Origin of the sequence: Streptomyces sp. NPDC088400, assembly GCF_044753355.1 — a bacterium.
In the GTDB taxonomy this organism is placed as follows: Bacteria; Actinomycetota; Actinomycetes; order Streptomycetales; family Streptomycetaceae; genus Streptomyces.
Window position 1 is genome coordinate 256,111 of record NZ_JBIVMZ010000010.1, and the last position, 57,214, is coordinate 313,324.

Annotated in this window: 49 protein-coding genes and 1 pseudogene (2 of these 50 running past the window's edge); 30 read left to right on the forward strand and 20 right to left on the reverse strand. The window is 69.3% G+C overall.

Annotated elements, in window-relative coordinates; genetic code table 11:
• From ACIQD6_RS25260 to amaP, 5 genes are all read left to right on the forward strand, one after another.
• Nucleotides 1-482, forward strand: partial view of an Asp23/Gls24 family envelope stress response protein gene (locus tag ACIQD6_RS25260; RefSeq protein WP_401886042.1) — the 3' portion only. 10 nt of this gene lie to the left of the window's left edge; 482 of the gene's 492 nt are visible here — the last part of the coding sequence; its start codon lies off the left edge, out of view; it ends in the stop codon at nucleotides 480-482.
• 39 nt (nucleotides 483-521) lie between these two features.
• A complete protein-coding gene (locus tag ACIQD6_RS25265; RefSeq protein WP_401886045.1) occupies nucleotides 522-713 on the forward strand; it encodes a hypothetical protein in 192 nt (63 codons plus the stop codon).
• Between the two features lie 111 nt (nucleotides 714-824).
• Complete coding sequence (locus ACIQD6_RS25270) at nucleotides 825-1,175, forward strand: hypothetical protein (RefSeq protein ID WP_401886048.1); 351 nt, start codon at nucleotides 825-827, stop codon at nucleotides 1,173-1,175.
• A gap of 110 nt (nucleotides 1,176-1,285) precedes the next feature.
• Nucleotides 1,286-1,891: a DUF6286 domain-containing protein gene (locus tag ACIQD6_RS25275; RefSeq protein ID WP_401886183.1), complete on the forward strand. Its 606-nt coding sequence runs from the start codon at nucleotides 1,286-1,288 to the stop codon at nucleotides 1,889-1,891.
• Between the two features lie 4 nt (nucleotides 1,892-1,895).
• Nucleotides 1,896-2,474, forward strand: coding sequence for an alkaline shock response membrane anchor protein AmaP (gene amaP / locus ACIQD6_RS25280; protein WP_401886049.1), 579 nt, complete (start codon nucleotides 1,896-1,898; stop codon nucleotides 2,472-2,474).
• A 90-nt stretch (nucleotides 2,475-2,564) separates the two neighbouring features.
• On the opposite strand, the gene ACIQD6_RS25285 is transcribed toward amaP, so the two are convergent.
• The 4 genes from ACIQD6_RS25285 to ACIQD6_RS25300 form a co-directional block, all read right to left on the reverse strand.
• Nucleotides 2,565-3,320 carry an SDR family oxidoreductase gene (locus ACIQD6_RS25285; protein WP_401886052.1) on the reverse strand — a complete coding sequence of 252 codons (756 nt, stop codon included), beginning with the start codon at nucleotides 3,318-3,320 and terminating at the stop codon, nucleotides 2,565-2,567.
• A 4-nt stretch (nucleotides 3,321-3,324) separates the two neighbouring features.
• A complete protein-coding gene (locus tag ACIQD6_RS25290) occupies nucleotides 3,325-5,109 on the reverse strand; it encodes a glycoside hydrolase family 15 protein (RefSeq protein ID WP_401886054.1) in 1,785 nt (594 codons plus the stop codon).
• A gap of 39 nt (nucleotides 5,110-5,148) precedes the next feature.
• Nucleotides 5,149-5,973, reverse strand: a complete 825-nt coding sequence (locus tag ACIQD6_RS25295; RefSeq protein WP_401886057.1) for an SURF1 family protein — start codon at nucleotides 5,971-5,973, stop codon at nucleotides 5,149-5,151.
• 103 nt (nucleotides 5,974-6,076) lie between these two features.
• Nucleotides 6,077-9,700, reverse strand: coding sequence for a DNRLRE domain-containing protein (locus ACIQD6_RS25300; protein ID WP_401886060.1), 3,624 nt, complete (start codon nucleotides 9,698-9,700; stop codon nucleotides 6,077-6,079).
• Between the two features lie 621 nt (nucleotides 9,701-10,321).
• Here ACIQD6_RS25300 and ACIQD6_RS25305 point away from each other — a divergent pair.
• Nucleotides 10,322-17,695 carry a polymorphic toxin-type HINT domain-containing protein gene (locus tag ACIQD6_RS25305; protein ID WP_401886062.1) on the forward strand — a complete coding sequence of 2,458 codons (7,374 nt, stop codon included), beginning with the start codon at nucleotides 10,322-10,324 and terminating at the stop codon, nucleotides 17,693-17,695.
• A gap of 2 nt (nucleotides 17,696-17,697) precedes the next feature.
• Nucleotides 17,698-17,997, forward strand: coding sequence for a hypothetical protein (locus ACIQD6_RS25310; RefSeq protein WP_401886064.1), 300 nt, complete (start codon nucleotides 17,698-17,700; stop codon nucleotides 17,995-17,997).
• 532 nt (nucleotides 17,998-18,529) lie between these two features.
• On the opposite strand, the gene ACIQD6_RS25315 is transcribed toward ACIQD6_RS25310, so the two are convergent.
• Entirely contained in the window at nucleotides 18,530-18,862 is a 333-nt protein-coding gene (locus ACIQD6_RS25315) for a hypothetical protein (protein WP_401886067.1), read from the reverse strand.
• Between the two features lie 805 nt (nucleotides 18,863-19,667).
• A pseudogene (locus ACIQD6_RS25320) lies at nucleotides 19,668-19,917 on the reverse strand (tyrosine-type recombinase/integrase); the annotation flags it as partial.
• A 233-nt stretch (nucleotides 19,918-20,150) separates the two neighbouring features.
• Between ACIQD6_RS25320 and ACIQD6_RS25325 the strand changes: the two are divergent.
• From ACIQD6_RS25325 to ACIQD6_RS25335, 3 genes are all read left to right on the forward strand, one after another.
• Entirely contained in the window at nucleotides 20,151-21,020 is an 870-nt protein-coding gene (locus ACIQD6_RS25325; protein ID WP_401886070.1) for a helix-turn-helix domain-containing protein, read from the forward strand.
• On the forward strand, nucleotides 21,017-21,229 hold the full coding sequence (locus ACIQD6_RS25330; protein WP_401886072.1) for a DUF397 domain-containing protein: 213 nt from the start codon (nucleotides 21,017-21,019) through the stop codon (nucleotides 21,227-21,229). The genes ACIQD6_RS25325 and ACIQD6_RS25330 overlap by 4 nt, the downstream gene beginning before the upstream one ends.
• A gap of 270 nt (nucleotides 21,230-21,499) precedes the next feature.
• Nucleotides 21,500-21,919 (forward strand): hypothetical protein, encoded by a 420-nt coding sequence (locus ACIQD6_RS25335; RefSeq protein WP_401886075.1) that lies wholly within the window; start codon nucleotides 21,500-21,502, stop codon nucleotides 21,917-21,919.
• A 226-nt stretch (nucleotides 21,920-22,145) separates the two neighbouring features.
• On the opposite strand, the gene ACIQD6_RS25340 is transcribed toward ACIQD6_RS25335, so the two are convergent.
• Both ACIQD6_RS25340 and ACIQD6_RS25345 read right to left on the reverse strand, forming a co-directional pair.
• Nucleotides 22,146-22,379, reverse strand: a complete 234-nt coding sequence (locus ACIQD6_RS25340) for a hypothetical protein (RefSeq protein ID WP_401886076.1) — start codon at nucleotides 22,377-22,379, stop codon at nucleotides 22,146-22,148.
• 115 nt (nucleotides 22,380-22,494) lie between these two features.
• Nucleotides 22,495-23,502, reverse strand: a complete 1,008-nt coding sequence (locus ACIQD6_RS25345) for a DEDDh family exonuclease (RefSeq protein ID WP_401886078.1) — start codon at nucleotides 23,500-23,502, stop codon at nucleotides 22,495-22,497.
• 217 nt (nucleotides 23,503-23,719) lie between these two features.
• On the opposite strand from ACIQD6_RS25345, the gene ACIQD6_RS25350 reads away from it, so the two are divergent.
• Complete coding sequence (locus tag ACIQD6_RS25350) at nucleotides 23,720-24,430, forward strand: VIT family protein (protein ID WP_401886081.1); 711 nt, start codon at nucleotides 23,720-23,722, stop codon at nucleotides 24,428-24,430.
• Here the strand turns inward: ACIQD6_RS25350 and ACIQD6_RS25355 are convergent, their stop codons facing one another.
• The gene (locus ACIQD6_RS25355) at nucleotides 24,431-27,526 is read right to left on the reverse strand and encodes an NACHT domain-containing protein (RefSeq protein WP_401886083.1); all 3,096 of its coding nucleotides are present in this window, start codon (nucleotides 27,524-27,526) and stop codon (nucleotides 24,431-24,433) included.
• Between the two features lie 237 nt (nucleotides 27,527-27,763).
• On the opposite strand from ACIQD6_RS25355, the gene ACIQD6_RS25360 reads away from it, so the two are divergent.
• Nucleotides 27,764-28,807 (forward strand): zinc-dependent alcohol dehydrogenase family protein, encoded by a 1,044-nt coding sequence (locus ACIQD6_RS25360; RefSeq protein ID WP_401886085.1) that lies wholly within the window; start codon nucleotides 27,764-27,766, stop codon nucleotides 28,805-28,807.
• A gap of 75 nt (nucleotides 28,808-28,882) precedes the next feature.
• Here ACIQD6_RS25360 and ACIQD6_RS25365 read toward each other — a convergent pair whose 3' ends face one another.
• On the reverse strand, nucleotides 28,883-30,433 hold the full coding sequence (locus ACIQD6_RS25365; protein WP_401886087.1) for a S8 family peptidase: 1,551 nt from the start codon (nucleotides 30,431-30,433) through the stop codon (nucleotides 28,883-28,885).
• 251 nt (nucleotides 30,434-30,684) lie between these two features.
• Here ACIQD6_RS25365 and ACIQD6_RS25370 point away from each other — a divergent pair, with 251 nt between their 5' ends.
• The 3 genes from ACIQD6_RS25370 to moaA all read left to right on the forward strand — a co-directional run bounded on the left by ACIQD6_RS25370 (nucleotide 30,685) and on the right by moaA (nucleotide 34,094).
• Entirely contained in the window at nucleotides 30,685-31,110 is a 426-nt protein-coding gene (locus ACIQD6_RS25370; RefSeq protein ID WP_401886089.1) for a DUF485 domain-containing protein, read from the forward strand.
• Nucleotides 31,111-31,148: 38 nt separating this feature from the next.
• Nucleotides 31,149-32,801 (forward strand): cation acetate symporter, encoded by a 1,653-nt coding sequence (locus tag ACIQD6_RS25375; RefSeq protein ID WP_401886186.1) that lies wholly within the window; start codon nucleotides 31,149-31,151, stop codon nucleotides 32,799-32,801.
• Between the two features lie 303 nt (nucleotides 32,802-33,104).
• A complete protein-coding gene (gene moaA / locus ACIQD6_RS25380; protein ID WP_401886091.1) occupies nucleotides 33,105-34,094 on the forward strand; it encodes a GTP 3',8-cyclase MoaA in 990 nt (329 codons plus the stop codon).
• Here the strand turns inward: moaA and ACIQD6_RS25385 are convergent.
• Both ACIQD6_RS25385 and ACIQD6_RS25390 read right to left on the reverse strand, forming a co-directional pair.
• Complete coding sequence (locus ACIQD6_RS25385; RefSeq protein WP_401886188.1) at nucleotides 34,077-34,283, reverse strand: hypothetical protein; 207 nt, start codon at nucleotides 34,281-34,283, stop codon at nucleotides 34,077-34,079. The two genes, moaA and ACIQD6_RS25385, sit on opposite strands and share 18 nt — an antisense overlap.
• A gap of 346 nt (nucleotides 34,284-34,629) precedes the next feature.
• A complete protein-coding gene (locus ACIQD6_RS25390; RefSeq protein WP_401886094.1) occupies nucleotides 34,630-35,004 on the reverse strand; it encodes a DUF3099 domain-containing protein in 375 nt (124 codons plus the stop codon).
• 213 nt (nucleotides 35,005-35,217) lie between these two features.
• On the opposite strand from ACIQD6_RS25390, the gene ACIQD6_RS25395 reads away from it, so the two are divergent.
• On the forward strand, nucleotides 35,218-35,508 hold the full coding sequence (locus tag ACIQD6_RS25395) for a GlsB/YeaQ/YmgE family stress response membrane protein (protein ID WP_401886097.1): 291 nt from the start codon (nucleotides 35,218-35,220) through the stop codon (nucleotides 35,506-35,508).
• Between the two features lie 185 nt (nucleotides 35,509-35,693).
• Here the strand turns inward: ACIQD6_RS25395 and tyrS are convergent, their stop codons facing one another.
• The 3 genes from tyrS to ACIQD6_RS25410 all read right to left on the reverse strand — a co-directional run bounded on the left by tyrS (nucleotide 35,694) and on the right by ACIQD6_RS25410 (nucleotide 40,109).
• Complete coding sequence (gene tyrS, locus ACIQD6_RS25400) at nucleotides 35,694-36,962, reverse strand: tyrosine--tRNA ligase (RefSeq protein ID WP_401886099.1); 1,269 nt, start codon at nucleotides 36,960-36,962, stop codon at nucleotides 35,694-35,696.
• Between the two features lie 83 nt (nucleotides 36,963-37,045).
• The gene (locus ACIQD6_RS25405; protein ID WP_401886101.1) at nucleotides 37,046-38,455 is read right to left on the reverse strand and encodes a metallopeptidase TldD-related protein; all 1,410 of its coding nucleotides are present in this window, start codon (nucleotides 38,453-38,455) and stop codon (nucleotides 37,046-37,048) included.
• 130 nt (nucleotides 38,456-38,585) lie between these two features.
• The gene (locus ACIQD6_RS25410) at nucleotides 38,586-40,109 is read right to left on the reverse strand and encodes a TldD/PmbA family protein (RefSeq protein ID WP_401886103.1); all 1,524 of its coding nucleotides are present in this window, start codon (nucleotides 40,107-40,109) and stop codon (nucleotides 38,586-38,588) included.
• A gap of 222 nt (nucleotides 40,110-40,331) precedes the next feature.
• Here ACIQD6_RS25410 and ACIQD6_RS25415 point away from each other — a divergent pair, with 222 nt between their 5' ends.
• The 7 genes from ACIQD6_RS25415 to ACIQD6_RS25445 all read left to right on the forward strand — a co-directional run bounded on the left by ACIQD6_RS25415 (nucleotide 40,332) and on the right by ACIQD6_RS25445 (nucleotide 44,328).
• Nucleotides 40,332-40,616: a type II toxin-antitoxin system Phd/YefM family antitoxin gene (locus ACIQD6_RS25415; protein ID WP_401886106.1), complete on the forward strand. Its 285-nt coding sequence runs from the start codon at nucleotides 40,332-40,334 to the stop codon at nucleotides 40,614-40,616.
• Nucleotides 40,613-41,005, forward strand: a complete 393-nt coding sequence (locus ACIQD6_RS25420) for a type II toxin-antitoxin system VapC family toxin (RefSeq protein ID WP_401886108.1) — start codon at nucleotides 40,613-40,615, stop codon at nucleotides 41,003-41,005. The genes ACIQD6_RS25415 and ACIQD6_RS25420 overlap by 4 nt, the downstream gene beginning before the upstream one ends.
• Before the next feature lie 192 nt (nucleotides 41,006-41,197).
• A complete protein-coding gene (locus ACIQD6_RS25425; RefSeq protein ID WP_401886110.1) occupies nucleotides 41,198-41,518 on the forward strand; it encodes an ATP-binding protein in 321 nt (106 codons plus the stop codon).
• Between the two features lie 104 nt (nucleotides 41,519-41,622).
• The gene (locus ACIQD6_RS25430; RefSeq protein ID WP_401886113.1) at nucleotides 41,623-42,105 is read left to right on the forward strand and encodes a hypothetical protein; all 483 of its coding nucleotides are present in this window, start codon (nucleotides 41,623-41,625) and stop codon (nucleotides 42,103-42,105) included.
• A gap of 143 nt (nucleotides 42,106-42,248) precedes the next feature.
• Entirely contained in the window at nucleotides 42,249-42,968 is a 720-nt protein-coding gene (gene fabG / locus ACIQD6_RS25435) for a 3-oxoacyl-[acyl-carrier-protein] reductase (RefSeq protein ID WP_401886115.1), read from the forward strand.
• A 5-nt stretch (nucleotides 42,969-42,973) separates the two neighbouring features.
• The gene (gene fabI / locus ACIQD6_RS25440) at nucleotides 42,974-43,744 is read left to right on the forward strand and encodes an enoyl-ACP reductase FabI (RefSeq protein WP_401886117.1); all 771 of its coding nucleotides are present in this window, start codon (nucleotides 42,974-42,976) and stop codon (nucleotides 43,742-43,744) included.
• 176 nt (nucleotides 43,745-43,920) lie between these two features.
• A complete protein-coding gene (locus ACIQD6_RS25445) occupies nucleotides 43,921-44,328 on the forward strand; it encodes a hypothetical protein (RefSeq protein ID WP_401886118.1) in 408 nt (135 codons plus the stop codon).
• Nucleotides 44,329-44,454: 126 nt separating this feature from the next.
• Here ACIQD6_RS25445 and ACIQD6_RS25450 read toward each other — a convergent pair whose 3' ends face one another.
• Nucleotides 44,455-45,129 carry a FadR/GntR family transcriptional regulator gene (locus ACIQD6_RS25450; RefSeq protein WP_401886120.1) on the reverse strand — a complete coding sequence of 225 codons (675 nt, stop codon included), beginning with the start codon at nucleotides 45,127-45,129 and terminating at the stop codon, nucleotides 44,455-44,457.
• A gap of 87 nt (nucleotides 45,130-45,216) precedes the next feature.
• Between ACIQD6_RS25450 and ACIQD6_RS25455 the strand changes: the two genes are divergently transcribed.
• The 4 genes from ACIQD6_RS25455 to ACIQD6_RS25470 all read left to right on the forward strand — a co-directional run bounded on the left by ACIQD6_RS25455 (nucleotide 45,217) and on the right by ACIQD6_RS25470 (nucleotide 47,917).
• Nucleotides 45,217-46,644 (forward strand): CynX/NimT family MFS transporter, encoded by a 1,428-nt coding sequence (locus tag ACIQD6_RS25455; protein ID WP_401886121.1) that lies wholly within the window; start codon nucleotides 45,217-45,219, stop codon nucleotides 46,642-46,644.
• 4 nt (nucleotides 46,645-46,648) lie between these two features.
• Entirely contained in the window at nucleotides 46,649-46,765 is a 117-nt protein-coding gene (locus ACIQD6_RS25460; protein WP_401886122.1) for an SGM_5486 family transporter-associated protein, read from the forward strand.
• 332 nt (nucleotides 46,766-47,097) lie between these two features.
• On the forward strand, nucleotides 47,098-47,307 hold the full coding sequence (locus ACIQD6_RS25465; RefSeq protein ID WP_401886125.1) for a hypothetical protein: 210 nt from the start codon (nucleotides 47,098-47,100) through the stop codon (nucleotides 47,305-47,307).
• A 91-nt stretch (nucleotides 47,308-47,398) separates the two neighbouring features.
• Nucleotides 47,399-47,917: a SixA phosphatase family protein gene (locus ACIQD6_RS25470; RefSeq protein ID WP_401886127.1), complete on the forward strand. Its 519-nt coding sequence runs from the start codon at nucleotides 47,399-47,401 to the stop codon at nucleotides 47,915-47,917.
• A gap of 136 nt (nucleotides 47,918-48,053) precedes the next feature.
• Here the strand turns inward: ACIQD6_RS25470 and serB are convergent, their stop codons facing one another.
• Nucleotides 48,054-49,286, reverse strand: a complete 1,233-nt coding sequence (serB, locus tag ACIQD6_RS25475; RefSeq protein ID WP_401886128.1) for a phosphoserine phosphatase SerB — start codon at nucleotides 49,284-49,286, stop codon at nucleotides 48,054-48,056.
• A 669-nt stretch (nucleotides 49,287-49,955) separates the two neighbouring features.
• Here serB and ACIQD6_RS25480 point away from each other — a divergent pair.
• Nucleotides 49,956-52,610 (forward strand): FHA domain-containing protein, encoded by a 2,655-nt coding sequence (locus tag ACIQD6_RS25480; protein ID WP_401886130.1) that lies wholly within the window; start codon nucleotides 49,956-49,958, stop codon nucleotides 52,608-52,610.
• A 236-nt stretch (nucleotides 52,611-52,846) separates the two neighbouring features.
• Here the strand turns inward: ACIQD6_RS25480 and ACIQD6_RS25485 are convergent, their stop codons facing one another.
• The 3 genes from ACIQD6_RS25485 to ACIQD6_RS25495 form a co-directional block, all read right to left on the reverse strand.
• Entirely contained in the window at nucleotides 52,847-53,617 is a 771-nt protein-coding gene (locus ACIQD6_RS25485; RefSeq protein WP_401886133.1) for a transglycosylase SLT domain-containing protein, read from the reverse strand.
• A gap of 391 nt (nucleotides 53,618-54,008) precedes the next feature.
• A complete protein-coding gene (locus ACIQD6_RS25490; RefSeq protein ID WP_401886190.1) occupies nucleotides 54,009-55,079 on the reverse strand; it encodes an S-adenosylmethionine:tRNA ribosyltransferase-isomerase in 1,071 nt (356 codons plus the stop codon).
• Between the two features lie 74 nt (nucleotides 55,080-55,153).
• Complete coding sequence (locus tag ACIQD6_RS25495; protein WP_401886135.1) at nucleotides 55,154-55,852, reverse strand: SDR family NAD(P)-dependent oxidoreductase; 699 nt, start codon at nucleotides 55,850-55,852, stop codon at nucleotides 55,154-55,156.
• 183 nt (nucleotides 55,853-56,035) lie between these two features.
• On the opposite strand from ACIQD6_RS25495, the gene ACIQD6_RS25500 reads away from it, so the two are divergent.
• Nucleotides 56,036-57,181 (forward strand): GAF domain-containing sensor histidine kinase, encoded by a 1,146-nt coding sequence (locus ACIQD6_RS25500; RefSeq protein ID WP_401886138.1) that lies wholly within the window; start codon nucleotides 56,036-56,038, stop codon nucleotides 57,179-57,181.
• On the forward strand, nucleotides 57,174-57,214 hold the 5' end (the start) of the coding sequence (locus tag ACIQD6_RS25505) for a response regulator (protein WP_401886140.1). It continues 634 nt past the right edge of the window; the window shows 41 of its 675 coding nt (coding positions 1-41); it begins with the start codon at nucleotides 57,174-57,176; its stop codon lies beyond the right edge, outside the window. The genes ACIQD6_RS25500 and ACIQD6_RS25505 overlap by 8 nt, the downstream gene beginning before the upstream one ends.

Sequence of the window (57,214 nt, forward strand, 5' to 3'; positions counted from 1 at the left end):
CCGGACCCCGCAATCAGTCAGTCTCTTCGAACAGGGACCTGTCGAGCGATGACGGGAGAAGGACCTCCGTCACCAAGCGTGGTGGTGGTGCCCCCGCTTCCCGTGGCCGCACCACCATCGCCGACGGCGTGGTGGAGAAGATCGCCGGCCTCGCGGCCCGGGATGTGGTCGGCGTACACGCCATGGGCAGCGGGATCTCCCGCACCTTCGGCGCCGTACGGGACCGGGTCCCCGGCGGTACCAAGTCCGTCAGCCGGGGCGTGAAGGCCGAGGTGGGCGAGGTCCAGACGGCCCTCGACCTGGAGATCGTCGTCGACTACGGCGTCTCGATCATGGACGTGGCCGCCGCCGTCCGGGAGAACGTCATTTCCGCCGTCGAGCGGATGACGGGGCTGGAGGTCGTCGAGGTCAATATCGCGGTCAGTGACGTGAAGCTGCCCGACGAGGAAGACGACGAAGAGCCCGAGTCGCGGCTCCAGTAGCGGCCACGACCGGCCGAAGGAGCGGAAGAGGAGCGCACGATGAACATGGCGATGGTCGGTCTGGTGGCCGGTATGGCGCTCGGATTCGCTGGATATTTCGGCGGCTTCGGTGCCTTTGTGCTGGTGGCCGCGCTGGGAGTGATCGGCTTTGTGGCCGGGCGGTTCCTCGACGGCGACCTGGAAGCGGGCGACCTCTTCCGTAGCCGCGACCGCGACGACCGGCGGCGGTGACCTCGCGTGGCCGGTGACCGGTTGGCGGCCGGTGAGCGGGAGACGCACGGTGAGCACGGGGTGGAAAGTGTGCACGGGGTGGGAGATGGACGTGCGGCGGGAGGTGAACGTATGGGCAGAGGGGAGCGGGTGGCCGCCGGTGAGCGCGGGGCGACCACGATCGCCGACCGGGTCGTCGCGAAGATCGCCGCACGGGCGGCATGGGAAGCACTCGACGGAGCACCGGAGGGCGGTGCCCCGCCCCACGCCACCGTCACGGTGCACCGGGACATCGCACACGTACGGGTCGGCGTGGAATTGGACTACCCCTCGGACATCGGTACGCAGTGCGGCGAGGTACGTCGCCAAGTCGCCCAGCGAGTACGGGCGTTGGCGGGGATGGAGGTACCCGAGGTGCTGGTGCAGGTCGAACGGCTGCACTCCGTCCACTCACGCGTCAAGGCCGGGGGGAGGGCGCAGTGAGTGACCCCTGGGCCGAAGGGACGGAAGAGACGGAAGGTGTGGAGGGGCGCGCGTATCCGGAGACGGGCCGGTCGGATTCCGCCACACGGTACGAGCCCCGCTCGGCACCGGTGGACGACGCGGGCGGAGCAGGCGGAGCGGACGGAGCGGGCGGACCGGATGAACGGGGCGGCAGGGCCGGCCGTTTCTGGTCGACACGCCGGATCCCCGCGGCGCTGACGGCCCTGGTCGTGCTCGGCGCCGCCGGACTGCTGCTGTACGACGTCGCGGCGGTACGGGCAGGCCGCCCCGCGATGTACTGGCGTCGCGAGCTGGCCGGCCAACTGGCCCAACAGCCCCTCGACCAGACCTGGGTGCTGGTGGCCGCGGCCGTCGCGATGGCTCTCGGACTGTGGCTCCTCGTACTCGCCCTCACACCCGGACTGCGCGGAGTGCTGCCGATGCGGCGGGACTCGACGCGGGTACGGGCCGGGCTCGACCGGCAGGCCGCCGCGCTGGCACTGCGCGACCGGGCCATGGAGGTCTCCGGCGTACAGACCGCGCGCGTGAAGGTGAGCCGCTCCCGGGCGAAGGTGCGGGCCGACTCCCACTTCCGCGCACTCGACGACGTACGGGACGACTTGGACGTGGCGCTCGGCACCGGCATCCGGGAGCTGGGCCTCGCGAAGCCGCCCACGCTGACGGTGCACGTCCGCAGGCCCGTGAAGAAGGGATGACGGGATGGTCCGGCTGATCAACCGGGTGCTGCTGGCACTCATCGGCCTGGTGCTGCTCTGCGCGGGCGGCGTGGCGTTGGCGGTCGGTCTTCAGTGGCCGGTGCCGTCCTGGTGGCCGTACGGCGGATCGCACGACGTGCTGCTGAGCCGCGCTAACCGGCTGCGCTGGCGCGGCGAGGGCTGGTGGTGGCCGGTCGTCATCGCGGTCCTCGCGATTCTGGTCGTGCTGGCCCTGTGGTGGCTGCTCTCCCAGCTGCGCCGGGCCCGGACGGCGGAGGTACTGGTCGACAGCCGTGACGGCGAGGGCGCGGTGCTGCGCGGCCGGGCGCTGGAGGGCGCGCTGGTGGACGACGCGGAGTCGCTGGACGGAGTGGCCCGCGCCGAGGCTCGCCTGACGGGCCGCCGTACGAGCCCGGCGGCACGCCTCCGTCTCCTCCTGGAACCCCACGCGGTGCCGACCGAGACGCTGAACCGGCTGACGGGCGAGGCGCTGGCGCACGCGCGCGAGTCGGCGGGGCTGGGGGAGCTGCCGGCGGAGGTGCGGTTGCGGGCGGCGAAGCACAGGGCGGAACGGGTGAGCTGAGCCGGGCGGACCGGGCCGCGCGGCCGACCGGGGCGCCTGAACCCAGGCACCCCGGCCGACCGAGAACAGGCCCGCTAAGCAGCACAGCGCCTAGAAACCGTGCCGGGCGCCGCCGTCCACCGGGATCATCAGGCCCGTCAGGTACGAGGCCGCCGGGGACAGCAGGAACGCGGCCGTCCTGCCGAACTCCTCCGGGGTGCCGTACCGCCGTAGCGGGATACGGGACTCGTTGGCCGCCCTCGACGCGTCCGCGTCCCCCGACAGCGCGTCCAGTTCGCGGACCCGGTCCGTGTCGATCCGGGCCGGCAGCAGTCCCAGCACCCGGATGCCGCGCGGGCCAAGATCGTTCGCCAGGGACTTCGCGAAGCCCGCCAGGCCGGGGCGCAGGCCGTTGGAGATGGTCAGGAACGGGATCGGTTCGTGGACCGAGCCGGAGAGGACGAAGCCGATGACACCGCCCTCGCCCAGTTCCGCCGCAGCCTCGCGGGCCAGCCGTACCGCTCCCAGGAAGACCGACTCGAACGCCGACTGCCACTGCTCGTCCGTGTTGTCCGCAGCCAGGCCCGGCGGCGGGCCGCCGACGCTGATCAGGATGCCGTCGAAGCGGCCGAACCGCTCCCGGGCCTCACCGATGAGGCGTTGTGCGGCCGCCGGGTCGGCGTTGTCGGCGGCCAGTCCGTGCGCGCCGGGGCCGATCGCCTCGGCGGCCTCGCCGATGCTCTTCTCGTCGCGGCCGGTGATGACGACCTTCGCGCCGTCCGAGGCCAGTGCGTGTGCCGCCGCGTTGCCCAGCCCCCGTGACGCACCGGTGACGACGTAGACGCGGTCCTTCAGTCCAAGATCCATGGTCCTATCCTGCCGTGTGGGTTCCCGAGAGGGTCAGCGCGGTCCCCACCAGCCCGATATGGCTGAACGCCTGCGGGTAGTTGCCCACCAGCCGCCGCGCCACCGGGTCGTACTCCTCGGCGAGGAGCCCGACGTCGTTGCGCAGTGCGAGCAGCCGCTCGAAGAGTTCCTTCGCCTCCAGCGTGCGCCCGGTCATATGGAGGGCGTCGGCCAGCCAGAACGAGCAGACCAGAAACGTTCCTTCGCTGCCCGGCAGCCCGTCCACGACCGATCCCGTCGTGCTGTAGCGGCGCATCAGACCGTCGTGCCCCAGCTCCGCCCGTACGGCGTCGACCGTGCCGATGACGCGCGGATCGTCCGGCGGCAGGAAGCCGGACCGGGCGATCAGGAGCGTCGCCGCGTCCAGCTCGGCGGAGCCGTACGACTGCGTGAAGGTGTTCCGTTCCGGGTCGTACCCCTTCTCGCAGACCTCCCGGTGCACCTCGTCCCGCATCGCCCGCCACCGGTTCGCGTCCCCGCTGAGCGTCGGGTCGTCCTCCAGCGTCCGTACGGCCCGGTCGGCGGCCACCCACGCCATCACCTTGGAGTGCACGAAGTGCCGGCGCGGGCCCCGTACCTCCCACAGGCCCTCGTCCGGTTCACGCCACTTCGACTCCAGGAAGCCCAGCAGGCTGAGCTGGAGACTCCAGGCGTGCGCCTTCGCGGGGAGGCCCGCCGTCCGGGCCACATGGAGCGAGTCGATGACCTCTCCGTACACATCGAGCTGGAGCTGGTCGACCGCGCTGTTGCCGGACCGGACCGGCGTGGAGCCCGCGTACCCGCTCAGCCAGGGCAGTTCGCTCTCCGGCAGCCGGCGCTCACCGGCCAGGCCGTACATGATCTGAAGATCTGCCGGATCACCGGCGACCGCGCGCAGCAGCCAGTCACGCCAGGCCGCCGCCTCCTCCAGATAGCCGGCGGACACCAGCGCCCCCAGCACCAGGGTGGAATCGCGCAGCCAGCAGTAGCGGTAGTCCCAGTTGCGTACGCCGCCGATCTCCTCCGGCAGGGACGTGGTGGGCGCCGCGACGATCCCGCCGGTCGGGGCGTACGTGAGGGCCTTGAGCGTGATCAGGGAGCGCACGACGGCATCGCGGTGCGGACCTTCGTACCGGCAGCGCGCCGCCCACTTCTCCCAGTCCTCCAGGCTGTGCGTCAGCGACTCGTACGGATCGACCAGCGGCGGGCGCGGCTCGTGCGAGGGGTGCCAGGTGAGCACGAACGCCACCTTCTCGCCCTCGCCGACCGTGAACGACGAACAGGTGCTGTAGTGCTGCCCCCACGTCTTGACCTGGGGCTCGCTGCGCAGCCAGACCGCGTCGGGTCCCGCGACCGCCAGCCGGTGGCCCTCCTCGCGCCGCATCCAGGGCACGACCGAGCCGAAGTCGAAGCGCAGCCGCAGGGTGGCACTCATCTCCACCGTGCCGCTGACGCCCTCCACGATCCGGACGACGTCCGGGGCCACATCGCGCTGCGGCATGAAGTCGGTCACCTTGACGGTGCCGGTCCGGGTCTCCCACACGGACTCCAGCACCAGCGAGTCACCCAGGTAGCCGCGCCGGGTGCAGTCACCCGCGCCGGTGGGGGCGATCCGCCAGTGGCCGTTGTGCTCGTTGCCGAGCAGCGCGGCGAAGCACGCCGCCGAGTCGAAGCGAGGAAGGCACAGCCAGTCGATGGAGCCGTTCCTGCCGACCAAAGCGGCGGTCTGGAGATCGCCGATGAGTGCGTAGTCCTCGATGCGTTGTGTCACGCCAGGCGTGTTCCCGCACGACAGGGCGGTTAAGCAGCCTCAGACGGTCGCGGGCGTGGGCTCCGGCTCGGAGCCGGAGTCCGCGCCGGGACCGGAGGTGCTCTTCCGCGCGGCCGCGTCGCGGTCCCGCTTCTCACGGCGTACGAGAATCACCCAGCCGACGGGTACCCCGGCGACGAACAGCCACCACTGAACGGCGTACGCCATGTGGGGGCCGATCGAGCTGTCGTCGGGGTTGGGGATCTGCTCGGGGGAGCCGCCGGACGGAACGGGAGACGTCTGCTCGACGTAGCCGCCGAGGACGGTACGGTCCAGATTCCGCTGCTGCTGCCCGCTGTTGATCAGCATCACCTGGCGGTCCGGCAGATCCTTGATATCCCTGATGCCGCTGGCCGCCGACGTCTCGTCGGCCTTGAGCCGGCCGGTGATGGTGACCTCGCCCTTGGGCGCCGGCGGGACGTCCGGGAAGGCCGTCTGATCCCCGGTGGAGGGGGAGGGGACCCAGCCGCGGTTGACGATCAGCGCACGGCCGTCCTTCAGGATGAGCGGGATCAGGACGTGGTAGCCGGCCTTGTCGTCGGCGGAGGTCCGGCGGCGTACGACGACCTCGTGCGCGGGGTCGAACCTGCCGGTGGCCGTGACACGGCGCCAGTAGTCGGCGCGCGGGACGGTGTGTCCGGGGGAGGTCAGCTCGGTGACCGGGACGGGCTTCGCCTGGAGGTTGTCCGAGATCAGGGAGTTCTGGGCGACCCTGTGCTCGTGACGGTGAAGCTGCCAGAAACCCAGCTCGGTCATCACGGGGATGAGGACGAGGGCGAGGAGGGTGAGGATCACCCACTGCCGGGACAACAGGAAGCGGTACACGTCTGCGACGTTACCCGGCGGGTTACGGGCCTTGGACGGCGGGTGGCCTCGCTCCCGCGTGACCGACGACGACTCCGTGGCGGTCGCCGTCGGTCACGGTTGCTCAGCCGATCGCCTGCCGGGTCTTCCACCAGGTGGAGAGGCCGATGACTTCGGTGCCGGTGCCGCTCAGGGCGGTCCTGCTGCCCGCGTGGAGGCGTACGGAACCGTTGGCGAGGACGGCCCAGATGTCGGGGATCGAGTCGCCGGTGACGTCCGGGGTGCCCATGAGGTGGGGGATCGCGGTGCTCGACCAGCCGGAGGCGCCGTACTCGGTGTCCTTGCCGCCGCTCGAATTCGCCGCTGAGGCGAGCGAGTCGAGGTTCACCCCGCCGGAGCCGGCCTTGATGCCCGTACGGAGCAGCAGCCGGCCGCTCACGTCGGACCGGTAGACCAGGTCGGTGACGCTGTCGCCGGTGACGTCCAGGGCGATGACGGTGTCCCGGTCGGACCAGGCGGTGGCGGAGAGACGGGTGGCCTTCTCGACCGTGGCGCCGTTGTAGCCGGTGAGGCCCCACAGCGCGTCGCCGACGGTCGCGAAGAAGTCGGCTTTCCCGTCCCCGGTGGCGTCGCCCGCGGAGACGATCTGGGTGAAGGAGGCGGGGTCGGGGGCGCCGGACGGGAGCAGGATCTCGCGGCGCTTGTCGATGTTCACGGCGCCGTAGCCGTCGCCGGGGTAGACCCAGAGTCTGCCGCCGACGCGGACGACGACGTCCTGGAGGCCGTCACCGCCGTAGATGTCTCCGTTGTGGGTGATCAGCGCGCCGTCGAAGTGTTTGGTGGGTGCGGCGACGACGGGTGGGAGGTCGTCGCCGTTGGGGTCCTTGGCGGGGTTCGCGCGGTAGGCGCCCGGCATGGAGTAGTCCAGGTCGCCGGTGCCCTTGGCCAGGTCGTTGGTGGCCTGCGAGGGGTAGAGGCCGAGGCCGCCGCCCTCCGTGACGGTCAGAAGATCGGGCAGCTTGTCGCCGGTCATGTCGCCGGCGGCGTCGGCCTGGTCGCGGGGGCTGACGTAGAAGAAGTACTTGGCCGGTGTGGAGACGTTGCCCGCGCTGTCGACGGTCCGTACGTACAGCACATTGGGCCCGGCGGACGGCGGCTTGGCGTTCGCGACCGTCGCGCCGGTGGTGGTGGCGGTACCGGCGGTACGGGCCAGGGTGAAGGGGTAACTGGCCTTGTTGTAGCCGTACTCGTACCGCACGACGTCCTTGTCCAGAGCCCGGACGGTGAAGGATCCGGGCGTGCCGAACTTCTTCGTACTCCAGAGGGAGTCCTCGGGCTGGCTGCCGAAGCCGTTCTCGTTCTCGTCGGCGTTGGGGAAGTCGGTGGAGGAGACCTTGGGCGGTTTGGGAGCGGCGGTGTCCAGGACGAACCGGCAGGGGGTCTTCGCCGGGGAGTAGCCCGAGGAGGAGCCCGCGGCGTCGAAGGCTCTCGCCCGCCATGAGTACTGCGTGTTGTTGGTCAGCTTGCTCGTCGCGAATTCGGAGGTGGTGACGCGGGCGCTGCCGGTGTTCGAGCCGACCTTGACCTTGCCGGTGGACTTGAGGAGGTCACCGGTGGTGTCCCACTTGCCCGTCGGCCAGAGGTCGAAGTCCAGGTGGTCGAGGTTCTTGTCCTTGTCGGCGGCCGACGCGACGAAGGAGACCGCGCCCGCGCCCATCCGCGCGTACGGTTCCGTGGTCGTGCACTTGGACTCGGGGTTGAGGTCCAGACCGGTGGGTGAGCCGGGCCGGCGGTTGTACTCGAGTACGAGGACGGGGGCGTTCTCGCCGTTGGCGGCGAACTTCTTCCACGCGTACTGGGAACTCTCGTTCACGGCTCGCATGCCGAAGGTGATGGAGTCCCAGCCCTTGTCCGCGGCGCTCTGGGCGGACTTTCTGACGTCGAACGTCTCGTAGTCGTCACGGCAGTTGGACTTCCAGCCGTGCGCGAAGCTCTTGGTAGCGATCTTGTTGCCGTTGTGCAGCTTGGGGGCGTTCTTCCAGTTGGTTTTGGAGCCGATTCCACCCGTCAGGTGCACGCTCATCGCCCGGGAGCTGCACGACCAGGAGTAGGTCTCCAGGACGCGCAGCCTGGCCTTGGTGATGACCGCGCCCTTCAGGGACTTGTCGAAGTCGATGTTGAAGAAGGAGCGCGAGGTGCCCCAGGTGTCGGACTCGAAGCCGACGCGGGCCTCGTGCGTACCGCCCTTGTTGAAGCCCTTGCCGTTGTAGAAGGTGGCGTTCGGATAGCGGTTGTAGACGGTTGTCCAGTTCTGGGTGTGCTTCGTGGTCGAGGGGTCGATGAAGACCGGGAAGACCGTGGACGGGTCGGACAGCAGCTCCGCGTCCGGGGTGATGTGCCAGTTGCCGCCCGAGAGGTCGGCGTCGACCAGCGCGCCGTGGGAGTCGGGGGACGGCCCGTCGAGCCCCGGCAGGGAGAGGGTGGCGGCGGGCCCGGGCTGGGAGGGCGCGGGCGTGGGCTCCGCCGGGGCGGACGGGAGCGGTGACTCCGGGGTGTCCGGTACGGGCTCGTCGCTCGCGGACGGCAGGGTTTCCTCGTACGGGTCGGTCTGCTCGTCGGTCTCACTTGCTTCGTCGCCCGTCTCGCCGTCGCTGGGCTCGCTCTCCTCGTCGGAGGGCGACTCCTCCGGGCCGGGCGTCGGATCGGCGGGCAGTTCCTCGGGCGCGGTGGGCTGCGCGGAGGCGCCGACTCCGCCGTCGGTGGCGGCGGGGGCTCCGGCGCTGTCCCACATCATCGGGGTGGGCGACATCGCCACCTCGTCCCCGTAGGGGTCCTCGGCGGTGACGATGCCGGACAGTGGGTCGAGACGGAAGGTGAGGGTGAGGGAACTGAGGCCGTAGGCGATCCGTGTGACACGGGGGTCGGCGGCCGCGGCGCGGTTCTTCACCACGAGGAGCTGGGCGAATCCGTTGTCGTCCGCTGTGAGTACCAGATCCGCGCCGGGGATGATCTCGGGGTACAGCGCCCGGTTGGTGTCGATGATGGGTTCGGGGACCGGTCCCGGCCAGGTGAGCTGGAGCTCGTGGCCCTGTGAGTGGAGGGTGACCAGCGGGCTGGCGGTCTCGTCCGCGGCGACGGCTCCGACGGCGGTGCGTGCGGCGGAGGCCTGGAGGAACGAGACGCGGTGGAGGCTCGCGGGGGCCTGGCGGCCCGAGGTCGTACGGTCCGAGGTCGTACGGTCCGAGGTCGCCCGGCCCGGGCCCGTACGGCTCGTACGCTCCGAGCGCGATGCGCGCTCCCCGCGGTCGCCGTCGCTCTTGGAACCGGCGGAACGGGCGGAACCGGCCGAGCCGGCGGAGAACACCACTTCGGTGTTACCGGCCCTCGGCTCCCAGCCCCGGTCGGTCCGGTGCAACGACAGATCGATCGGCTTCCATGCGCCGCCGACCTTGGCCCGGATCGGTGACACATGGATCTCGCGGGACATCAGACCGTCGGGGCGTGCCCAGGTGGTCGAGTCGGGCGTACGCAGCGAGGTGGCCTCCACTCGCTTGCCGGTCTTCGCCGCCCGGGTGATGGCGTCGCTCTCACTCACCGGCGAAGAGGCCGACCGCGTAGGGGACTTGGCGTCCGGGGTCGGATCCGTGATGCGCAATCCGGCGTACGTCAGTCCGGTCGCGGCGATGACGGCGGCGCAAGCCACGGCGATGGTGCGCTGACCCGGCAGGCGGAACCGGCGTTGCGACATGCGTGAGAGCCCTCCCCCTCGGCCCCGGTGCGGCGGCGGACGCGCCGGCCGGAGATACGAAGCCCCTCACGTGTGCCTCAACTCACGGGACGAGCGAGCAGATCATGACTCAAGAGTGAGCATCCGTCACCCTGCGATATGCGCGAGGGACTTCGGTGCGCGCCGACGCCCGTCGGACCGCCTTCGCTCCTGACGCCCTTTCAGCGACCGCACGACCTTTCACGGAATGGGTCGAAGGTTGCGAACCAGCCTATTCCGCAAGGGGAATTGGGTATGGAAGAAGCCGTATGGGAGCAACATTCCATCACTCCCCAATGTGTCGTGATCATTACATCTGGCCGCTCGGCCTGCATACTCCCGGGGCGGGTGTGATTGACCCGTTACGGGGTGTGATCGTGATCACTTGGTCACAAAATCTCTGGCCTTTCGTCACAGGACCCCCACAGAATCAGCGCGTCCTCGCAGGGCCTCGTACATGGTCTGTTCACGGCCTGTCGCGTGACTTCCTGCACGACACTCCGTGCGGCCCCACCCCGGTGCCGCTCCCATGGTCCGGGGGGATCTGGCGTGTCTCGTCTGTCTGAAACTCGCCGTCGGCGACGTCGCGTCCGTCGCACCGTCGTGCCCGGACTGGGCCTCGCCCTGCTGATCGCGCTGCTGCCCGCACAGGCACTGGCGATCCCGCCCGATCCGGCGAAGGCCGGGCGGGAGGAACTGGTTCTGGAGAAGCTCGGCCAGGACCAGGCGGTGTCGGGCAAGACCGAGAACAGGAACCTCGACAGCCTGAAGACCGAGACTCCGGAGGATCTGCAACAGGCGCCTCCGGGCACGACCACCGTGCCGCCCGCCGACACCGGCACCGTCGACTTCGGTTCCGGTAAGGCGTCCGCCCGTACAGCCGTGGCGGATACGACCCCCGTGGCGGATCTGCCCGTCAGCCTCGGCCGGGCGCCGGGAGAAGCCGCGCCCACGGGAACTTGGCAGGTCTCGGTCGCGGGCCGCACGGAGACGGTGGCTCAGGGAGTGGACGGCGCGGTGGTCACCGTGCGACCCCCGGCCACCGGAGCGGTGCCGGTCTCGGTGCGGTTCGACTACGAGAAGTTCAAGAACCTGTACGGCGCGGACTGGGCCTCGCGGCTGCGCTTCGTCCAGTTTCCCGCGTGTTACCTGACCACCCCCGATCTGGAGGAGTGTCAGGCGTACGAGGAACTGGAGACGGTCAACGACACCGCCACGGGTTCGGTCACCGCGACGGTCGACACGTCAGTGAACGCCTCGGAGGCCTCTGCCAAGGCCTCTGCCAAAGCCTCCGCCACCGCCAAGGCAGCTGCCACGGCCACCGCTGCGGCCGGCGGCGCGTCCGCGCTGGCCGTCACCGACTCCGGTGCGGGGGCGGGTGGTTCCTTCCAGGCGACCCCGCTGGCCTCCAGCGGCACCTGGGCGGCCGGTGGCTCCGCCGGTTCCTTCTCCTGGTCGTACCCGCTGACCGTTCCCCCGACCCCGGCCGGTCCGTCCCCCAACATCTCCTTCGCGTACGACTCGCAAGAGGTGGACGGCAAGACGGCCGTCTCCTCACCGCAGGCGTCGTGGATCGGTGAGGGGTGGGAGTACGAGCCGGGCCATATCGAGCGGCGCTACCGCTCCTGCAAGGACGACACCAAGAAGCTCACCGAGGGCACGCCCAACAACACCGCCAAGAAGAGCCGTACGTCCGACCTGTGCTGGGTCTCGCACAACGCGGTGATGTCGCTGAACGGCCGGACCACCGAACTGGTCCGGGTCGGCGAGACCGACACCTACCGTCCGCAGAACGACGACGGCACCCGCGTCGAGCTGAAAACCGGCGCCACCAACGGTGACAACAACGGTGAGTACTGGGTGGTCACCACCTCGGACGGCACGGCGTACTACTACGGCCTCAACGAGCCCGGCAGCGGCCACGCCGACACCAACTCCGTCTCCACCACGCCCGTCTACGGCAACCACCCCGAAGAACCCTGCTATGCCGACACCTTCACCGCCTCCCGTTGCGGTGCCGGCAAACAGCAGGCGTGGCAGTGGGGCATGGACAAGGTCGTCGACGTCCACGGCAACGCGATGGTCGTCAACTGGAAGCAGGAGACCAACTACTACTCGGTCAACAAGAAGTTCAAGTCCCCGGAGAAGTACGACCGGGCCGCCTACCCCGTCTCCATCGAGTACGGGATGCGCACCGAGGACCTGACCAAGCCGTCCGCCACCGTCGAGTTCGGCGTCCAGCAGCGCTGCCTGAAGTCGGCCGCCGCCTGCGAAGCGGCGAACTTCGCCAAGACCGACGACCCCGGCGCCTACCGGCCCTGGTGGGACACCCCCGGCAACCTCAACTGCAAGTCCACCTCCAAGATGTGCCCCGCCTTCCCGTCCTTCTGGACCCAGCTCCGCCTGGACACGGTGACGACGAGGGCCGCCCGCGCCGGACAGACCGGCGCACTGGGCAAGGTGGACACGTACACCCTTCACCAGTCGTTCCCCTCCGACTGGTACGACACCTCACCCGGCCTCTGGCTCAACTCGATCACGCGCAGGGGCTTCGCCCCCGGCGACACCACGGGAACCCTCCAGTCCAAGGACGGGGTCAGTTTCGGCCCGTACACGGTGGGCTCCTCCTCGCCGCTGCGCGACCGCCTGAGGGACCGTCAGCTGCCCAACCTCGTGCCTGCGGGACCCGGGGACCAGCGCCCCGGCTTCACCCGTCCGCGCATCGGCACGGTCGCCACCGAGAACGGCGCCGACATCCAGGTCGAGTACACCGGCGGCTGCGCCACCGAACCCGCCACCGACAAGGGCAGGAACAACACCACCTGCTACCCGGTGCGCTGGTCCCCGGACGGTGAGGAGAAGCTCCCGGGCAAGGCCTGGTTCAACAAGTACCTCGTCTCGTCCGTCACCGAGACGGACCGGGTCACCACCCACGGCAAGCCCGTCGTGACGTCGTACAAGTACACCTCGCCCGCGTGGCAGAAGTCCGACAACGAGTTCCTGCGCCCGGCGCTGCGCACGTACAGCGTCTGGCGTGGCTACCGGCAGGTCGCCGTCACCAAGGGCAGCAAGTCCATCCCCCAGCCCGGCGAGCCGCAGTCGCAGTCGCACACCGTCACCCGCTTCTTCCAGGGCGCGGGCGGCGAGGTGAAGGACTCCAAGGGTGAGGTGGTCCTGCTCGCGGAGGACGCGCCCCAGTTCGCGGGGATGACCGCCGAGACCCTCACCTATGAGCACTCCGAGGGCCGCGTCCTCACCCGTGCCCTGACCTTCCCCGAGTCCAGGAAAACCGCCTCCCGGACCCGTGAGGCCGAGGACGGCACCGATCTCGACCCGCTGCTCGCCCACCGCACCTGGGTGGCGCGCACCGACGCCGTCCAGACGATCGACACATCCAGCTGGCAGACGGTACGGACCGAAACCACCGTCGACGACACCTACGGGCTGCCCACCCAGTTGGAGATGTCGGTCGTCAAGCCCAACGGCACCGGCGAGACCGTCAGCGACCAGGTCTGCATGCGGACGTCGTACGTCCACAACACCGCCGCCTGGATCATCGGCAAGGCCAAGGAGACCCGCTCCACCGCCACGCCCTGCGCCCGGTTCAACACCGCGAACACCGGTACGGAGCTGCTGAGTTCGTCCCGTACCTCTTACGACGGCCAGGCGTGGGGAGCCGCTCCGGCCAAGGGCCTGGAGACGTCGGTCTCGGAGATCAACGGCGAGGGTTCGGCCCACTCCGTGACCACCACCACGTCGTACGACCCGCTGGGCCGCGTCAGGAAGGTCACCACCCCGCTGACCGGCACCTCGGAGACGGTCTACACCCCGGGCGACAGCGGCGGCCCCGTCACCGACATCAAGCAGATCAACGCCAAGGGCCACGCCTCCACCACGGCCTACGACCCGGGCCGCGCCCTGGCCCTGACGGTCTCCGACCCGAACGGCCGGGTCACCAGGACCGAGTACGACGCGCTCGGCCGGCTGGTCAAGGGCTGGTCGCCGGGGCGTTCCTCGGGCGGCAAGTCCCCGGACACGGAGATCTCCTACCGTGGCGCCGTCGCGACGTCCAGCGAGACGAGCCCGGCCGCCGTCACCGTCAAGTCCCTTAAGGACGACGGGAGTTACGCCCGGGAGGTCACGCTCTACGACGGTCTGGGCCGTACGGTACAGACGCAGCGCGAGGCCCACGGCGCGGGCCGGATCATCACCGACACCAAGTACAACGACCACGGCCTGGTCTGGGAACAGACCGGCGGCTACCTCGCCCAGGGCGAGCCCGAGACCAAGCTGTTCGCCCGGGTGTCGGAGTCGCTCGTACCGAACAAGACCAAGACGCGGTACGACGGCCTCGAACGCGTGGTGCGTGCCTCCGTCTACCACGGCGCCGACTTCACGTACGCGACGTACACCACCTACGGCGAGGACTGGGTCTACGTCGACCCGCCGGGCCGCACCGCCCCGTCCACCCAGAGCTTCACCGACGCGCTGGGCCGGGTCACCTCGGTCCAGCACCACACCAGCGCGGGCGACACCGGCACCGCGCGGACGACGGAGTACGCGTACGACGCGCGGGGCAACCACACCAAGGTCACCGACCCGGCCGGCAACACCTGGGAGTACGCGTACGACGTGCGCGGTCGCCTGACCGGTTCCACCGACCCCGACACCGGCGGGTCCTCCTTCGCGTACGACGACGAGGACCGCAGGACCCGGGTCACCGACGCGCGCGGCAAGAACATCCACACCCAGTACGACCAACTGGACCGTGTCGTCGCCGTCCGCGAGGGCTCGGCGACCTCCGCTCCGGTCAAGGAGTTCACGTACGACAGCCTGCCCGGCGCGACCGGCCTGCCCGTCGCCTCGATCCGGCACGACACGACCGGCGACTACATCGACCGGGTCACCGGCTACGACACCGACTACCAGGCCACCGGCCGCGAAACGGTGATCCCGTCCCACGCGACGACCACCGGTCTCTCCGGCACGTACGCGTACTCCTACAGCTACACACCCACCGGAAAGCCGCTGTCGGTCACGCTCCCGGCCAAGGGCGGGCTGGCGAGCGAGAAGGTCGTCACGCGGTACGACGACGACGGCCTGCCGGAATCCACCTCGGGGATCTCCTGGTACACCTCGGACATCACCTACTCCCCGTACGGTGAGCCGCTGCGCTCGGTCAGCGGGCAACAGCCGGCGCGGGTCTGGACCACCAACTTCGTGGACCAGCACACCGGCAGTCTCCAGCGCACGGTCGCCGACCGCGAGACGGCCGGTACCTACCGGGTGGCGGACAGCTACTACGCGTACGACGAATCGGGCAGCATCACCTCCAACGCCCGCAAGCTGACCGACGCGTCGGGCTCGACATGGGACAACCAGTGCTTCACCTATGACGCGTTGGGCGAGCTCGTCCATGCCTGGACCTCGAACATCACGCCCGACAACGCGGGGACGGGCTGCCGTTCGTCGGGCGGCGTCAACTGGGGCCACCGGACCGACGGCGAGCCGTCCAGCGGCCCGGTGGCCGACGCGCCGACGGTGGCGGGCGACGCCACGAGGCCCAGTGCGGGCCTGGCCGCCTCGCTGGCCGCCGCCGCGCCCGAGGCCACGACGGTCTCGCCGGTCGCGGCGGGCCCGGCCGGGTCGTCAGGACCCACCGCGTACCGCCAGTCGTTCACGTACGACTGGCTGGGCAACCGCGCCACCCTCACCGACCACGACACCACCGACGCCACCAAGAACGTCTCCTACACCTACCGCTACGGCCGCCAGGAAACCGGCAAGGGCCTGGTCCAGCCGCACACCCTCACCTCCATCAGCTCGACGCCCGGCGGAAAGGGCAGCGTCCACACCTACGACGACGTCGGCAACACCACCCTCCGCGACCTGCCCGCCACCACCCAGAATCTGGCCTGGACCGCGGAGAACAAGCTCGACACCATCACCGACGACGGCGTCAAGACCCGCTACGTGTACGACGCCGCGGGCAACCGCATCCTGGAGAATTCGCCCACCGGCTCGACCCTCTACCTGGGCGAGACGGAACTCACCACCGACACCACCGGCAAGATCACCCGCGCCTCCCGCGCCTACTCCCAGTCCGGCGCCCCCACCGTCGTCCGCACCACCAACGGCACCACCACGGGCCACACCGTCAGCGCCCTGATCGCCGACCACCTCGGCACCGCCAGCACCACCGTCGAACTCGGCGCCACCCAGACCGTCACCCGCCGCGCCTTCAAGCCCTACGGAGAAGCTCGCGGCCCCAAACCCGCCCTGTGGCCCAACAAACGCAGCTATCTGGGCACCGGCATCGACGACGCCGCCACCGGCCTGACCCACCTCGGCGCCCGCGAATACGACCAGGCAGCAGGCCGCTTCCTCTCCGCGGACCCGGTCATCGATGTCACCGACCCCCTCCAGATGAACGGCTACGCCTACGCCGGCAACAGCCCCATCACCACCAGCGACCCCACAGGGCTCTGCCCGGCGGAGGTATGCGGGGAGGGAAAGGCGAACCCGGGCAGCGGCGCGGGCCAGGCGGCAGCCGCCAAGGCCGCGAAACAGCAGCAGAAGTCCGGCCCCAACCCCTCTAAGGGCGCCAGCTACAGCGGCTATAAGGGCGCCGGCTACAGCGGCGGCGGCTCGCCCACCGTCACCTACACGATCACCCACACAGTCACCGTCACCAAGCCCGCCCCCTGCAACTGGCTCTGCCAGGCCAAGGGCTGGCTGAAGAAGCACAAGACCGAGATCATCACCATCACCACCGAAGTCGTGGTCGGCGTGGCCTGCGGCGCCGTCGGCGCGGGCGCGGCGACAGCGGGCGTGGGCGCCGTCGCGGTCGGTGCCGGCTGCGGCGCCATCGCGGGCGCGGCAGCAGCGGCCGTGGGCAACGCCCTCGACCCCGAAGCCGACAAAAGCCTCGGCGGCTACGCGAAAGCAGTCGCCAAGGGAGCCGTGATCGGAGGCGTCGCCGGCGCAGCCGGCGGAGCCATCGGCAATGCCGCCGCCAAGGGCGTCAAAGCCGTCGCCTCCAAAATCCTCAAACGAGGAGGAGGCGGCGGAGCCCCGAAGGGCAGCGCTGGTGGCGGTGGTGCCGCTGGCGGCGCGAAGACGGGCGGCGGCTCCGCCCCGGCGGTGCCCTGCAACAGCTTCGTGCCGAAGGCAGAGGTGCTGCTCGCGGACGGCACTCGCAAGAAGATCGCCGACGTAAAGGTCGGGGACAAGGTTCTGGCGACGGACCCGAAGACGGGCGAAACAGTCGCGAAGCCGGTGACCGCGGAAATCATCGGCAAGGGACTCAAGAACCTGGTCAGAGTCACGATTGACATCGACGGAAAGAAAGGCGACAGAACCGCCTCCGTCACAGCCACTGACAAACACCCCTTCTGGGTCCCCGAACTCGACGAGTGGATCAACGCAAGGGACCTCCACCCGGGGCAATGGCTCCGCACCAGCAGCGGCACCCACGTCCAGATCACCGCACTCAAAACCTGGACCCAGCCGGCCACGGTCCACAACCTCACCGTCGCAGACCTCCACACGTACTATGTGCTGGCGGGGGCTACGCCGGTCCTGGTCCACAATTGCGGTAGCAGGCCCGATGGTCCGGATCCCGACGGAAACATTGTCTACCGTGCGCTGGCCGAGAATGATGACCCTGCAATGGGATTGACGGCTCGGGATCCTGGAAATGCAGGGGTCAGCCCTCTGTCGCATGTTGCAGGAAAGAAGATGACACCATGGATATCGACAACCAAGAATCCCAGCATTGCATTCGACAAGTACAACCAAGGCCATGGGGTGGTTGCGATGGACCTGAGGCGCATGCCGTATAATTCCGTGGATATTTCTTCCGGCCCGTTCCCGTCAAGCAGGAGGCATAGCGCCTACGCTAGGAAGGACTCGGAAGTCCTGGTCTGGCAGAATATCCCGGCGGAAGCGATCGTTGGATACTGGCCCGGAGGGTAAGCATGGATGAGCTGCTAGAGCTGCTGGACGAGGCGTGGGATGAGGAGTCTGGATTTCTCGGAAAGCTTCGGTCCGGGAAATTCGATCCAGATGCCGGCGAAGCTTACGTGGCGCTACTTTCTCGGATTCCCCCGATCGGCGAGACCGTGGAAGCGAGACTCGTGCAACTCATCTGGTTCGCGCCTATGTTCATCGAGTGGCAACTGGAGCGGGCCGCCAAGAGCGAGGATGAGCTTAGGCAGCTGACTCGCATTGCGACTCAGGTCCACGAAGCTGTGTCCAATATTCTTGGGATTCCGTAAGGAAATTCGCTTATTCTGGCCTGTGAGTAAGCGCCAGGCAGTGAAGGTGGAGCGCTGTGGAGGATTCCAACCCAAAGAGCCCTGTCAGACACAGTCCGGCAGGGCTCTTTGGGCGCTTGACGGCATTTTCAGTGGGCGGCGGCTGTGGTGGGTGGGTTGTCAGGGTAGCCGCCGGTTCCGCCGAGTACATCGTTGAGGGTGTCAATGGCTTGGCGTTGGAGGCGGAGTCGCACGTGGGCGGGCGTGGTGGTCGCGGCTGGCGCCTCAGCCGTCGTTTTTACGGTGCGGGCGCCGACCCGCTGCCCGACCCACGCCTCCGCCTTGAGTCCAACCAGCCCGTCATCCGGTTCAATTGCTACGACCGGGCCTCACCGGGAGCCGCCCAGCAAGCAGTGTCAGATCCTCCGAGTAGCCCCTCTGGCAACCGCCTCCACCGCTTCCAGCGCCGCCGCCCACGGATACGGCCCCTTCTCACCCGGCCTGTTCGGCACGAACCCGCCCTGCCCTCCACCAGACCCTGGTCATGGCGTCATCACGGCACCGTGAACCAGCAGACGTCACCGGAGTCGGGCAGCCGGGAATGCCGTTTAACTTCTGCCGCCGTCCGCGCCAGGACTACGGCTTTCTTCACTCGCCACGGCAGAAACGGCTCCCGCGTCGACTCCGTCAGATCGCCTGCTCGCGCTCCGGCGTCATACAGATCGCCGACGATCCGCAGGAGCAACATCAGCGGCTCCTGAACCGAGGCGCCACGTCCGAGGAGGCTGCCGACAGACCCGCTGATCACCGAGAACCCGAGCCACTCGTCGTGCGCGTACTGGATCAGATACCCCAGCTCGCGGCGATATGCGTCCTGGTTCACCATGACTCGGTTCCCATGCTGAGGGATTTGGAATCGCTTCATCTCCAAGCCTCCACACCGTTGCGCAGGCGTCGCTCCTGGCCGAGGTCCTTCCTTCTTGTTCTCCCCGCGCAGGGCGAGAGTGGCCCCTTGTACTGAAATGCCCGCGAGACGGGAAAACGGGTACTCCACATGCAGGCGAGGCCTCAGGCACTGGTCCCGGTGGTGGACCAAGTCAGCCTGCGACGAAGCGTCCAGACAGTAGTAGGCGATCAGCGCGTTCAGGCTATGGGCGAGCCCCAGCCATGAGGAGCGCGGGCCGGGGCTCGGGGTGGCGTCAGTCGGTGGCCACGGGGTCCGGGGAGCCGGCGTGCGCCTTTGTGGGCATCACTTCGCCTGCCTGGTGTGCGAGTTGTGGGTCTGCCAGCGTCAAGCGTCCGACGTGCAGTCGGTCATGCCCGTATATCGTCTTGCTCAACTCCGTGGAACCGTCCAGGTCCAGAGACCACGCCGCGTCATGAAGTTCCAGCGTGCCGGACTGGCCCTGTACGGTCAGAACTCACCTGCGGCCCGCCGCTTCGTCCGGGTGACCGTGGGGCGTGTCGGTTCCGAACGCCGGCGCTCCGGCAGCCCGGACTCCGCGAGCGGCGACCGTCCCGTACTCCCAGATCGCGTCGTGGAGGATCCGCACGCAGCCGCCGCACGCCGTGAACGGAGCCGAGATCCCGCCGGTCGTCCGGACCGGCCCGAGCCAGATCACCCGCGTCCACTCCTGCCCGCACCAGAGCCAGCACCGGCCGTCAAACCAGTCGTTGCCGGTGGGGCGACGGGCGTTGCCGAGGGCGTCGATGGCCTGGCTGGAGGCGGAGTCGGACGTGGGCGTAGACGCCGGCGGTGACGCGGATGTGTGCGTGGCCGAGGAGTTCCTTGATCACGGCGAGGCCGATGCCCTGTTCCAGGAGCAGGGTCGCGATCGAGTGCCGGAGATCGTGGAAGCGGATGTGGCGTAGACCCGCGCGGTCGAGGTGTTGGCCGGAGCGCCGGGTGAGGTTGGCGGGATCGAGCGGGCCGCGCTCGGGTATTGCCGCGCCTCAGAGGGCGGGCCGGGAAGGCTGGTTGTGGGGTGGGGGAGTTGACGTTTTGAGGTTTGCGTTACGCAGTGTGGCCGGATGTACATAGGCTGACCTGTAACAGTGCGCTTGCGGACGGTGACTGTTCTATTCGTGGTCCGTGTCCGTCTGGTCCTCTCCTGCGGGATCTTTCGTGCGCTGAGTTGGTGTTGTCGCTTGCAGACATCTCGGAGGTGCGCGCGGTGAGTGAGGACAAGAGTGGTGCGGACGGAGCGGATGGGCCCGACTGGGGCTCGGACCTTGAGGACGACGACTCGGGGGCTGTGGTCGCGGCCGTTGGGCGTCAGATCAAGCTCTGGCGGACGGCGGCGGGGTTGAGCCAGGCCGAGTTCGGTGCGGCGATCGGCTACGGCGAGAACCAGGTCTACAAGGTCGAGGCCGGCAGCCGTATCCCGAGGCCGGAGTTTCTTGAGCGGGCGGACGAAGTGCTGGGCGCGGGCGGCAAGATCGCCGCGATGAAGCAGGACGTGGCGGAGGCGCGCTACCCGAAGAAGGTCCGGGGCGTGAAAAAGCTGGAGGACGAGGCAGTCGAGCTCCTGGCGTACAACAACTCAGTTATTGAAGGGCTGTTGCAGACCGAGGAGTACGCGGCGGCGGTGTTCGGCAATCGACGGCCGCCGTTCTCCGGAGAGGAGGTGGACCGGAGGATGGCAGGGCGTACGGCGCGGAAGCAGATCCTCGGTGAGTCGACGGTGCGACATCTCTTCAGCTTCGTTCAGTGCGAGGCCACGCTCCGCCGCGCGATCGGAGGCAGAATGGTGCTGCGGCGCCAGCTCGAACACCTTCTGGAGGTGGGGCAGTTGCGCAATGTAGATCTTCAGGTGCTCCCCTTGAGCTGTGCGGAGAACTCGGGTCTTGGTGGATCGTTCCGGCTGCTCAGGCTGAAGGAGGGAACTACGATCGGGCTGAACGAAATCCAGCTCCTCAGTCGAGTGATCTCCGACCCCAAGGAAGTCCAGATCCTGGACATGCGCTACGGGGTACTCCGGGCGCAGGCCCTCACTCCTCGGGAGTCGCTGGCCTTCATCGAGAAACTGCTGGGAGAGACATGAGCTTCAAGCTTTCTGCCGGGGACGTTGCTGAGCTGGAGTGGTTCAAGAGCAGCTACAGCACGGACGACGGTCCTTCCTGCGTCGAGGTCGCGACCACCCCGCGCACGATCCATGTCCGCGACTCCAAGGACGTACAGCTCCGGCCCCTCTGCTTCGCCGCCACCGCGTGGGCCGACTTTGTCTCGTACGCCTCGGACTCGGAACGCTGACCGAGGCGCCTGAGCCCCCTGCTGAGTCGGTTGGGGCGGGGGCAGAGGTGGTCGCGTTGAGCGGTGCCGGGAAGTTGAGAGGGGTCCGCAGGGCTGTGAATCACTTCCATACGGTGAGCGCCGCGTTCGGTCAGCGGGCAGCAGTTGCTATCTTTCCGCATTTCGGATGTCGGAGGGAGTGGGGCTGGGAGGGGGATCGCAGCTGATCGCAAGAGGGTCGCTAAAGATTTCGGCCGAGAATGTTCTCCATCATGGAAGGAATCCATTCTGATGACGGAGCTGGTCGAGTTCGACGACTTGCAGCAGGTAGAGGTCCTGCTCCGTGCTGGAATTGAGCTGAAGTTCGAGTTGTCGGAGGATTCGGAGATTCTCAATGGCAGTCCGGTCTTTGCGAGGGCGCTGAGCAATCTTCGGGATGGATTGATCGCGGCGGTGCGTTCCGGTCCCACTCCGGGCAAAGCGCAGTCCTATGTGGACTGGTATCAGCTTTCGGGCCATTCACGCCGCTGGAGCCTAATCGCGCGACGGGCCATCTCGCATCCGCATTGGGGTGAACTCTCTACGGCCGACCTGCGCCAATGGATCGAGACGCTGGCGTCGCCGCTGAGAGTTGATGACGATGCGCTTGCGTCCATTAAGGCAGCCGGTGACGAGATCGTGACCGCCGCTGACAAGAAGTCGTGCGAGTAACGAGAGGCCCCACCGGAATGGTGCTCCGGCGGGGCCTCTGGGGTGTTTGACGGCAGTAGTTGACGGCAACGTCAGCGGACGACGGCTGCGGCTGGTGGGTCGTCTTTGCCGTCGTCGGCTTCGCCGAGGTCGGTGCCGAGAGAGTCGATGGCTTGGCATGGGAGGCGGAGTCGTACGGTCCGTGACTCTGTCTCCGCGTCGCCTCGGATCGGACTCTGTCGACACCTCAGACCCTGTCGACGATGCCCGCCCTGCCGTCGGCGCGGGCGCAGTGGGCGCCGCAGAACCAGTGTCCGTCGGCCTCGACGCCTTGGCCGATGATCTGGACCCGGCAGTGTTCACAGATGGGCGCCATGCGGTGGATGGCGCAGGAGAAGCAGTCGAAGACATGCACCACGCCCTGCGCGTGCACCTCGAAGGACATCCCGTAGTCGTTTCCGCAGACCTCACAACGTGCCATGCGCCACAGAGTGGGACGCCGGGCCGCCGTACGCGAGCGGTCCGGTGGCGAGTCGCGCGCCAATCACCCGTCTGCGGGCCGGACACCGGGACAGGTCGGTCGACGCACGGACAGGTCAGTCGGAGCCTCGTGCGGGCGCCGTGGCGGGTGTTACGTCCCGCAGCAGCTGTGTGAAGGCCGCCTCGTCAAGGACGGGCGTGCCGAACGACGCGGCCTTGACCGTCTTGGAGGTCGAGGACGCCGGGTCGTTGGTCACCAGCAGACTGGTCAGCCGCGACACGCTCGTCGCGATGTGCAGCCCCGCCTCGACCGCCCGGTCCTCCAGCAGTTCGCGGTCGACGGACGTGTCGCCCGAGAACGCCACCCGCATCCCCTGCACCAGCGTCCCGCCCGGCTCGTACCGGCCCGGGTTCGGATACGGACAGGCCGGCCGCTTGCGCGAGGGCCGCCAGCTTCCCTGCTGACGGTACGACGGCTGATAACCGACCCGGGGCCGGGCGGGGGCGTCGGACCATTCGGTGAGCGGCAGGCATTCGAGGAGCGGGAGCCGTACGCCGTCCCTGGCCGCCGCATGGAGGCTCGGGCGGAAGGCCTCGGCCAGCACGCGTGCGTCGTCGAGGGCGTGGTGCGCGCGCTGCTGTACGACGCCGAAGTGCGCGGCGAGCGACTCCAGCTTGTGGTTGGGCAGGGGCAGGCCCAACTCCTTCGAGAGCGCGATCGTGCACAGCCGCTGCCGGGTGGGCGCGGTGCGTGCCGCGCGCGCGTACTCCCGGGCGATCATCGACCAGTCGAAGATGGCGTTGTGCGCCACGAGCACCCGCCCGTCGAGCCGTTCGGCCAGCTCGCCGGCGACCTCGGGGAAGAGCGGGGCGCTCTCCAGCACCTTGCTGGTCAGCCCGTGAATCCATACGGGGCCCGGATCGCGCTCCGGATTGACCACCGTGTACCAGTGGTCCTCGACATCGCCCTGAGCGTCCAGACGATAGACGGCGGCAGACACTATCCGGTCGTCCCGGGCGAGTCCGGTGGTCTCCACGTCAACGACCGCGTACCCCTGGGGATAGGCGGCCGGCCACGTCGCTGCGGTCGTCTGGGCAGTCGTCTGGTCGTCGAGCATGGTCACAGAGAATACGGGCCGCGACTGACAACGCCGTCGCCCGGTCCTTCACCCGGTCGGTCGTGGCCGCCGAGGCCGGTGCGTGAGCCGTCGTTCCGTCAGGGCCGTTACGGAGTTGGTGAACCACCGCTCCTCCCATGCCCGATGGGTCCACCGGACGGGGGATCGCTGACGACCGCGTTGACGCCGGGGTGCGGTGGACGGGCCGTGAGACGCTCCCCGGGTGACTGACACCACTCACGACGAGCCGCACGGCGGATCCCTGGGCAGCCGCCTCAACTGGCTGCGCGCGGCGGTCCTCGGAGCCAACGACGGGATCGTCTCGACTGCCGGCATCGTGGTCGGTGTGGCGGGAGCCACCGACTCGCGCGGTGCCCTGCTCACGGCGGGCCTCGCCGGGCTGCTGGCCGGATCGATGTCGATGGCGGCGGGCGAGTACGTATCGGTATCCACGCAGCGCGACTCGGAGAAGGCCGCGCTGGACCTGGAACGGCGCGAGCTGCGCGAGCAGCCGAAGGCCGAACTCGACGAGCTGACCGAGATGTTGGCGGAACGCGGCCTCTCGCAGGAGGTCGCCCGTGAGGCGGCCGAACAGCTCACGAACCGGGACGCGCTGCGCGCCCACGCGCGCGTGGAGCTGGGCATCGACCCCGACTCCCTCACCAACCCATGGCACGCGGCGGGCGCCAGCTTCCTCGCCTTCACCGTGGGCGCGCTGCTGCCGCTGCTCGCGATGGTGCTGCCGCCGGCGTCGTCCCGGCTGGTGGTGACGGTGCTTTCGGTACTGGTGGCCCTGGCCCTGACGGGCTGGGGGAGCGCCAGGCTCGGCTCGGCGGCGGTGCGGCCGGCGGTGCTGCGGAACATGGGCGGGGGAGCGGTCGCGATGGGAGTTACGTACGCGGCGGGGGCGTTGTTGGGGGCGGCGGGGGTCTGATCACATGCGGATGATCCGGCCGGGCGGGAAGTGCTCTTCTCCGGTCACCGGTGTGTCGTCTCCAGGAATCCTGATGGTGACTCTCTCCAGATCGGCCAGCGGACTCAGGTCGAGAGGAGGTCCCGACGAGGCGCACGAGAAGAGTCGCAGAGTGGTGAGGACGGGCAGGTCGCGGAGAGGGGCGAGTCCACTGGATACGTCGCAGAGCCACAGGGAGAGTCGTCGCAGCTCCGTCAGATGACCGATCTGCCTCAGGTCGAGCGAGTCCTGCCGCCCGAGGTCCAGCTCGACCAGGCTGTTCAGGGAAGGGTTCTCGGCGAGCTGGCCGATCTGGGTTGCCCCGGACAGTGAGAGTCTCGTGAGCTGTGGCCAGCGCTCGATGCCTTCCAGGCTCACGTGACTGGTCTGGCGCAAGAGGTCGAGCTCGGTGAGCTGCGGGCCGATCGGCAGTTCGCCCACGCTCTCCATGAGCAACGGGTAGTCGAACACGGCTTGCCGGAGATCGGGCATGTCACGCAGCGGCTCCAACGACAGGTCGTGATGCATGTCGTACAGGAGGAGGCTTGTGAGTCCGGGGCGGGCCAGTTCGCCCAATTCCCTTATGACGGGGCACTGGATGAAGGACAAGCCCGAGAGCCCCGGAAGGGACGCGAGGGCCGAGAGATCGGTCAGCACGTTGTTGTCCTGGAGATAGAGGCGGTCCAGGTCCTCCAGGGCGAGGAGCGGTCTGAGGTCACCGTGATCGCCGCTTACATGCACGCTACGGGCCTGGGGGACGTACCGCAGTGCCCGAAGCTGCTCCGAAGTCCGCACGTACAGGTAGGAGTTGTCCCAGGTCTGCGCGGACAGGACAGCCTCGGCGTACGCCTCACTGTTGAATGACGCCCACGCCCGTGACACCTCGAAGGCGACTTCCCGACGTGAGTCCTCCCGGAACCTGGAGATCACCTCGAACGCGGCATCCCCCTCGATGAGCGCCGCCGTCCGCACCACCGCGGCCGCCGTAAGCTCACCCAACCCCTCGGCCCCCGGCAGGAGTTCGAGTACCAGCTCTCCCGCCTTCGCCAGCTCCTCCGCGTCCCGCAGGTCGTGCGGTGGCAGCAGTTCCGCCGTCCGCGCCTCCACCTCCGCCCGTACCGCCGGGTCCAGCTCCGGAGCGTGCTCCAGGCAGGCCGCCGCCAGCAGCACCAGCCGGTGGCGCAGACGCGGTGCGCGGTCCGCGCGGCGGAGCAACTTCCGTAGCAGACCTCCCCGTTCGTCCACGCGGGCGTGGCCCACCGCCATCCGTACGACGTCGTCCCACTGGTCGTCGTGCGCGTTGCGCACCAGCACACCGAAGTCCCGCGCTTCGACCGCCGCCTTCGCGCCCAGGTAGTCCTGGAAGGTCCGGTGTACGAAGTCGACCGCGCCCGCCATCGGTTCGCGCAGCAGGCCGCTGCGGATCAGCAGGTGCGTGAAGACCTGGTCGGCGTTCCCCTGGACCTGGGGCATCGAGGCCAGCCACTCGCCCACCATCTCCACGGCCTCGTCCCGGGCCGCCTCCACCTGGCCGTTGCGGATCAGCCAGTACGCCAGCCGCTGGAGCAGCGCCGTCTGCTCGTCACGGGTCAGGGTGACGCCCTCGACGGCCAGGATCTCCCGCTCGGTGTCCCGCCGTACGAGCAGCATGTCCAGCGCCGCGTCGTACAACTCCTTCCGGGCGCGGGGCAGTTGCATCCGGCGGTCCCGGTTCAGGGCGCACAGCAGGGCGCACATCAGCGGGTTGGTCGCCAGCCTGCCCAGGTCCCGGCGCGTGGTCACCGCGTGGAGGAGTGACTTCTCGTACGTGTCGAGCTGCGCCCGCTCGGTGTCCGAGAGGCATTCGAGCCGTGCCGAGCCGTGCCAGTGCTCGACGAACGACCTGATGTCGTCCCGCTCCATCGGCAGGAGCGAGTGCGTCACGAAGCCCAGCCCGGACAGCCAGTCCTGCGGTACCGCCGACGGGCGGGTCGTCACCACGCAGCGCACCCTGGGGAAGGCCGCGACCAGGGATTTCAGCCAGGCCTCCGTACGGGCCCGCAGCCGCGTCGGAACCTCGTCCACGCCGTCGACCAGGACCAGCGCCCGGCCCTCCGTCAGCAGGCTCTCGGCCCATCCGGCCGCCGGTGACAGCGGCACTCCGGCCGCCCGCAGGAAGTCCTCGGGCATCGGCAGCGTCCCCGACGACGTGAACGCCCGCAGGCGCAGGACGAACGGCACGCACCGGTTCCAGTCCGCCAGTTCGGGGACGAAGCCGCGCCGGGCTGCCGTCAGCGCCAGCCACTGCACCAGCGTGCTCTTGCCCGAGCCGGCGGGGCCGCGTAACAGCAGCCGGTCCGCTCCGGCCAGCGCCTGCTCGGTGGTGAGCGTGGTCGGACCGGCGTGCCGCAGGGCCGGCCCTCCGGGGTCGCCGCTCACCGCCAGGCTGATGTAGGCCGTGTCCAGCGGCAACTCCCGCCCCGACCGGCCCAGCGTCAGGCCGAACAGCTCCAGCCGCCCGTGCGTCGCGGCCACGTACTGCGCGTACCGCCGCTCGAAATCCAGCGCCGCCGACTCCGGGCGCGGGCCCAGCCGGTCCCGTACGTCCTCGACCACCTCGCGAGTCCGGCCCGCCGCCCGTGCCTGCTCCACCGCCGCCCGCGCCGCGAACGAGGGGTGGACCGTGAGCTGCTCCACCAGATGCGCGCAGCAGAGGGCCAGGAGTTCCCCGTACAGCCGGAGCCCCTCCTCGCTCAACCCCGCTGCCGGTGCCCGCAGCCGTTGGCACAGCCGCTCCGGGGCCAGATCCAACGCGAACAGCAGCTCCGCGTCGAGCGGGCCCGCCGCCGCGAAGGTGGCCTGCACGGAATCGACGGCCGCCAGCCGCTCGTTCTCGGACAGGGAGGCGTACGCGTCGGAGAGACGGCGGCCCAGGACCTTCGCCAGCCGGTCCGGGGAGGCCGGGCGGGGGAGGGGCCGGACCGGGGAGGTGACCAGGGCCGCGCCCGGTCTGGGGACCAGCGGGGTCAGCAGGGACTTGGCGAGCGCGCCCGCGACCGTGCCCGCGAGCCGGGCGAGCACCACTTCGAGACCCTGCACGACCGCTTTCCCCCATCGTTCCGCGCATCGTCCCCGTGGCCTCCCTCACCGGTCGTGCCACGGGCGTACCGGTGCTCAGGATCGTACGGCGCCGGGGGCCGCCGGGACGCGCGTTTGCACAGCCCCCTGGGCACGGGCTTACGGTGAACGTTTGCATCAGCGTCTGATCACAGTCGATCGACTCTGCGTGACCCTGATCGAACATGACTCTGATCGAAGAGGAAGAGGAAACACCCCATGCGCGCGACAGTCATCCATGCCCCCCACGACATACGGGTGGAAGAGGTGGCGGACCCCACGATCCGGCAGTCCACCGACGCGGTGGTGCGGGTCCTGCGTGCCTGTATTTGCGGTAGCGACTTGTGGCCGTACCGCGGTGAGGGCCCCACCGGGCCCGAGCAGCGCATCGGCCACGAGTTCCTCGGCGTGATCGAGGAAGCCGGCTCGGACGTGAACGGATTCTCGGCCGGTGACCTCGTCGTCGCGCCCTTCGCGTGGTCCGACGGTCTCTGCGACTTCTGCCATGACGGGATCCAGACCTCCTGCCCCCAGGGCGGTATCTGGGGCGAGCCCGGATCCGACGGCGGACAGGGCGAGGCCGTACGCGTGCCCTTCGCCGACGGCACGCTCGTCAAGCTCCCGGCCGACGCGGCCTCCGACGACCGGCTGCTGACCGGGCTGCTGGCGCTCTCCGACGTGATGGGCACCGGCCACCACGCGGCCGTCGGCGCGGGAGTGCGGCGCGGCAGCACGGTCGCGGTCGTCGGCGACGGCGCGGTCGGACTCTGCGGCGTGCTGGCCGCCAAGCGGCTGGGCGCCGAGCGGATCATCGCGCTCGGCCGCCACCGGTCCCGTACCGACATCGCCAAGACCTTCGGCGCCACCGAGATCGTCGCCGAGCGGGGTGACGCGGCGGTCGAGGCCGTCCTGGAACTCACCCGCGGGCAGGGCGCGCACTGCGTCATCGAGGCGGTCGGCACCGAGCAGTCGATGAACACGGCCCTGCGGATCGCCCGCGGCGGCGGCTCCGTCGGCTATGTCGGCGTGCCGCACGGCAGCGCCACCGGAGTGGACCTGGGCCACATGTTCAAGTCGAACATCGCCCTGCGCGGCGGCGTCGCCCCCGCCCGCGCCTACCTTCCCGAGCTGCTTCCCGACGTGCTGGACGGCACGATCGACCCGTCGCCGGTCTTCGACATGACGGTCGGCCTCGACGACGTGCCGAACGGCTACAAGGCGATGGACGAGCGCACCGCGCTCAAGGTCCTCGTCAAGCCGTGACCCGGACGTCATGACTCGTACGTACGGGGGTTACGCCGCTCTCGGCGTAACCCCCGTACGTGTACTGCCTGTTGTTTACTTGCGCACCGCGTCCAGGGCGTTGACCAGACCCGCCCCGTAGAAGCTGTTGTGGCGCTTGCCGCCCGTGCAGACCGCGTCGATCTCGCCGTCACCGTCGATGTCGTACGACGGAGGGCAGGCGGTGTCGTCGGCCTGCGCCGTGAGCAGCGCCTTGATCGCCCAGGCCGAGGCGCGCGGGTGCGTGGACTTCAGCAGCGCGGCGACGCCCGCGACATGCGGGGAGGCCATCGACGTACCGGCCATGTACCCCCACGTGCCGCCCGGCAGCGGGCCCAGGATCAGACCGCTGGTCGCCGGCGGGGCCGGTGTCTGGTACGAGGTGGAGTCGCCGCCCGGGGCCGCGACATCGACGACACCGAGACCGTGGTTGGAGAACGAGGACTTCAGCCCCTTGGCACCGGTGGACGCCACGGTGACCACACCCGGCAGCTGGGTCGGTATGTCCAGGCACTCGGACGGGTCGATGACACGGTCGCCCGGAGTGGTGTCGTTCGGGCTGGTCGGGTCGGTGATCGAGTCGGACGCGAGATCGTAATTCTCGTTGCCCGCCGCGGCCACATTGACCGTGCCCTTCTTCTCGGCGTACCGAGTGGCCCGGGTGAGGGCCTCGACCAGGGCCTTCTGGTCCGGGTCGGTCGTGCAGTTGAAGTACCACGGGTCGGTGTAATAGCTGTTGTTCGTCACATCGACGCCGTGCTCGGCGGCCCAGACGAAGCCGCACACGACGGCCTCGGTGTAGAAGAACCCGGCCGTCGTGGACACCTTGATGCCGGACACCTTCACGCCCGGCGCGACACCGGTGACACCCACGCCGTTCTTCGCCGCCGCTATCTCACCCGCCACATGCGTGCCGTGCGGGCTCTCCTCGGCGCTCGGCCGCCAGGCGCCGTCCGCCGTGTCCGGCTTGCCGCCCACGCAGTTCACCGACGCGTCGCGGTCGAAGTTCGGCGCTATGTCCGGGTGCGTGTCGTCGACACCCGTGTCGATGACGGCGACCGTGACGTTCTTGCTGCCGAGCGTCTTCTCGTGCGCCTTGTCCGCCTTGATGGCGGGCAGGTCCCACTGCAAGGGCTCCAACGGGTCCTGGCCGGCGGCCTTCGCGCCCGCCTTCGTACGCGCCGTCGCTGCCGCGACCTCGTCGGCGCCGAGCACCTGAGGCTCGCCGACATCCGTCGTGGACTGCGCGGGCAGCGGCGCCGTACGGGTGGCACCGGCCGAACCGACCCCCGGGACCTTGCGTATGCTCCGGGCGAAGTCGGGGTTCTGCGAGGTGACGACTATGACGCCTATCTGCTCATAGCTCGTCACCACCGTGCCGCCGGCCCGGTCGATCGCCTTCTTGACGGCCTTGACGGTGGAGTGCCCGCCACGGGTGTTCACGACGTATGAGAGCTTCGGGCCGTCCTTGGCCACCGCGGCGGGCGCGCTCACCGCCGGAGCGGCCGAGGCCGTGGCGGCGGCGGGCAGGAGGCCGAGCGAAGCGGTGAGCGCCAGACCTACGGGCAGGGCGAGTACGCGCCGCCGTCTGGATCCCAGATGAGCCATGGGTTCTCCACATCATCCATGAAATGCCGTCCCTCGCGCACGTCGCGCGCGGACGGGGGCATGACAACGGAACTTATCTCTGATCATTGCTGCTCATCAATGATTTCCGGAAGAAAGCACAAGAAAAAGGCCGGTGTTGAACCGCTTCGCGATGCCCTCCGTGCCGTTGTCAGGGAGACGTGCACCAACTCACCCCCCGCGAGGTCCCCCTAATGACCGACCCCATCGCACCCGCGTCACGAGGAGATTCCGTGGCTACCGATGTACCGCCGCCCGAGGGCGGTAAGGACACCAGCCCCGCCCAGCACACGCTGGACAAGCCGAAGCCGGCCTCGTCCACACCGGCCTCGTCCACACCGGCCCAGCCCACGACGGCCCAGTTCGTCGAGGTGCAGGAGAGCGAGGAGTTCGGCGAACTGCGCCGCACCTACCGCTCCTTCGCCTTCCCGCTGACCGTCGCCTTCATCGCCTGGTACCTGCTGTACGTCCTGCTGTCCAACTACGCGGGCGGCTTCATGGGCACCAAGCTCTTCGGCAACATCAACGTCGCCCTGGTCCTCGGCCTCGCGCAGTTCGCCACCACCTTCCTCATCGCCTGGTTCTACGCCCGGCACGCGTCCCAGCAGCTCGACCCGAAGGCGGACGCCATCAAGTCCCGTATGGAGGCGGACGTATGAGTCACCCAGGCCAGCTCATCAGCCACCCCGACCAGTTCATGAGCCATCCCGGCCGACTGATCGACCACCCGTTCCAGCACCAGCTCGCCGCCGCCACGGACGCCAGCGAGCACCGGCCGCTGATCATCACGCTGTTCGGGCTTTTCGTCGTCGCCACCCTGGTCATCACCGTCTGGGCCGGCCGCCAGACCAAGAGCGCCTCCGACTTCTACGCGGGCGGGCGGCAGTTCACCGGTTTCCAGAACGGCCTCGCGGTCTCCGGCGACTACATGTCCGCCGCGTCCTTCCTCGGTATCGCCGGCGCCATCGCCCTCTTCGGCTACGACGGCTTCCTCTACTCCATCGGCTTCCTGGTCGCCTGGCTGGTCGCGCTGCTGCTCGTCGCCGAACCGCTGCGCAACTCCGGCCGGTACACGATGGGCGACGTCCTCGCGTACCGCATGCGCCAGCGCCCGGTCCGTACCGCCGCAGGCACCTCCACCATCGTCGTCTCGATCTTCTACCTGCTGGCGCAGATGGCCGGCGCGGGCGTGCTGGTCTCGCTGCTGCTCGGCATCACCAGCGACGGCGGGAAGATCGCCATCGTCGCGCTGGTCGGCCTGCTGATGATCGTGTACGTCACCATCGGCGGGATGAAGGGCACCACCTGGGTCCAGATGGTCAAGGCCGTGCTGCTCATCGCGGGCACCCTGCTGATCACCTTCCTGATCCTGTGGAAGTTCCACTTCAACCTCTCCGACCTGCTGGGCACGGCGGCGAGCAACAGCGGCAAGGGCGCGGCCTTCCTGGAGCCCGGCCTCAAGTACGGGGCCACCGAGACCTCGAAGCTGGACTTCATCTCGCTCGGCATCGCGCTGGTCCTCGGTACGGCGGGCCTGCCGCACATCCTGATCCGCTTCTACACCGTGCCTACCGCCAAGGCCGCCCGTAAGTCGGTCATCTGGGCCATCGGCATCATCGGCGCCTTCTACCTGATGACCATCGTGCTCGGCTTCGGCGCCGCCGCGCTGCTCAAGCCCGGCGACATCATCGCCTCCAACAAGGCGGGAAACACGGCGGCCCCGCTGGCCGCCCTGGAGATCGGCGGCGGCGCCGACTCGACGGGCGGCGCGATCCTGCTCGCCGTGATCTCCGCCGTCGCCTTCGCCACCATCCTCGCCGTGGTCGCGGGCCTCACCCTGGCGTCCTCGTCGTCCTTCGCGCACGACATCTACGCCAACGTCATCCGCAAAGGCCAGGCCACCGAGAAGGAGGAGGTCCGCGCGGCGCGCTGGGCGACCGTCGCCATCGGCGTCGTCTCCATCGCGCTCGGCGCCCTCGCCCGCGATCTGAACGTGGCCGGGCTGGTCGCGCTCGCCTTCGCCGTCGCCGCCTCGGCCAATCTGCCGACCATCCTCTACAGCCTGTTCTGGAAGAGGTTCACCACGCAGGGCGCTCTCTGGTCGATCTACGGAGGTCTGGCCTCGTCCGTGCTGCTGGTGCTGTTCTCGCCGGTCGTCTCGGGCAAGCCGACCTCGATGTTCCCGGGCGTCGACTTCCACTTCTTCCCGCTGGAGAACCCGGGGCTGATCTCGATCCCGCTGGGCTTCCTGCTCGGCTGGCTCGGCACCGTACTGTCGAAGGAGGAGCCGGACAAGGGCAAGTACGCCGAGCTGGAGGTCAAGTCCCTCACCGGCACCGGCGCGCACTGACCGAGGAGTCGCGTCCGTACAAAGGAGTCCGTACAGGCGCGTCCTTACAAGAGAGTCCGTACAAGCGCGTCCGTACAAGAGCGTCCGTGCAAGAGCCTTTTCCGTGGCCGCGCCGTAGAGTCCAACGGCGCGGCCACGCCGCTTCTACGCTCCTTGTGACAAACGGGCTTCGGGTGGTGTCAGAGGTCTGACGTAGGCTCGACGGTGTCGGATCCGATCACAGGGCTGATCACACAGGACGGATCACCCAGGGCTGATCACACGGCCGATCCGATCACGGAGACCACCGGGAGGGGGCCCACAGTGCTCATCGACACCTACGGCCGAGTGGCCACCGACCTGCGCGTCTCACTCACGGACCGGTGCAACCTCCGCTGCACGTACTGCATGCCGGAAGAGGGCCTCCAGTGGCTCACCAAGTCCGACCTGCTGAGTGACGACGAGATCGTGCGGCTGATCGGGATCGCCGTGACGCGACTGGGCATCACCGAAGTCCGCTTCACCGGCGGTGAGCCGCTGCTCAGGCCCGGCCTGGTCGGGATCGTGGAGCGGTGCGCGGGGCTGACGCCACGCCCCAGGATGTCGCTGACCACGAACGGGATAGGGCTCAAGCGCACAGCCGCCGCGCTGAAGGCCGCCGGCCTGGACCGCGTCAACGTCTCGCTCGACACCCTGCGGCCCGATGTCTTCAAGACCCTCACCCGCCGCGACCGGCACGCGGATGTGCTCGACGGGCTGCACGCGGCCCGCGACGCCGGACTGACCCCGGTCAAGGTCAACACCGTCCTGATGCCGGGGCTCAACGACGACGAGGCACCCGAGCTGCTGGCCTGGGCCGTGGAGCACGGCTACGAACTGCGCTTCATCGAGCAGATGCCGCTCGACGCCCAGCACGGCTGGAAGCGCGACAGCATGATCACGGCTGGTGACATAGTGGAGTCGCTGCGTACGCGCTTCGAGCTGACCGCCGAGGGCGAGTCCGAGCGCGGTTCGGCGCCCGCCGAGCGCTGGGTCGTGGACGGCGGCCCGCACCGCGTCGGGGTGATCGGATCGGTGACCCGCCCGTTCTGCCACGCCTGCGACCGCACCCGGCTGACCGCCGACGGACAGATACGCACCTGCCTGTTCGCCCAGGAGGAGACGGACCTGCGGAGCGCGCTGCGCTCCCAGGCGCCCGACGAGGAGATCGCCAGGCTCTGGAAGCTGGCGATGTGGGGCAAGAAGGCCGGCTCCGGCCTGGACGATCCGGCCTTCCTTCAGCCCGACCGCCCGATGTCAGCCATCGGAGGCTGAGCGGCCCTCCCACTCGGCGAGGGTCACGACCTCCTTGAGGAAACCGCGCACACCGAGGAACGAGGAGAGATGCTCGCGATGCTCGTCACAGGCGAGCCAGGTCTTGCGCCGCTCCGGTGTGTGCAGCTTGGGATTGTTCCAGGCGAGGACCCAGACGGCCGGGGTGCGGCAGCCCTTCGCGGAACAGATCGGCGTCGCGTCGTCATCGGCGGCGGGGCCGGGAGAGAAGAGGCCGCCGAAATCGGCGGGACGTGATGAATCGGGGGAGTTCACCCGACCACCCTAGGCCAACGCTCAGCTACGTCCGGCAGGCGTAAAACAGGGCCGGAAACGGCGCCGGAAACGGCGACGCCGGGCAGCCACGGGGGGAGCTGCCCGGCGTCGGTCCATCGCTCCGACGGGGGATGCGGAGCGCCTGGAAAGTATGTCATGAGCAACGGGGTGCCGGGCACCGGAACTTCACGATTGATCTGAGGTTTTCTTGAGCTTCGCGGACCGCCGGATACCGGTTCTGTGAGCTTCCGACCGCGTCAGGTCACGCTTTTTCGCGCGGGGGCGCGGCCTGCTCCCGGTCTGTCGCGGCGGCTCCGGACTCCGCCGTGGCGGTTCCGGACGGGGGCGCGATCATCGTACGGACCGGTGCGGTGACGTACGTCGACGGCATCGAAGGGACGTTCTCCCGGCCCGCGTTGGCGATCACCACGGCCACGTACGGAAGCAGCATCCCGAGGGCGAGCGTCACGATCGCGACCGGCCGTTCCACGTTCCACAGGGCCACGGTCGCGATCACCGAAAGGGTCCGTACGGACATCGAGATCACATACCGGCGCTGCCGGCCGCGCACATCGTCGGCGAGTCCCTGCCGGGCCCCCGTGATCCGGAAGACCTCAGCGCCGCTCTGCTTCCGCATCACGTTCCACCACCTGATTCCTGTGCCGGACTCTCCCCGGACCGGACTCCCACCACGGTACGCCGGGGCCCCCGCGCCGACGAGAGCGGGTCACCCTCATCCTGACCGATCCATCTGGTCCCGCCACGTACGGCACTGTCCGACATGCGGCGTATGGCGTATCACCCCACACTGAGCGCACATGCGCATACCGCGCCGCATGAGGAGGCGACGATGAGCTGGTTGTGGGCAATCATTGTGGGTCTGGTGCTCGGTCTGATCGCCAGAGCGGTCATCCCGGGCAAGCAGCACATCCCTCTGTGGCTGACGACCTTGTGCGGCATCCTCGGCAGCATTCTCGGCAACGCCGTCGCGAGCTGGATCGGCGTCGCCGACACCAAGGGCATCGACTGGACCCGTCATGTGCTCCAGCTGATCGGGGCCATCCTCGTGGTCTTCGTGGCCGACATGATCTGGAACGCGGTCCGGGGCGGCAAGGGCAAGAGCGCCAGACAGAGAGTCTGAGTCCGACCCGATCGGGCCCGACCCGATCGGACCCGACTTGATCGGACCTCGGGAAGGAAACGGCCGCGGCCGGGTACGTGAGCGAGAGCCCTCGTACCCGGCCGCGGCCGTATGCGATACGGCGATACGGCGGTATGGCGATACGCGCGGCATCACGATGCCGACGCCACCGCGCTTCCGTCCGGTCAGCCGGCCGTGACCTCGATCGCGGCCAGGTTCTTCTTGCCCCGGCGCAGCACCAGCCAGCGCCCGTGCAGCAGTTCCGTACGGTCCGGGACGGTGTCCGCGTCGGCGACCTTCACGTTGTTCACGTAGGCCCCGCCCTCCTTGACCGTGCGCCGGGCCGCCGACTTGCTCGGCGCCAGCCCGGCCTCGGCGAAGAGGTCCACCACCGGTCCCAGCTCGGCGATCCGGGCGCGCGGCACCTCGGAGAGCGCCGCGCTCAGCGTCGCCTCGTCCAGTCCCGTCAGCTCACCCTGGCCGAACAGCGCCCGGGAAGCGGCGACGACCGCCGCGCACTGGTCCGCGCCGTGGACGAGCGTGGTCAGCTCCTCCGCCAGCGCCCGCTGGGCCGCGCGGGCCTGCGGACGCTCGGCGGTGAGCTGCTCCAGCTCTTCCAGTTCCGCACGGCTCTTGAAGCTGAGGATGCGGCTGTACGCGGAGATGTCCCGGTCGTCCACGTTCAGCCAGAACTGGTAGAAGGCGTACGGCGTGGTCATCTCCGGGTCGAGCCAGACCGCCCCGCCCTCCGTCTTGCCGAACTTGGTCCCGTCCGCCTTCGTCATCAGCGGCGTGGCCAGCGCGTGCACGGTGGCGTCCGGCTCCAGGCGGTGGATCAGGTCGAGACCCGCGGTGAGGTTGCCCCACTGGTCGCTGCCGCCCTGCTGGAGGACGCATCCGTACCGCCGGTACAGCTCCAGGAAGTCCATGCTCTGGAGCAGCTGGTAGCTGAACTCGGTGTAGCTGATGCCCTCGTCGGACTCCAGCCGGCGGGCGATGGAGTCCTTGGCGAGCATCCGGTTGACCCGGAAGTGCTTGCCGATGTCCCGCAGGAACTCGATCGCGGACATGCCCGCGGTCCAGTCCAGGTTGTTGACCATCGTGGCCGCGTTCGGACCGTCGAACGTGAGGAACGGCTCGATCTGCGCCCGCAGCCGCGCCACCCAGCCGGCGACCGTCTCCGGATCGTTCAGCGTCCGCTCGGCCGTCGGCCGGGGGTCACCGATCTGGCCGGTGGCCCCGCCCACCAGGGCCAGCGGCCGGTGCCCGGCCTGCTGGAGCCTGCGTACGGTCAGCACCTGCACGAGATGCCCCACGTGCAGGCTGGCCGCGGTCGGGTCGAACCCGCAATAGAACGTGACGGGACCGTCCGCGAGCGCCTTGCGCAAAGCGTCCTCGTCAGTGGACTGGGCGAACAGCCCGCGCCACTTCAGCTCGTCGACGATGTCCGTCACGGTCGTGTGTCTCCTCGCATGGTTCGTACGCGAATGCTTCGTACGTGGGGGTGGTTCATATATGTACGACCAGTCTATGGGCGTCACACGCCCCGGCTGACCGAGCTCATGTTGAAGTCCGGGACGCGCAGCGCGGGCATCGCCGCCCGGGTGAACCAGTCGCCCCACTCGCGCGGCAGCGTCTTCTCCGTACGTCCGGCCTCGGTCACCCGCGACAGCAGACCGACGGGCGACTCGTTGAACCGGAAGTTGTTCACCTCCCCGACGACCTCGCCGTTCTCGACGAGATACACGCCGTCCCGGGTCAGCCCGGTGAGCAGCAGTGTCGCCGGGTCGACCTCGCGGATGTACCAGAGGCAGGTCAGGAGCAGCCCGCGCGTGGTGGCCGACACCATCTCCTCCAGCGAACGCTCACCGCCGCCGTCCAGGATCAGATTGCCGATGCCGGGCGCGACCGGCAGCCCGGTCAGGGCGGCGCTGTGCCGGGTGGTGACCAGATGGCTCAGCTCCCCGCCCCGTACCCAGTCCGTCGCCGCCAGCGGCAGACCGTTGTCGAACACGGACGCGTCGTCACCGGAGGCGTGCGCGATCACGAACGGCGCGGACTCCAGACCGGGCTCGTTCGGGTCGCTGCGCAGGGTCAGCGGCAGCTCGGAGAGCTTCTCCCCGACGCGGGTGCCGCCGCCGGGGCGGGAGAAGACCGTACGGCCCTCCGCGGCGTCGCGGGCGGCCGAGGACCACAGCTGGTAGATCAGCAGGTCGGCCACGGCGGTGGGCGGCAGCAGCGTCTCGTACCGCCCGGCGGGCAGCTCGATCTTCCGCTCGGCCCAGGCCAGCCGCTGCGCCAGCTCGGCGTCGAGTGACGCCGGGTCCACATCCTTGAAGTCGCGCGTGGCCCGGCCCGCCCAGGCGGAGCGGGTGCGGTCGGGGGACTTGGCGTTCAGCTCCAGCGTGCCGCTCGGCTGGTCGTGGCGCAGCCGTACGCCCGTCGACGTACCGAGGTAGGTCGAGGTCAGCATGTGATGGGCGAAGCCGTACAGCTCACGTCCGCCGGCGCGGGCACGGGCGAACGACTCGCCGAGCGCGGGCGCGAAGTCCGCGAAGACGGCGGAGGTCGTCTCGGCGGGCGCGTCCGTGAAATCCCCGCCCCCGGCGCCGTTCGCCCGGTCCGCGTCGACCAGGGGCTGAGCGTCCTCGGCGGGCTCGGCCCCGCGCGCGGCGGCCTCGGCGGCCCGTACGACCTGCTCCAGCTCGTCGGCGGTGACGGCGGAACGCGACACGACCCCGGAGGCGGTGCCCCGCGCGCCGTCGACGGTCGCGACGACCGTCAGGGTCCGGCCGCGGGTGACCCCGTTCGTGGTCAGCGCGTTGCCCGCCCAGCGCAGATTGGCGGAGGACTGCTCGTCGGCGATGACCACACAGCCGTCGGCGGTGGACAGTTCGAGAGCGCGCTCGACGATCTCGTACGGCTTGCTGCTGCGGCTCGTGGTCATCGTCCGGCCTCCTGCGTGGTGTTGAGACTGTGCTGTTCCGGGAGGCGGCCCCCGGACCCCCGGCCGGTTCGGATGCCGGTCGTCATCGCCCGGCGGCCCCCGGACCCCCGGCCGGCATCCGTGCTCGCCGTCATCGCCCGGCCTCCTGCGTCGTGTTCAGGATGTTGACGCCGCGGAAGAGAGCCGACGGGCATCCGTGGGAGACCGCCGCGACCTGCCCCGGCTGGGCCTTGCCGCAGTTGAAGGCGCCGCCCAGGACATACGTCTGCGGTCCGCCGACCGCCTCCATGGAGCCCCAGAAGTCCGTGGTCGTCGCCTGGTAGGCGACATCGCGCAACTGGCCCGCCAGCTTGCCGTTCTCGATACGGAAGAACCGCTGGCCGGTGAACTGGAAGTTGTAGCGCTGCATGTCGATCGACCACGACCGGTCGCCGACCACATAGATCCCGCGCTCCACACCGCCGATCAGATCCTCCGTCGCGAGCCCGCCCGGATCCGGCCGCAGCGACACGTTCGCCATGCGCTGTACGGGCACATGGCCCGGCGAATCGGCGTACGCGCAGCCGTTGGAGCGGCCGAGGCCGGTGAGCTTCGCGATACGGCGGTCCAGCTGGTACCCGACGAGCGTGCCGTCCTTGACCAGGTCCCAGGACTGCGCCTCGACGCCCTCGTCGTCGTACCCGATGGTGGCCAGACCGTGTTCGGCGGTCCGGTCACCCGTCACATTCATCACCGAGGAGCCGTACGCCAGCTTCCCGAGCTGGTCGAACGTGGCGAAGGAGGTGCCCGCGTACGCCGCTTCGTATCCCAACGCCCGGTCCAGCTCGGTGGCATGACCGATCGACTCGTGGATCGTCAGCCACAAATTGGACGGGTCGACCACCAGGTCGTACGTGCCGGCCTCGACGCTCGGCGCGCGCATCTTCTCGGCGAGCAGCCCGGGGATGCGCTCCAACTCGGCGTCCCAGTCCCAGCCGGTCCCGGTCAGGTACTCCCAACCCCGGCCGACGGGCGGGGCGATCGTGCGCATCGAGTCGAACTCACCGCTCTTGCCGTCCACCGCGACGGCCGTGAGCTGCGGATGCAGCCGCACACGCTGCTGGGTGGTGACCGTGCCGGCGGTGTCCGCGTAGAACTTGTTCTCATGGACGGTGAGCAGCGACGCGTCCACATGCGCGACGCCCTCGGCCCGCAGCAGCCGCGCGCTCCACTCGGCGAGCAGACCGCTCTTGTCCTCGTCGGGCACCTCGAACGGGTCGATCTCGTACGCCGAGACCCAGGTCTTCTCGGCGTGCACCGGCTCCTCGGCCAGCTCGACCCGCTCGTCGGAACCGGCCGCCGAGATCACCTTCGCCGACAGCTTGGCCATCGCCACGGCCTGCCCGGCGACCCGCGCCGCCGCGTCCATCGACAGATCGACCCCGGACGCGAAGCCCCAGGCGCCGCCGTGCACCACCCGGACCGCGTAACCGAGATCGGTGGTGTCCGACGTCCCGGCGGGCTTGCCGTCCCGCAGCCGCCAGGCCGCGTCCCGTACCCGCTCGAACCGGAAATCGGCATGGTCGGCGCCGAGCGCCCGCGCGCGGGCGAGCGCGGCGTCGGCGAGCGCCCGCAGCGGCAGTGCCAGGAACGACTGATCTACCTCATGGGGCACGTCGGCCTCCCCTTCTCGCACCTCTGGGATATCTGCCCGCAGTGAATCACGCGGGGCAGGCGGCCCGAAGGCCCATTACGGCACCTTGGCCGGCCGCGGCGGGGCCCGTGGTAGGCGCTGACGGGGCACCCCCGCCAAATTGTGCGTACTGTACGTACAATGTAGGTACATTGGCTGGATGGTACGCAGGACAGACTCCGCAGGACAGATGAGGAGGCCCTGATGAGCGCGATTTCGGTCCGCGAGTTCTCCTACAACCCGAGCGCTGTCTTCGCGCGGGTGGAGAAAGGGGAAGCGATTGAGGTGACGCGGCACGGCAACGTCATCGCCATACTGCTGCCGGGGAGCGGAGGCTCTCAGCGATATGCCTCACTCGTCGCGCAAGGCCAGATCCGGCTGACCGCCACCACCACGACGGACCTGGACCGACTGCCGGTCTGTGAGCCCCTCGGTGGTGAGTCGCCGCTGGCTGTACTGCTCGCGGACCGTGAGGACGAACCGCGTTGATCTATCTGGACACCTCTGCCATCGTCACCCTCCTCTCCAGACGCCAGTACGCGCGCGAGCTGGGCGAATACCTCGCCAGTAGGCCGTCCACCCCGATGGCGACCAGCAGCCTGGGCTTCGTGGAAACCGTGCGGACCATGGACCAGGTCGGTGACTTCCCCTCCCTGATGCGGGAGTTGGCCCGCGACTTCACCGAGATTCTGCTGACCGACGAGGTGCGCAACGCGGCAGCGACGTTGCCCGGGAGTGCGCGCACCCTCGACGCCGTTCACGTGGCCAGTGCGCAGATCATGGGTGACGCGCTCGACGTACTCATCAGCTACGACAAGCGGATGCTGGACGTCGCGAAGGAGATCGGCCTGCCTGTGGCGGCGCCTGGTCTCATCTGACACGGCGCCGTATCTGACATCGAGCCGTACGGACCCGGTCGCGGACGTGACGGACCCGGTCGCGGACGTGTGCAGGACACGCTCCGTCCCTGGCCCTGTCTCAGAGTTCTCCGGAGACGACGCCGTCACGGAAGGCGGCCCATCCGGGCAATCAGTGCCAGCGAGTCGTCCGTCGGCAGTGCGGTGGCGACGATGCGTTCGAACGCGTCGGCGAAGGTGCGTACTTCTTCGATGCCCTCGTCCGAGCTGATCGGAAACGCTGTCCGGGCCTGCGGGGACCACGTGCCGGTCGTCGTGGAGGTCTACGCGGTCTCCTTCGGGGTGGCGGTCACCGTCCACGACCCGGACCCGGACACGGTGCCGCGAAGGCGAGGTGTCGCGCTCGACAACGCGGTGGCGGAGTCGGGGCGGGGACTCGTTCTGCTGGATCTGCTCGCGCCGGGCTGGCACGTCATCCGGTCGTCGATCGGCAAGCAGGTCCGGTGCCGGGTGGCCTGTCCCCTGAGCGGGTGAAAAGCCACGGGAAACGTACTTCCGGGAAGTACGTTTCCCTTAATTCTCTCAGGAGGCGAACCCACCAGGTGGCCGAACCGCTGATCAACTTTGACCATGCGATCGTGCGGCCGAAGATCGCCATGCTGGACCGGGGGATGGCCGAAGCCGCCTGGCAGAGCAGCCGGCCGCGCTTCTTCCGCTTTGTGGTGGGGCCGCACTTCGAGCAGCTCTGCCGGGACTGGGTCGCCCACTTCGCGGCACCCGAGACGCTCGGTGGGCTGCCGATCGATGTCTCGTACGGCACCGTCTCCGATCCGGCGAACCGCTCGTCGTACGAGATCGACGTCGTGGTCCACGGCGCTGTCGGCCAGGACAACGGAGTCCTGCTCGCGATCGGGGAGTGCACGTGGGATCAGGTGATGGGGATCGGCCATCTCGAACGGCTGCGGGCGGTTCTGCGGCTGCCGGCCGGACGTGGCATCGATGTGGGGCAGGTCCGGGCCTGTTGCTTCAGCGGGGCCGGGTTCACTCCCGAACTGCGGGCCGCCGAGCGGCGTGGCGAGGTTGTGCTCGTGGGGCTGGAACGGCTGTACGGCGGCGAGTGAGTCCGTGCGGCGATGGCTGAGGCCCGTTTCTGTAGGGACCCGACAGTGACCGTACCGAGGTGCTGTCAGGGGGCGATTCCCTGAGAAGGGGCCGGTGGCGGTAGGTTTTCGAGGAACCAGACCGCTAGGGAAAGGCTGATCCGTTGAGCCGCTCGGTTCTCGTCACCGGAGGAAACCGGGGCATCGGCCTCGCCATCGCCCGTGCCTTCGCCGACAACGGCGACAAGGTCGCCATCACATACCGTTCCGGCGAACCGCCGGAGGAGCTGACGAAGCTGGGCTGCCTGGCGGTCCGCTGCGACATCACCGACAGCGAGCAGGTGGAGCAGGCCTACAAGGAGATTGAGGAGAAGCAGGGGCCCGTGGAGGTGCTGGTGGCCAACGCCGGTATCACCAAGGACCAGCTGCTGATGCGGATGTCCGAGGATGACTTCATCTCCGTCCTCGACACCAACCTCACCGGCACCTTCCGGGTCGTCAAGCGCGCCAACCGCGCCATGCTGCGTGCCAAGAAGGGCCGCGTCGTCCTCCTCTCCTCGGTGGTGGGGCTGCTCGGCTCGGCGGGGCAGGCGAATTACGCCGCCTCCAAGGCCGGTCTGGTCGGTTTCGCCCGCTCCCTCGCCCGCGAACTGGGCTCGCGCAACATCACCTTCAATGTCGTCGCGCCCGGCTTCGTCGACACCGACATGACGAAGGTGCTCACCGAGGAGCAGCGCGCGGGCATCGTCTCGCAGGTGCCGCTCGGCCGTTATGCGACGCCGGAGGAGATCGCCGCGACCGTGCGGTTCCTCGCCTCCGACGACGCCTCGTACATCACTGGAGCCGTCATTCCCGTTGACGGCGGATTGGGCATGGGTCACTGACCGACATGAGTGGAATCCTCGCCGGCAAGCGCATTCTCGTGACGGGGGTCCTCACCGAGGGCTCCATCGCCTTCCATGCCGCCAAGGTGGCGCAGGAGGAGGGCGCCGAGGTCATCCTCACCGGCTTCGGCCGGCTCACCCTCGTCGAGCGCATCGCCAAGCGACTGCCCAAGCCCGCCCCGGTCATCGAGCTGGACGTCACCAACCAGGAGCACCTGGACGGCCTGGCCGACAAGATCCGTGAGCACCAGGGGGAGGGCGCCGGGCTCGACGGTGTCGTGCACTCGATCGCCTTCGGCCCGCAGGGCGCCTTCAACTTCCTGGAGGGCACCTGGGAGGACGTCGGCACGGCGGTGCACGTCTCGGCGTACTCGCTGAAGTCGCTGACGACGGCCTGCCTGCCGCTGATGCCGCGCGGCGGCTCGGTCGTCGGCCTCACCTTCGACGCGCAGGTCGCCTGGCCGAAGTACGACTGGATGGGTGTCGCCAAGGCGGCCCTGGAGTCCACCAGCCGCTACCTCGCCCGTGACCTGGGTGCGAAGAACGTCCGCTGCAACCTGGTGTCGGCCGGTCCGATCAAGTCGATGGCCGCCAAGTCCATCCCGGGCTTCGAAGAGCTCGCGGACGTGTGGAACCACCGCGCGCCGATCGGCTGGGACCTGTCCGACCCGGAGCCGGCCGGCCGGGGCGTCGTCGGTCTGCTGTCGGACTTCTTCCCGAAGACGACCGGCGAGATCGTCCACGTCGACGGTGGCGTGCACATGATGGGCGCCTGACCGCCCGTACGTACGCAGGCACGTGATCCCGGAAGCCGCGCGACCGTCGAGAAGACGGCGCGCGGCTTCCGCGTTCCACGGGATCGGGAGCGGGCCTCGATTCGAAAAGAACGGCGATCCACCGCAGACTTTGCGTATCGGGTCATTTCGGTCGGTCGCGGGCAGGAGGTGTGCGTGTGCGCCCGCTGTCCGGACGTGCCGCGGCCCTCGTCGGAGCCGTACTGATCACGACAGGGCTCGCCGTCACCTCGGAGCTGTGCGCCGCACCCGGTCCCGCGGCCCTGGCCGACCCTCCCACCCTGGTCGGATCGACGCGGGCGAGGGTGGGCGCGTCACCGCCCGCGGCCCGCCCCCACGCCTCGTGCCGTACGCGGATCGAGGGCTCGCACGCCACCGCGTCCTGCCACAACCCGTATCCGGAGACCGACCGGCTCCGGCTGCACATCGAGTGTGAGCGCTGGTGGGACATCGACGAGGACGGTGCCCCGGCGGACGTACCGCCTACGGGATACGTGGAGCTCGCCGGCCGTTGCTGGAAGGGGATACGCGCAGCGTGGGTCACCCATGAGCGGGTCGATCAATAAGAGCGTCAAGCGCGCTGCGGGCTTTGCCGGAGACCTTTGAGCGTCCGTCGAGCCGTTGGGTGTCCGTCCAGCCTCGGGTGTCCGCTCGCTCCGGAGACTCCGGGACTCGCTCGCCGCTGGTTTGCCTCAGGCCCGTTCCGCAAGGCAGTTGAGGGCGTGACTCGCGGCCTCGGTGCCCGCGGTGTCCACATCGCCCGCCCGGATCGCCGCCACCAGCCGCGCGTGGTCCATATGGTTCTCGGGGCGCAACTCCCGCCCCACGTCGTCGCGGAGCGTTTCGCGCAGCAGGTGGCCCAGGTCCGCGTACAGCTCGATCATTACGTCGTTGTGCGAGGCCGAGACGACCGCCATGTGCAGGGTCGCGTCGGCCGTGACGAACCGTTCGGCGTCGCCCGCCTCCCAGGCCTCCTCGCGCCGGGCGAGGAGGGTCTCCAGCTGCCGCAGGTCCCGCTCCGTACGCCGCTCGGCCGCCAGCCGGGCGGCCGAGGACTCCAGCGTGGAGCGCAGCTCGGCGACATGCCGCGGATCCGCGCCGGCGAATCTGCGGTGCATCACCCCGGCCAGTTCGCTCGTCGCGACGACATACGTCCCCGAACCCTGCCGGATGTCCAGGAGCCCGTTGTGGGCGAGCGCGCGAACCGCCTCCCTGACGGTGTTACGGGCCACGCCCAGCTGCTCGACCAGCTCGGGCTCGGTGGGGATACGTGAGCCCACCGGCCATTCGCCGGACGTGATCTGGTTCCGCAGCTCGGTGATCACCTGGTCGGAGAGCGCGGAACGCCGGGGAGAGGTCAGCGCCATGGTGTTCCAAGTCTGTCGGGGGCCATGCCTGTGTCAGGCCGAAAGAGGATTGGACAGCCAATCATCCCATGATTCTATGATGTCCCCATGCCCGACGAGCCGCAGATACCGATCCCGACCCACACTCACACCCAGGCCTACGCCCAGACCCAGACCCGGGCCCGGACCCTGAGCCAGCCCGGGACGGCATCCGCGTCCGTCTCCGGCGCCACCGATTCCGGCTACTCCTCCGACTCCCTCGATTCCGCCGGGCCGCGTACGTCGGTCTGGCTCACGCGGCTGCTCGTCGTCGGACTGGTCCTCGCCGCCCTGAACCTCCGCCCCGCCATCACCAGCCTCGGCTCGCTGCTCGAAGAGGTACGGGTCGGGCTGCACATGAGCGGCAGCGTCGCGGGTGTCCTCACCTCCGTACCGCCCTTCTGTTTCGCGCTCTTCGGCTTCACCGCGCCCCGCCTGGCCCGGCGCTTCGGCCCCGGCGCGGTCGTCTGCGCGGGCATGATCGCCATTACGACGGGCCTGCTGATCCGGCCCTTCGCGAACGGTACGGTCGGCTTCCTCGCGGCGAGCGCGTTCGCACTCATGGGGATCGCCGTCAGCAACGTGCTGATGCCGGTGATCGTCAAGCGCTACTTCCCCGACCGCGTCGGCACCATGACAGGTCTGTACTCGATGGGCCTCGCGCTCGGCACCGCTTCCGCCGCCGCTGTGACCGTGCCCATGACCGAGGCGCTGGGCGGCAGTTGGCGGATGGGGCTCGGCGTCTGGGCTGTGCTTGCGGCGGTCGCCGTGCTGCCGTGGCTGGGGCTGGTACGTGACCGAAGCGCGACGTCCGCGGTTGGTGCCGGTTCTGGTGCCGGTGCCATGTCCGCGTCGGGTTCGGGTTCGGGTTCTGTGTCGGGCCCGGCCCTGCGCACGGCCTCGGGGCTCCGGCTTGAGCGCAGCCGTACCGCTTGGGCGCTCGCCTGCTTCTTCGGCCTTCAGGCCACCGGCGCGTACATCACGATGGGCTGGATGCCGCAGATCTTCCGCGACGCGGGCGTCCCGGCGGGCACAGCGGGTCTGCTGCTTGCCGTGATCATGGTGATGGGCGTGCCACTGGCCTTCGTGATCCCGCGAACGGCCGCGCGCATGAAGAACCAGGGGTCCGTCGGCGTCGCCCTGGGGGCGTGCGGGCTGACCGCCTACGCGGGCCTCTATTTCGCCCCGGTCGGCGGGGCCTGGCTCTGGGCCGTGCTTCTGGGCATCTCGAACTGTGCCTTTCCGCTGGCCCTCACCATGATCGGTATGCGGTCCAGGACCGGGGCGGGTGTCGTACGGCTCTCCGCGTTCGTCCAGTGCGTGGGCTATCTGATCTCGATCCCCGGGCCGTTGCTGGTGGGTGTGCTGTACCAGCACACCGGGGGCTGGGGGCTGCCGATCGCGCTGATGGCGGGGCTCCTCGTGCCGCAGATGGTGGCGGGGGCCGTGGCTGGGCGGGACCGGACGATCGAGGACGAAGCGCAGATGCGACACTGAGCGCATGCCAGTCCTTGACCCAAATCCTCAGAACGGCCAGCAGAAGCTGCTCCTCCTGTTCGGCACGATTATCGGCATCATGGTGATCATCGGCGTTATCGCGTCTGTCGTCTCGCCGTGAAGCCTTAGCACGGTGTCGCCGTCCGGCGGTGTGTGGTGTGTGGGGTGTCGGTGCCTGGACGTCCCGGCCCGGTCGTCCGCCGGCGAGTGAGCCGAAGGGGCGCGCCGCTGTCGTAAGGGAGAGCGCGCGCAGGCCCCGAGGAACGAGGGGGCGAGCACGGTCGACCGTCGACAGCGGCTCAAAGCGCCCCGGAGGCGAACCGAGCCCCAAAAAAAGTGGGCGTCCCTTAGGGGGCGGGGCTCAGGGTGAAGTGGGTGGGTTGCCGGATGGGATTCGGGGCTCATGATCCGTAGGTTTGAGGCATCGCGAATCCACCCACCCCGGAGGCGGCCATGTCGGCCCACACACACGGCCGGTCCCACTCCCAGGCATCCTCCGGTAGCGTCGAGATCCGGCTGCCGTGGTGGTCTGTCGCTCTGCCGGCGCTTGCTTTCGTTGTGCTGCTTGCGCTGATGGCGGACTCCGGCGGGGCACACGCCGCGGCGGGTGATCCCGTGGTCGGCCCTGTTCTGGAGCAGATCCGCCTGACCCTGGCGCGGTGATGCCGAGAGGGCGGTGAGACTGTTCACCCGTGCTGGGGCAGCACGCCAACACCCTGCGCCTGCTGGCGCGATTCATGCGAAGCTGGGATGCATGAGCGTCGATACACCGCGCAGGATCGTCCTACTCCGGCACGCGAAGGCCGACTGGCCCGATGTGCCCGACCATGATCGGCCGCTCGCTGAGCGGGGCCGCTCGGATGCCTCCGTGGCCGGCCGCAGGCTCGCCGATACCGGTATCGCCTTCGACCTGGCTCTCTGTTCCACTTCGGTCAGAACCCGTGAGACGTGGAAGCTGGCCGTGCACGAGTTGCCGACGCGTCCCAAGACCGTCTATGAGGACCGGCTCTACGACGCCACCCTCGGTGATCTTCTGGCGCTGATCAATGAGACCCCAGACGACGTGAATGATCTCCTTCTCGTCGGCCACAATCCCGGTACGCACGCGCTCGCCGATGCCCTTTCGGGTACGTCGGAGGGTGACACCATCGCTCGGATGACCCGTTCCGGATTCCCGACCTCGGCCTTCGCCGTGATCACCTTCACCACGTCCTGGAAGTCGGTGGAGCACGGGGCGGGCAGGCTGGTCGACTTCTGGACCCCGCACGACTGACCAGGCGCCGAAAGGCCGGTCACCAGCGCTGACCAGGCCTTCTGGTCCGCGTACGCACATACGTATATGAGAAGCCCCGGCACGGGCCCTTGGATTCAAGGACACGTGCCGGGGCTTTTCCGTAGTGGTCGGCCTGTCAGTCGTCCTGCCGGCCGTCTTCGCCGTCGGCCGCCTCGACCTCTTCGCGGGTGATCCCCAGGAGGTACAGCACGGTGTCCAGGAACGGGACGTTCACCGCTGTGTGGGCGGCCTGGCGGACCACCGGCTTGGCGTTGAAGGCCACGCCGAGGCCCGCCGCGTTCAGCATGTCCAGGTCGTTGGCGCCGTCGCCGATCGCGACGGTCTGTGCCAGCGGTACGCCCGCCTCGGTGGCGAACCGGCGCAGCAGCCGGGCCTTGCCCGCGCGGTCGACGATCTCGCCCACCACGCGCCCGGTGAGTTTCCCGTCCACGATCTCCAGCGTGTTGGCGGAGGCGAAGTCCAGTCCGAGCTGTTCCTGGAGAGCATCGGTGACCTGGGTGAATCCGCCGGAGACGACGCCGACTTGGTAGCCGAGCCGCTTGAGCGTACGGATCAGGGTGCGGGCCCCCGGTGTGAGCCGGACCTCGGCCCGTACCTTGTCCACCACCGACGCGTCGAGCCCGGCGAGCAGTGCCACCCGCGCGTGCAGGGACTCCTCGAAGTCCAGCTCCCCGAGCATGGCCCTGGCCGTCACCGCGGCGACCTCGGCCTCGCAGCCGGCGTGCGCCGCGAAGAGTTCGATGACCTCGTCCTGGATGAGGGTCGAGTCCACGTCCATGACGACCAGCCGCTGGGCCCGGCGGTGCAGTCCGGCCGAGACGACGGCGACATCCACCCCGATCTCGGAGCCTGCCGTGGCCAGTGCGGTGCGCAGCGGTTCGGTCTCCACGCCGGACACCGCGAACTCCACCGCGGTGACCGGGTATTTCGCCAGCCGGAAGATACGGTCGATGTTGCCGCCGGTCGAGGTGATGCTGGCCGCTATGGCCGCCGTCGACTCCGCGGTCAGTGGGTTGCCGAGCACGGTGACATGCGAACGGCCGCTGCCACGCGGCCGGTTGTCGCCCGTACCGGAGATGATCTCTGCCTGGAGGTTGAGCGACTCCGTCCAGCTGTGAACGGTCGCCCGTAGCTCGCCCGCGCTGGGGTCGGTGGCCGTCGGCGCGGTGATCAGTGCGCACAGGACGATCCGGCCACGGGTGACGACCTGCTCGATGTCGATCACATCGACGGAGTAGGCGGCGAGAGTGTCGAAGAGCCCGGCGGTGATGCCGGGGCGGTCCTTCCCGAAGATCTTGACGAGAAGGGTGGGGACGTCGGCGGTCCGAGGGGGCTGAGGTGCGCTCATGGTGGTTCCACCGTATCGGGCGCGGCTCGGAAAGCAGCCGCCCGTCCCGCTTGGCGGACACGTGTGACGAGGCGGGCCGGACGCCTCGTACACGGTGGGTGGCGGGCGCGCCCCGGTACGTGACCGGGGGCTCGGTCCGATCCCCTTCAGGTGGCCGGAAAGCGACGGTGGGCCGCCGCCTCGGTGCTGCGTGGGGGCCGGGTGGGACCAGCGGTGGACGGGTCATCGAAGGGCCTGGCCGAACCGTCCGGCCTCCGGGGCGCCGGAGCGGCCGCCGTCCCGATCGGTGCCCCGGCTCACCGTTGCCCCGGTGCCCGGCTCACCGTGGCTGTCGATGTCGGCGGTATGCCGATCCGGTGCCTGCGGCCACGTCCTCCGAAGGCTCTGTGTCCTCCGAAGGCTCTGTGCGACGGTGCCGATTCCCGTTGGTTTTGTCCCTCTTGTTGCTGTTCCTTGCCTTCGCACATGATCCGTGGTCACTCGTGCGCGGTTAATGCTCTCCGGGTGCCTTTCTCCCGCGTCAACAGCCCCTCCCCGGGGGCTGTTACGTGGTTGTACCCGTATCGCATGAGGCCCGACTTTCGAAGAGGGGCGTGGGCCTGAAATAGTTCCCCCCGATGTTCGCCATCCCTAGACTCCCTGTGACGGGGGAACTTCGGGGGACAATTAGTGGGGCATGGAGTGCCGGAACTCGTACTGGAATTGAACGGAAGGACCTGGACGCTCGATCCGTCCAGGTCATACACCCTGGGGCGTGATCCGCAGGGTGACCTGGTGGTCGATGACGCCAGGGTCTCGTGGCGTCACGCCACCATTAGTTGGGGGGGCCGTGGTTGGGTCATCGAGGACCACGGCAGCACCAACGGCACCTATGTGCGGGGCCAGCGCATCCATCAGATGGACATCGCCGCCGGCTCTGCCGTACATCTCGGAAATGCCACTGACGGGCCCCGGTTGAGTCTTGACGACGCCAACGGTGCCAAGGGAGGCGCCGGCAGCGCGTACAGCGCGCAGGGTGCGGCGTCCCAGCAGGCTCCGCAGCAGCAGAATTGGCAGCAGCAACCGCAGCACCAGGCGCCGCAGCACCAGCCCGCGCAGCAGCAAGCACCGCAGTATCAGCAGCAGGCACCCGCCCAGCAGCAGAACTGGCAGCAGTCCCAGCACCAGGCACCTCAGCAACAGGCACCTCAACACCAGACACCTCAGCAGCAGGTTCCCCAGCAGCACGCACCGCAGCACCAGGCACAGGTGCCGCACCAGCAGGGCACGGGCTCGGGCTCGGGCGGCGCCGCGGGGGCCCCGCCGGTGCACGGCGACCGCAGCCCGACCACCTTCCACCAGTTCTCGCTCGGCCGCGTGATGCGGATAGGCCGTGCGCTCGAGAACGAGCTGGTCGTATCCGACCTCCAGGTCTCGCGCCTGCACGCCGAGTTCACGGCGACGCCCGACGGCCGCTTCGAGATCCGTGACCTCGGATCCCACAACGGCACGTACGTCAACGGACAGCCGATCGCCAAGTCCGGCACCGTACTCCTCGGCCCGAACGACATCGTCGGCGTCGGCCACTCGACCTTCCGCCTCGTCGGCGACCGGCTCGAAGAGTTCGTCGACACCGGTGCGGTCTCCTTCTCCGCCCGCCACCTGACGGTGACGGTCGACGGCGGCAAGCAGATCCTCAAGGACGTCTCCTTCGGCCTCCCCGAGAAGTCGCTGGTCGCGGTCATCGGCCCGTCGGGCTCCGGCAAGTCCACCCTGCTCAAGGCGCTCACCGGCTACCGCCCCGCCGACCAGGGCGATGTCCTCTACGACAACCGGAATCTGTACAAGCAGTTCGCCGAGCTGCGCCAGCGCATCGGTCTGGTCCCGCAGGACGACATCCTGCACAAGGAGCTGACCGTCAGGAAGGCCCTCAAGTACGCCGCCAAGCTCCGCTTCCCCGGTGACACCGCCGAGGCCGAGCGCGAGGCGCGTATCGACGAGGTGCTGCGCGAGCTGAAGCTCGACATCCACAAGGGCAAGAAGATCACCTCGCTCTCCGGTGGTCAGCGCAAGCGCGTGTCCGTGGCCCTGGAGCTGCTCACCAAGCCGTCGCTGATCTTCCTGGACGAGCCGACCTCCGGCCTCGACCCGGGCATGGACCGCGATGTCATGCAGCTGCTGCGCGGCCTCGCCGACGACGGCCGTACGGTCCTGGTCGTCACCCACTCCGTGGCCGAGCTGGCCATCTGCGACAAGCTGCTCGTGATGGCCCCCGGCGGTTCCGTCGCGTACTTCGGCCCGCCGGAGGAGGCGCTCAACTTCTTCGGCTACAGCACCTGGGCGGACGTCTTCTCGGCGTTCGAGAACTACCGCGACTACGACTGGGCGGGCCGCTGGCGCGGTTCGCAGCACTACCAGATGTACGCCGCCGACATCGACGCCGTCGCCGTCCAGTCCGCCCCTGTGCCGCCGCCGCAGCAGATGCGCCCGCCGAAGGCGCAGAGCTGGGGTTCCCAGCTCTGGACACTGATGCGTCGCTACACATCGGTGATCGCGTCCGACAAGGGCTTCATGGGGCTGATGGTGATCCTGCCGGCCGTCCTCGGCGTGGTCAGTCTCGTCATCCCGGCCGAATTCGGCCTCGGGCCGCCCGATCCGCCGGTCAAGTTCAACGGCAAGGCCGGCACGATCATGCTGATCATCGCGGTCGGCATGTGCTTCTCGGGTGCGGCCAACTCCGTACGTGAGCTGATCAAGGAACGGGTGATCTACGAACGGGAACGGGCCACCGGTCTGTCCCGCTCCGCGTATCTGATGTCCAAGGTCATCGTGCTCGGTGTGATCACGGCAATCCAGGGCGTCATCATCTGCGGCATCGGCTTCGCCAACCGTGCGATGCCGGCGGAGGGGCTGCTCATGCCCCCGGCCGTCGAGATCTGCCTGGTCGTGATCGCCCTCGGCTTCACCTCGATGATGGTCGGCCTGGTCATCTCCTCGCTGGTGAAGACGGCCGAGAAGACGATGCCGCTGCTGGTCATGTTCGCGATCGTCCAGGTCGTCTTCACCGGCGTCCTCTTCCAGCTGTACGGCTCGCCGGGCCTGGAGCAGTTCGCCTGGCTGATGCCCTCTCGCTGGGCCATCGCGGGCGCGGGCTCGACCCTCGACCTCCAGACGCTGATGCCGCCGTGGGACCCGCAGAAGCCCACCGACGTGGACGGTCTGTGGGAGCACTCGGTGGGCCAGTGGGGCATCAACATCACGATCCTGCTGGTGATGGGCGCCCTCTGCGGTGTCGCGGTGTCGCGTCTGCTGCGCCGCCACGAGCCCGAGGTCATGCGCAAGTAGCGGTCCGCCCGTACGCCCGCACCCGCGGGCGTACGTACCACGCACATACGCCGGAGGGCGGCACCCCCAAGCAGGGGGTGCCGCCCTCCGGCGTTGTCACGCGTCGGTACGCCTCGTCGCGCACGGGCGACGCGTCAGTGTGTGCTCAGCGGGACAGCCGGACAGCCGGACAGCGGGACGCTGGTCCTGCCGTCGGTCCTGCCGTCGGTCCGTCCGGTCGTCCGGGTGGGGACGACTCAGTACGCGCTGTTGACGTTGTCCATCGAGCCGTACTTGTCAGCGGCGTAGTTGGCCGCGGCCACGATGTTGGAGACCGGGTTCCAGATGTTGTTCGGCGTTCCGGAGACGTGGTACGCCTTGAACGTCGGGGGGATGACCTGGAGCAGGCCCTTCGACGGGATGCCGTTCTGGGCGTTGATGTCCCAGTTGTTGATCGCCGACGGGTTGCCGGACGACTCGCGGAGGATGTTCCGGTGCAGACCCTCGTACGAGCCGGGGATGTCCTTGGCCTTCATGATGGCCAGCGACTCACGGATCCAGCCGTCCAGGTTGTTGGCGTAGACCGGCTTGCGCTCGACGGAGCGGCTGGCGGTCGTCGCCTTGCTGCCCCGCTTCTCGGCGGCCTTGGCCTTGGCCTTCGCGGCCGCCTTGGCCTTCGCTTCAGCCTTCGCCTTGGCGGCGGCCTTGGCCTTGGCGGCTGCTTCGGCCTTGTCCTTGTCCGCTGCCTTCACCGCGGCGGCGTGAGCCTTGGCGGAGCTGTCGGCAGTGGTGTGCTGCTTGGCGATGATCGCGTGCACGGCCGAGGCCTGAGCGCTGTCCGAAGTCGACTTCCAGGCGACCTGCGAAGCGGCGACGGGCTGCTGCTTGGGCTCAGCGTCGGCGGTGGCGTTGCCACCGGGGACGAGCGAGAACGTGAGGGCCGCGACACCGGCGGCGGCTATGCCGGCGGCCGAAGCCTTCTGGGTCTTGTTCAGGCGACTGAGACCAGGGGTGCGTGACGAGAACATAGAGACGTACCTCTTCGAATAGCGGAAGTCGCGGAGGCCGGGCGGCCAGCCAACTCGGCGGCGACGAATGCAATTCTTAGCGGCAGCAAAAACGCCTGGCAAAGGTGTGACGTACGACCTCGGATAGTGGAACCAGTCGCTGTAATAGCGCCCTGTCGACCCCTTACGCCGTGCTCACACCCGGGTTTCTTATCGACTAGCGAACTTCGTAAGTGATCCACGTCCTATGTGCGGGCTCACATCGGGGGCATAACAACTTGACCATGCGTTGCTTCAGCAATGCGAAACGTGAGCGATTTCCCCGGATAGCCCGTCCCTGGGCTCCACGGGCACCCACCCGGAGGCTCCTGGAGCCCTTGAAAGAGGCCCCCGGAGCCTCCGGGGGCCTCTTTCAAGGGCTCTCGCCGGGGAGAAGCAGATGGACATCCCCGAATTCGTGCCAGAGATAGCGCCGCCGCAGCGCCTCCCGGTACCCCCGCTCCAGCGCCTCCCGCCCGGCGATCGCCGCCAGCATCAGCAGATGCGAGGCCTCGGGCTCGTGCAGCCCGGTCAGCAGGCCGTCCACGGCCCGTACCCGGCGGCGGGGCGTCAGCACCAGATCCGTCCACCCCGAGGCCGCCCGCACCACCCCGTCCGGTCCCGCCGCCGACTCCAGGGCCCGTACCGCCGTCGTGCCGACCGCGACTACCTTGCCGCCGCCCGCCGCAGCCGCGTTCACCAGCCGGGCCGTCGCCTCCGACACCTCGAAGCGCTCCGGATACGGCGGCTCGTACGCCTCCACCGACGCCACCCCCGTATGCAGCGTGAGCGGCGCGAACCACACGCCCCGGCTCACCAGCTCCGCGATCAGACCCGAGGTGAAGGGCCGGCCGGCGCTCGGCATCTCCGCCGAGCCCGAGCCGTCGGGGGAGGGGAGCGCGAACACCGTCTGGTACGCGGACAGCGGCTGGTCCCGTTCCGTGTACCCGTAGCGGATGGGCCGGCCGTAGCGGTGCATCAGCGCCGGCACATCGGCGTACGAGACCGTCGCCCACCACAGCCGTGCCTTCCCGGAGGTCAGCGGCTCCTCCAGGACGAGCCGCTCCCCGCCCGGCAGCCGTACGATCGCCCCCACCGGGCCCCCGGCCCGGGGCAGGGTGGTCCCCGCACCGGCCCGCACGTCCGGAACCCGCAGCTCCACCGCCCACCGGCCGTCGTCGCCGCGCGTCGAGAAGTGCACGACGACCCGCTCGCCGCCCAGACGGCCGTTGACCGCGGCCGGGAGCGTGGCCGACGTATTGACGACCAGTACGTCCCCGGCCCGCAGCTGCCCCGGCAGCTCACGGAAGGCGTGGTGGGTGACCCGCGTCCCCCGGGACACCAGCAGCCGTACGTCATCCCTGCCCGCCCCGCGCTGCTCCGCCGGGACCCGCGCCGACAGTTCCGCGGGCACCCGCAGCCCTTCCAGCACGCTCGACACCATCCTCGTACCGCCCGGCCCCGCTCCCTGGTCTCCGGGGCCCGTAGTGGCCTCCGGACACCGGGCGGCCGTCTTCCTCACTCGGTCACCTCCAGCAACGAGGGGGCCGCGTACCGTCCGCTCGGCGGGCGCCGCTCCAGCAGCCGCAGGAAGCCCGGCACCACCGACTCCGGCTCCGGACGCGGATCGGTGTCGTCCGGCACGGCGGCCGCGTACAGGTCCGTCCCCATGTCACCCGGGTCCACCGCCCACACCCGCAGCCCCGGCTCCTCCACCGCGAGCACGGCGGCGAGCTGGTCCAGCGCGGCCTTGGACGCCCCGTACCCGCCCCAGGTCCCGTACGCCTCGGCCGCCGCGTCGGAACTGACCGTGATCACCGTGCCCGCCGCGCTCGCCCGCAGCAGCGGCAGCGCCTCCCGTACGAGCCCGAGCGCCGCCACCACATTGGTCTCCAGCGCCGCTCGCAGCCCGTCGAGTGGCAGCGCGTCCAGTCGTACGAGCGGCTCCGCGCCCAGCGCGGAGGCGTTGCTCACCACCAGATCGAGCGCACCCAGCTCCGCCGCCGCGGCCACCAGCTCCGTCCGGTGCCCGGCGTCCGTGATGTCCCCGGCGAGCGCCACCACACGAGTCCCGTACGCCCCCGCCTCCGCGGCCGTCTCCTTCAGTACGCGCGCGGTCCTGGCGTCCAGCACCAGATCCCAGCCGCGCCGGGCGAGCGCCGACGCCAGCGCGCGCCCCAGTCCCTTCGAAGCCCCCGTGATGATCGCCACCGGCATGACGTCCACTCCCTCTTACGCCGACGTGCCCCACCTGACGCACCCAACGTAGGAACCCGCCACCCTCCGCCGCCTCGTCCGCGGGCCCCGTCCCACCAGGGCATTTCGGCCTAGGCCAACAGCCCCGGCCGGGTGCGTCTCCGGTCCGATACGACGTGTCCCGCCCGCCGGTACGGTGAGGCCATGAGCCACCGACCGAGCTCCGGCCTGGCAGCCGTGAGCACCGCACTTCTCGCGATGAGCAGGCATCTGGAGGTGCGTGACGTCCTCAAGACGATCGTCGCCTCGGCCCGCGAACTGCTCGACGCCGAGTACGCGGCGCTCGGCGTCCCGGACGATCACGGCGGCTTCGCCCAGTTCGTCGTGGACGGCGTCAGCGACGAACAGTGGAAGGCCATCGGCCCGCTGCCGCGCCAGCACGGCATCCTCGCCGCGATGCTCCACGACGAGAAGGCCGAGCGCCTCGCCGACGTACGCGAGGACCCCCGCTTCGAGGGCTGGCCCGCCGCGCACCCCGACATGTCGGACTTCCTGGGCCTGCCGGTCAGGGACGGCGACGAAACCCTCGGCGCGCTCTTCCTCGCCAACAAACGCTGCCCCAAGCCGGACGGCGGCTGCGGATTCACCGAGGAGGACGAGGAACTCCTCTCGATCCTCGCCCAGCACGCCGCGATCGCCCTCACCAACGCCCGCCTGTACGAACGCAGCCGCGAACTCACCATCGCCGAGGAACGCTCGCGCCTCGCCCACGAACTGCACGACGCCGTCAGCCAGAAGCTCTTCTCGCTACGGCTGACGGCCCAGGCGGCGGCCGCCCTGGTGGACCGCGACCCCGACCGCGCCAAGGACGAACTCCAGCAGGTCGCCGCGCTCGCCGCCGAGGCGACCGAGGAACTGGGCGCCGCCGTCGTCGAGTTGCGCCCCGCCGCCCTCGACGAGGACGGCCTGGTCCACACGCTCCGTACCCAGATCAGGGTGCTCGACCGTGCGCATTCCGCCCGGGTCACCTTCGAGAGCCGTGCGGTACGGGCCCTTCCGGCGGCCCAGGAGGAGGCACTCCTGCGCGTGGCCCAGGAAGCCCTGCACAACGCGCTGCGTCACTCCGGCGCCGACCGGGTCGATGTCGTCCTCGCCCGCCGGGGCCAGGGCGCGGCCCTCACGGTCACCGACAACGGCAAGGGCTTCGAACCCCGGACGGTCCGCCGGGCGGGCCGCCACCTCGGCCTGGTCTCGATGCGCGACCGGGCGAGCGGGGTGGGCGGCAGACTCCGGGTGCGATCGGCCCCCGGACAAGGCACCACGATCGAGATGGAGGTGCCCGGTGGCTGAACAGGACAGGGGCAGCGCAAGGCCGGACGGGCG

Excerpts from the sequence above, each read along its gene's own strand:
- ACIQD6_RS25265 (WP_401886045.1), top strand. The coding sequence starts at position 522 with ATGAACATGGCGATGGTCGGTCTGGTGGCCGGTATGGCGCTCGGATTC.
- ACIQD6_RS25270 (WP_401886048.1), top strand. The coding sequence starts at position 825 with ATGGGCAGAGGGGAGCGGGTGGCCGCCGGTGAGCGCGGGGCGACCACG.
- amaP (WP_401886049.1), top strand. The coding sequence starts at position 1,896 with ATGGTCCGGCTGATCAACCGGGTGCTGCTGGCACTCATCGGCCTGGTG.
- ACIQD6_RS25285 (WP_401886052.1), bottom strand. The coding sequence starts at position 3,320 with ATGGATCTTGGACTGAAGGACCGCGTCTACGTCGTCACCGGTGCGTCA.
- ACIQD6_RS25300 (WP_401886060.1), bottom strand. The coding sequence starts at position 9,700 with ATGTCGCAACGCCGGTTCCGCCTGCCGGGTCAGCGCACCATCGCCGTG.
- ACIQD6_RS25310 (WP_401886064.1), top strand. The coding sequence starts at position 17,698 with ATGGATGAGCTGCTAGAGCTGCTGGACGAGGCGTGGGATGAGGAGTCT.
- ACIQD6_RS25315 (WP_401886067.1), bottom strand. The coding sequence starts at position 18,862 with ATGGTGAACCAGGACGCATATCGCCGCGAGCTGGGGTATCTGATCCAG.
- ACIQD6_RS25330 (WP_401886072.1), top strand. The coding sequence starts at position 21,017 with ATGAGCTTCAAGCTTTCTGCCGGGGACGTTGCTGAGCTGGAGTGGTTC.
- ACIQD6_RS25335 (WP_401886075.1), top strand. The coding sequence starts at position 21,500 with ATGACGGAGCTGGTCGAGTTCGACGACTTGCAGCAGGTAGAGGTCCTG.
- ACIQD6_RS25340 (WP_401886076.1), bottom strand. The coding sequence starts at position 22,379 with ATGGCACGTTGTGAGGTCTGCGGAAACGACTACGGGATGTCCTTCGAG.
- ACIQD6_RS25360 (WP_401886085.1), top strand. The coding sequence starts at position 27,764 with ATGCGCGCGACAGTCATCCATGCCCCCCACGACATACGGGTGGAAGAG.
- ACIQD6_RS25365 (WP_401886087.1), bottom strand. The coding sequence starts at position 30,433 with ATGGCTCATCTGGGATCCAGACGGCGGCGCGTACTCGCCCTGCCCGTA.
- ACIQD6_RS25375 (WP_401886186.1), top strand. The coding sequence starts at position 31,149 with ATGAGCCATCCCGGCCGACTGATCGACCACCCGTTCCAGCACCAGCTC.
- ACIQD6_RS25390 (WP_401886094.1), bottom strand. The coding sequence starts at position 35,004 with ATGCGGAAGCAGAGCGGCGCTGAGGTCTTCCGGATCACGGGGGCCCGG.
- ACIQD6_RS25395 (WP_401886097.1), top strand. The coding sequence starts at position 35,218 with ATGAGCTGGTTGTGGGCAATCATTGTGGGTCTGGTGCTCGGTCTGATC.
- ACIQD6_RS25405 (WP_401886101.1), bottom strand. The coding sequence starts at position 38,455 with ATGACCACGAGCCGCAGCAGCAAGCCGTACGAGATCGTCGAGCGCGCT.
- ACIQD6_RS25415 (WP_401886106.1), top strand. The coding sequence starts at position 40,332 with ATGAGCGCGATTTCGGTCCGCGAGTTCTCCTACAACCCGAGCGCTGTC.
- ACIQD6_RS25425 (WP_401886110.1), top strand. The coding sequence starts at position 41,198 with ATGCGTTCGAACGCGTCGGCGAAGGTGCGTACTTCTTCGATGCCCTCG.
- fabI (WP_401886117.1), top strand. The coding sequence starts at position 42,974 with ATGAGTGGAATCCTCGCCGGCAAGCGCATTCTCGTGACGGGGGTCCTC.
- ACIQD6_RS25450 (WP_401886120.1), bottom strand. The coding sequence starts at position 45,129 with ATGGCGCTGACCTCTCCCCGGCGTTCCGCGCTCTCCGACCAGGTGATC.
- ACIQD6_RS25455 (WP_401886121.1), top strand. The coding sequence starts at position 45,217 with ATGCCCGACGAGCCGCAGATACCGATCCCGACCCACACTCACACCCAG.
- ACIQD6_RS25460 (WP_401886122.1), top strand. The coding sequence starts at position 46,649 with ATGCCAGTCCTTGACCCAAATCCTCAGAACGGCCAGCAGAAGCTGCTC.
- ACIQD6_RS25465 (WP_401886125.1), top strand. The coding sequence starts at position 47,098 with ATGTCGGCCCACACACACGGCCGGTCCCACTCCCAGGCATCCTCCGGT.
- ACIQD6_RS25470 (WP_401886127.1), top strand. The coding sequence starts at position 47,399 with ATGAGCGTCGATACACCGCGCAGGATCGTCCTACTCCGGCACGCGAAG.
- serB (WP_401886128.1), bottom strand. The coding sequence starts at position 49,286 with ATGAGCGCACCTCAGCCCCCTCGGACCGCCGACGTCCCCACCCTTCTC.
- ACIQD6_RS25485 (WP_401886133.1), bottom strand. The coding sequence starts at position 53,617 with ATGTTCTCGTCACGCACCCCTGGTCTCAGTCGCCTGAACAAGACCCAG.
- ACIQD6_RS25490 (WP_401886190.1), bottom strand. The coding sequence starts at position 55,079 with ATGGTGTCGAGCGTGCTGGAAGGGCTGCGGGTGCCCGCGGAACTGTCG.
- ACIQD6_RS25495 (WP_401886135.1), bottom strand. The coding sequence starts at position 55,852 with ATGCCGGTGGCGATCATCACGGGGGCTTCGAAGGGACTGGGGCGCGCG.
- ACIQD6_RS25500 (WP_401886138.1), top strand. The coding sequence starts at position 56,036 with ATGAGCCACCGACCGAGCTCCGGCCTGGCAGCCGTGAGCACCGCACTT.